Genomic DNA, 56703 nt, shown 5'->3' with positions numbered 1-56703 from the left:
CTCCTTGATCTCTTTGTAGCGGTTGGCAGACCGGCTACCATTTTATCATGAAGGTCAAGGGATTTTTACTCATAGCTATAAGCTTTCCTGAACCCCCAGTCGAACTGGGGGTTTTCTTGTACAATAAATCCGTCTGGCGTCCTTCCCTCTGGAATTGAACGCTTGCGAATTAATAATCATCACGTTAATGCCCGCATCGCTGGCAAATTTGTCGATGTGATGCAACTGTTTGGAGTTATATACGAAATAACGGGCTTTCGTGCCGTATTCGTTCATGAAGTGGTCTTCCGTCATCTGAAATGACTTCAACACCCCTTCGCGAATGGCAATGGAAGGAACAACGACAATAAACTTGCTCCAACCGTACTTTTGATATAGCTCGTACATGGTACGGATATACGTATACGTCTTGCCCGTCCCGGTCTCCATCTCTATCGTTAGGTTGTATTTTCCTTCAAGACGCTCGGACTGCTTCAAACCGTTACTTCTTTGAACCGCTTGAATGTTCGCCAAGATGTCTTGCTCGATCAATTGAATTTTATGATTACGAAACCCGACATCCAGCAATTCTTGTCCCGCTTCAAAATCGAGCTTTCCTTGTTCATATTTTTGCCTTTTCCCTTTATCCAGTGTAAATCGAGATTGCTCATTTGGCTGTCCTTTGAAACAATCCACGATGCTCTGTACAGCATGTTGTTGGAACGATTGATGTTTGAATTTAATCTTCAACTTGTCTCACCACCCTTACAACACTTGAATTTCTGTATTTGGAGACAGCATCTTGAATCGTTCCTCTACATTAATTCTTGCGGAATCATCGGCAAAAGAACGGTCTCGGAATACGACTCGCAAAGGTTCATCCTTAGCAATTTCCTCGATTAACGATTCTGGAATGTCATCGTCAAAGCATGCAACCAACGAATTCCCCGCTACATAATGAACCGATCGTCCGTCGATTTGTTTCGTTTCCATTGGGAGTGACAGTTCTAATCCGCATTCCAGCATGACTTGGGTTAGTAAATCTTCGCTTGTTCGGTCTTCTTTAATGTTGGAGGCCAGATCATCCAGTACAGCTTGTCCCAGTTTGTCCGGAGTATAGTAGACGTCTTTCATGTTGGAGGAATCTAAGCGGTACACGCGAAAACCATAGTCAATGTCTGCACCCGTCTCCTCTTTGATCTTCTTGGCTGCACGGCGAATGCGTTCTTTGCCGATTTCGCAGATATTTTTGTATCCCGCTTTGTAGGCTTCTGAATTTTCTTCCGTCTCCTCCGGAAGTTGAACCATGATGTATTTGCGGTTCCCGCCATCTTCGGCATTTAGTTGCATGACTGCGTGGGCGGTGGTAGCAGATCCTGAGAAGAAGTCCAGCACAACCATCTCGTTATTTTCGCATTGATTTAATAGACTTTTTACTAACGAAACCGGTTTTGGAAAATCAAAATATTTACCATCCAATAATCCACGCACTTCCCTGCTTCCATTTAGGGTAAATCCCACATCTTCTTCTAATAGAATAGAGGAAATACCGGTAAACTGACTACTTAATTCAGATATATATTTCTTCTCACGTGGCCTTCCATCTGCCTTATTTGGAAAAATAATTCTTCCCTCTAATATTTTCTCTCGCATTGTTTCTTTTGAGTATCTCCACCCACTATCTTCAGGGGGTGTATATTCCAATCCAGTTTTTGGATCAGTAATATTGTAGTGCAGATTAGGCCTTTGAGTTGAATTAGCTAGACCTAGTATACTATTACTCATCCAAGGACCTCTGGGATCATTATCAGGATTCGAATACTTAGTAGAATCTATGGATTTTCCTAACAGTCTAAAATTTTCTATGTTTTTGCAAAAAATAAGAACGTATTCATGATCAACTGATAGCCTAGACTTATTTCGACTATCAACGATCTGCCTGCTTTTCCAAATAAATATACCGAGAAAGTTCTCTTCTCCAAATACTTCACAACAGACTTTTTTTATATTATCTAACTCACCATCATCTATACTAATAAATATAACACCATCATCTTTTAATAAATTCCTTGTAATTTTCAATCTTGAGTACATCATTGTTAACCAATCACTATGGAATCTTCCATTCGACTCTGTATTTTGAAAAAGTCGAATTCCATCCGCATCTTTTTGTCCTGATTCTTCTAAATATTCATCGGTAGACTCCCGAAAATCATCCTTGTAAATAAAATCGTTTCCCGTATTATAAGGCGGGTCGATATAAATACACTTCACCTTATTCAAATACGATTCTTGTAGAAGTTTCAAGACGTCAAGGTTGTCGCCTTCTATGTAAAGATTCTGTGTATTCTCCCAATCAACGCTGTCTTCCTGCACAGGACGCAAGGTTTTATCGATGGGTGTATTGGCGTTAATAATGGCTTGTTTCTTGCCCGGCCATGTGAGTTGATAACGCTCCTTATCTCCTTCGACAAGGATGTCAGACAGCTCTTGTTTGAGCAGATCAAAGTCAACGGCCCGCTTCAACGTTCCGTCCTCGTCTCTTGCTTCTGTAATAACGTTTGGAAACAATTCAGCGATCTTTTCAATATTCTTTTCGGTCAAATCCATCGATTTCATAGTTAATTTATTCATGATTCGATGTCCCCTCCTTATTCTCTTCAAGCAATCGATCCAGTTCTTTTTGCTTCTTCTGAAGTTCGATGTTGAGTGCCACTTTTCTATCGAATTGTTTCTCCCGCAGCATGCTCTTCTTCAGTTTATCACACGCTTTGGATAATTGTTCGATCTGTTCCTGTCGTTCCAATGACACTTGAAGCTCATCGCTCGGTTTCGCTTCAATCGTCAATAATTGACGAATCATATTTTCATATACTGCTTTCAAATCCAGACCTTGTATAACTTGAAATTGTATGGATTGGGCGGGTTGCCATTCCGATTCATAATAAGACCGGACAACGTATTTGTGCTCATCTTGTTTATGCTTCTCTTTATAAGCTATGGCCAGTTTGACATCGTCTTCAATAAGCAGGATATGTAAAATCGGATACGGGATCGCTTGATCAATCCGTTTCAAAATGTCATGCACGTCCGATTTCTGCTTAAGCCGGATTTCAAATATTTGAATCTCGACGATGTCGTCTCTTGGCTCCAGGCGAATGGTCTCCTTGGACAATTTGTGTTTCCACGTGATCGATTCCACTTGATGAACAAATTTGTCCTTCAGCCGCTGATTGGCATGAAGCTTTTCATAAAACTTGTTCTTGGGAATTTTCCTGTTGAACAAGGTATTGGACGGTAACTGCATCATCACGAATTCACCTCTTTGATTACAACAAAAGAGATGAGTTCAAAATCTTCTAATCCTTTGATCGTATCCAACAATGAAGTTGTACCGCCTGGGGAAAAGAGACTGTCGATATCGCTCTCTTCCTTGACTTGGACGATCGAACGGATGGTGTCTTCCAGTAACAAAGAGTACTTCTCCATATCCCTTCCGTCATGTGTTTCTTCATTGAAGCTATTGCAAGCGTCGTAGATCGGCTCAGATTCCCCTCTGCATATCGCTCGCAAAATATCCATCGTCTTCTTAACGTCGAGATGATTCATCCGTACATCTCCTTGTTCTCCCATGTAGACGAGGTAGAATGGATGAAGGCGGTTTTGTTGGTCCTTGTTCAACTCTTCGTTTATGTTGCGTAACACGAAGATGACCCCGGGATGAACGTCTTTGCCTCGATCCGCTTTCACAACGGTATGCAGCCCGTTCGGAACGGTGTCGAGTTCTCCATTCTCCTTTACATAATTGACCAGATCCATCCGGAAATCATTTAGTCCTAAATCGGTGATAGATACGCCCGTATTCATATCGTCCAAATCGACAACTTCCTTTTGCAATCGTTGCAATTGTTGTTTGCGATATTTCAAGTCGCTAGATTCATTGGATAACACATTATCCTCACCTGTTGCGGTCATATCCATAATGATCATGCGACTTTCCACGCGTTCTTTCAGACGAATATATTCATCTAATGTCATATTCGGCCAGAAATTGACCATCTGAATCTCCTTATTCTGAGAACCGATCCGATCAATCCGTCCAAATCGTTGAATGACTCGAACAGGATTCCAATGAATATCGTAATTAATGAGATAGTCGCAATCTTGCAGATTCTGACCCTCAGAGATACAATCGGATGCAATTAACAGGTCAATCTCTCCTTTGATATGCGGCATCGTGACATGTTTCTCCTTGGATTGCGGTGAAAAACAGGTTAAGAGCGTGTGCATCTCATTGCGAAGTCCTGCTGTATTTTTATTGGCATCCCCGATGATCATCGCTGTCTTGATGTGATATTGTTCATCGACATACCCCGATAGATGTTGATAAATGTAAGACGCCGTATCCGTAAAGGCACTGAAAATAATGATCTTCCGATTGTCTGGATTGATCGGATTCCGTATCTTATGATCAATGAGACTTTTCAACGTATTGAGCTTTTGGTCATGTTCCGGCGTTACTTTATTCATCTCTAGTAACAAGCCATTTAAGGTATGAAAGTCTTCGGTCAAATCTTCCTTCCATCGGAGGATGTCCATGTCCGACAGGTTGATTTTAATCGCATCTCCAATACTGTATTCATCATCAAGCCAACTATCGTCATCCAGATTTGCTTGGTCGATATCGGTGTATCCCACCTCATCCGTTCCCTGATTTTGTTCGAACTGATCAATCATCTGAAGTGTTTGCTCGATTTTCGTCATGATCTTGGTAAGCGTAAGTCGAAAAGATTCAACAGAGCTTTCCAATCGCTTCAGCAAATTAATACGCATTAGCGTTTGCAAACTGCCTTCACGATCCATTTGTTTGAAACTCCCACTCTCAACGACGGTATCATATAAACCTTCGTAAAAAGACATTCGGCTTGATAGAATGTATTTGAACGGTGCATAGATACCGAGATTAATACGGGATAGTTCTCTAAACACTTCATTGTATCCGATGACGTCTTTCCGATCCGTTAGATCGCAAAACTTGGAGATCGGAGGAAGTCGGTTTGGAAATTCACCGATTTCGGCAGCATCATAATATTTCTGAATATGTTTGCGGGACCTGGCAATCGTCAAACTATCTAGTAGTTCAAAGAAATCGAAATCCAACATTTCCAGTAATGTTTCCGTTGTTCGTTCATCAACATTCCGGTTGGACCATTCATTGAATGCCGATTGAGCCCGCTTGAATATGTCGTTAATTCCGCGATCCAACCCCAACTTTTTATTGATTTCTGCTGGATTCCCTTCATAAGCAAAGGCCAACTGATTGCGGAGATCGGTGAATTTGTTGTTCACCGGCGTTGCCGAAAGCATAAGAACCTTGGTCTTCACACCGCTCTTCAATACTTTTCTCATCAGTTTCTGATAGCGATTTTCTTTATCTTTCTTCGGTTCATTATTGCGGAAGTTATGCGACTCATCAATTACCAGCAGGTCATAATTCCCCCAATTGAGTCGATCCAGCGGAATCCCGTTTGTACTTCCTCGCTCACGCGAAATATCTGTATGGTACAACACATCATAACGCAATCGATCTTTATAAAGAATGTTATTTTCCACGTTTTGTGTATAGGTCAGCCAATTGTCTGCTAATTTTTTCGGGCATAATACCAGAACAGACTTGTTTCGGAGTTCATAATACTTGATGATCCCCAAGGCGGTGAACGTTTTCCCCAAACCAACGCTATCCGCAAGGATGCAACCATTAAATTTCTCTAACTTGTTAATGCCCCCGAGTACCGCATCTTTCTGAAAATGGAAAAGTCGTTTCCAAATTTCCGTCTCCTTGAATCCTGTAGCTTCATTCGGCAAAATATCCTCGGTAATATCCGATAGGAATTCATTAAAGATGTTGTACAAGATAACGTAATAGATGAATTCCGGCGAATTTTCTCTATAGATGGTTGTGATGTGATCGATAACCTGATCCGTTACATCTTCAAGTTTGGTCTTGTCGTTCCATATTTGTTCAAACAAGTCGATATACATTTTCGTTGCTGATGCATCCGTTAATTTATGTGAAAGATTTGCAAATGCATTGCCTTTCTCGTATCCCAAATCAACCGTTGTAAAACCATCGATAGGTGTGTATGTAGTAGGTTCATGATCTTTAGTAATATTCATCATCCCAGGCATCGAACCACTCGTTTTGTTCGACCTGAAGGACACTTTCCGTCTGATCCAATCACTGCATTCCTTCGCTACTGCCTTTAGTGTCAACTCATTCTTCAGGCGTATTTCGAAGTCTGTTCCGGAAAGACTTCTCTCTCGTGACCGTTTAGGGATATAAAATTCCCGCTTTTCTTTATTAAATGAATCGGCAACAAATGTTGGAGATGAAAAGATAAAACGGATTTCATCCACTTTCTCCAATTCTGCTTTCAGAGCCTCATAGGCATAGATCGAAAAACATGATGCTGCAATAGAAAGTTTGGAATCTTCAACAATCTCTTGTTTCAGATCATCGCCGAGCAGTGAATCGATATTATTAATAATCTTCATAGTTCCACCTCATATGTAACATGCAGGTCTTATGATCTTACCCCTAATACACTGACAACACATTGTCACCGAACGCATGTTTATTCGACAAATTACTACTTAGGAACTAAACTTCTATATTTACCATTCAATTTCCTGCTCTAATGCTTATTGGGAGTGAAATAGCAATAATCATCACATTTTCGTTCAGTACCCTGTCCAACCGCAGAAACCCCCGGTTTTTATGCGGTTCTCAAATATCGGGGATCGACATTTATGAAAACAAAACGCAATCTGTTTTTGATATACCATGAAAATTGCAAAATTGTAACATAGTAAATGACTTTCACCTGAAGTGACGATGGAATTCATCGACCTTGGTGAGGCAACGAAATTAGTTAGTCGTTCTGTATTCAATTCGGAGGAATCACTTCAAGCAGTATGGGATATGGGCTTTCGCTTGAACGAGCATGTAGAAACACTTAGGAAAAATTAATGTTCGCATTATGAATACAAAGAGCACCCCAGACAGGTGCTCCTTTTGGATTAGTCATCCGTTCTAAACTGTTCCACCGTTTCCATCAGATCAAGCATAGATCGATTCAGTTCATCTGCCTTACTCGCTACACGCTGGATCATATCCAATTGGGATTCTACGCTTGCCAGTACTTCCTCTGCACCTGATGCGGTCTGTTGAGTGATTGCTGAAGTGGACTCCATGAACGCTACCAGATTATCTTTTCTACTCGCTAACCTAGTTGATATGGCTCTGACTTCCTCAACCAAATGGATCATACCTTCCAGAGATGTTTCAATCTCATGGAAGGATTTCGACGTATGCTCGACTTGTGTCATTTGTTCCTTCAAGGCTTGTTCGGACTCGTTTAACTCATTCGCCGTTTGGTTCATGGAGGTTGCAATCTTCTCCATGTTGGCTTTGATACTTTCTGATGCCCGATTGGACTGCTCTGCCAGTTTTCGTACTTCGGTCGCCACAACTGAGAATCCTTTTCCTTCTTCACCTGCCCGTGAAGCTTCAATTGCCGCATTCAAAGCCAACAGATTCGTTTGACTGGAGATTTCCTGGATCGTATTGACGAACGCATAAACCCCTGATAAATCCTCCATTAACTGCCGTAGGTTTATCGATACTTGATTAAACTGCTTTTGATATACCTGCATGTTTTCTTCCAGTGCTTGAACGACACTTGCTCCATTTACTTGCTTTTCTTTTATGGAGCGTTGTGTCGATTCCAGCTTCTCCGCTTGATCATAAGTATGCTGAATCTCTTCTGCCACTCCTTGTACGGCTTGTATCGATTTCTCTGCGTCAGCGGCTTGTCTGGAAGCACTATTCGCAATTTCTCTGACGGATGAAGTGATTTCGCCCGAAACGATTGCCGTTTGTTCAGACTGCATTAAAATTTGTTCTACATTTTGCGTGCTACTTTTAGAAACTTGTTTGGTCTGTTTCACAATCGCATGAATATGATCGACAAACTGATTGAATGCTCGACCCAGCGAACCCAGCTCATCCTTGGTCGTCACCTGAATATGTTGCGTGAGATCGCCGTCGCCTTTACTGATGTTAATCATTTCATCTTCCATCTGCTTAATGCGTCTGAATTGTCTTTGCACAATCCAATAGATCAATACAATAAGCAAACCCGCTCCGATCACCGTCACCCAAACCGTAATGGATAATATTTGGGTAAGCACGTTGCCTGATAACGCGACAACAAATGCCTGTCCATTGGACAATTTACCATAGTGCAGAGTAGCTCGTTCACCGTGAATCGTTGTCTCCATCGTCCGTTCATCTGTACCAGCGGCATTCGATAGAAAACTATTGAATGTTTCATGATTAGCATATTCTGCATCAGAAGAATAGGAGATTGATCCTGTGTCTGATAGTATGGCTGTAAACAATACATTGTCCGGAAGACTTTGTTGCAAGTCGGACACCATCGGAATAATGCCTACTTGATGTTCCAATTCCGTCAAAGCACTTCCTTCACGACCGACTTGAATAATTGCAGGATCATTCCAACCACCCACACCAACATACTTAAACACTTGTTGATCCAGCGTCCGCTCCTGAGCGGATTGCGTGACGGCAGTCGTAGCATCATTCTCCAGGAGAGACATGAATTCATAGGCTTGTGCCTCAGGATCTGCACCGAAATCAAAAGTAATATCTTGACCGGCATTGGTCAGCACGGTATGACCTGTCTGATCCGCTATCCAAATCTCATCAATGTTTGCGGATTCAGCTAGTTGTTAAATTAATGAAAAATCAGTATTTGGAAGACTGGCAATGTACGAGACCAAAACCGATTGACCGATCATTTCCCGTTCCATTACCTCTTCTGCTACTTCCCTTGACGTCAGGCTGTTTTCCATCGCAATTCGAGCCACCTCAATCGTGGAAAGCTCCTTGTGGTGCATCTCCTGTTTGACGAGCTGATAAAATAGAATGGATAGTGATGATAGCAGAAGTAAGACAACCAATAAAATGGGGATGATTAACTTAAAGCGTATAGACAACGAACTCACCTTCTTTTTGTGTTAGTAATAGTTTGATCATGCGTGAAGCGAAAATTATAAGTTTATCTTGTTCGACCACTCCTGAAAGGAATTCCCCCTTCCGTCCCCCGATGGGGGAGACGCAGGGAAAATATCCCCTGCACCCCGACGCTCGCCGCTTAGCAGGCCCAGCAAAAGATTGCTGGGCATTCAAATAGCGTGGGAGCATAGAACCACTCGTCAAGGCTGGATGAACGCTTTGCGGCCTTGACGAGTTCACTTGTGTGTCACTAAATCGACTTTCTACGTTCCAGTTCCAATTGTTGCAATACCTGAATCAATCGTTGTTGATCCTTCACATTTACTTCGATAAATCGGATGCCATAAGTAATTTCTTCTGAGTGTTCCTCTTTGCGTACCACCTTGCCTTTGAAAGTGAATTCTTCCTCATGGATCATAAATTGCAGAATGAGCGTAATGTCTTTTCTGACAGGCAAATCAAACGGACAAACCAGCTTCACTCCTGTGCGGCTGACATCCTTGACGATTCCTTCGCTTTTTCTGTGTAATAATTTTTCTAATGCTGGATCACCGAAGTTTACAAACTCAATCGTACATTTGTGTTCGAGCAGTTTGACCCGAAAAGCCTTTCTTCTTTCCTTGTCTTTCAATTTATCTTGCAGGTTTTTTATCGCTACCAGCAATTCATTGATCTCAGCATCTTTCTTCTTCATTCGCTTCGAATGATACAAGTACAACAGCCATAACACAACCAAACATGCGATTGCCGTTGCTACCCCTATCACGATGTCCATGTTCAATCTTGTCCTTTCTTTGAGTTTGTTCTTGCTTGACGATGATCAGCGTTTGTTCAGCACTCGATTCACCGCTTCTTGCACCCTGTCCTTCTGAAACGGTTTAACAACAAAATCGTCTGCCCCTGAAGACAAGGCATCCTGTATGAAAAATTGTTGTCCCATAGCGGATATCATGATAACTTTGACTGACTCATCGATCTGCTTGATTTCTTTCAGTGCAGACAACCCGCTTTTTTCCGGCATGGTGATATCCATCAAGATGAGATCGATTGGGTTGTTTGTGAACAGTTGTATTGCATGTTGTCCGTTCGTTGCTTCAGCAACCACTTCATGTCCGATTTCCGTCAATATGGAGGTTAGGATTCTTCGCATAAACATGGAATCATCCACAACCATGATTCGTGCCATACCATCACTTCTTTCTATGTTTGCAAACATTGATTTTCAATCATCTTTATCATGAGGTCTGTCACCTCAGGATCAAACTGCGTTCCTCGTTTATCATTGAATTCGTTGAGAACGTACGTTATATCGTTTTTGTCTTTGTATCTGCGTCTTGAAGTCATACTGTCAAACGCATCTGCAACTGAAATGATCCGAGTCAAAAACGGAATTTGGTTCTGTTTCAGTTTCATCGGATAACCACTGCCGTCAAAACGTTCATGATGTAACAGAACCATGTCGAGGATGTTTTCTTTCTGAAGTGGCTTGCTGTGCTTAAGTAACTCATATCCATAGTGAGGATGTTCTTTCATGATGGCATATTCTTCTTTGGTGAGTTTCGCAGGTTTTTGCAGGATATGATCCGGAATACCAAGTTTGCCGATATCGTGCAGTAATCCACCCAAATAAACAGAACGGCACTGCTTGCGGCCCAACTTCAATTGCTTGGCCATCTGCCGGGCATAATTTGCGACTTTATGTAGATGTTCGAATGTATAAGTGTCCTTCAGATACATAGTGTGTAATAGTGTCTCGATCTGCTCGATCATCTGATTTCGAGCAAGCAGGGATATATTGATTAGCAGTGCCACAACATACCCCGAAAAGAACAACAACGCCCAGCTTAATATGTGGGGAGTCAATGAAAATGAGTCGGAATTTATCATCTCTACATTCATTGTCGTTAGCAATAGACTGATGATTGCAAGTCCATACCATCTCCTGAATACGAATCCCAAAGCTAGCATCATCAACACTTCTTCAAGCAATATCATCCACGATGCTTTCGATAGAAACGTTAATGAAAAGAGGAGGGCCACTGCAATCCATAATGCAACTTTCATCGGATTTCTTTCGCACCATATCGTAAATATCAATTTATTGAACTGATTATCCATTCTAGGACACCTGCCATTGCTGTAAAAATAAAAAACACTCCCTTGCCGAAGCATGGGAGTGCATGATGATCCCTGTCTTTCGGTAACTGGCTAGCATAGTGAATGGACATTCACCTTAGCTCCTTTAGCTTTGCGTCACTAATTTTCATTAGCTTTGCCTTTGTCGTATCACAGAAAATTATGTCGAATTTTTATATTTTATTTTATCGATTGAAATGGATTCTGTCAAAACACAATTCACATTGGTGAAATACTCTATCATACCTTGGAGTTGCTAATCACGCAAACTCGTAATGACAAAATCGACATATCCGTGCTTTTGCTTTCACCGTCTCCGCACATTGCGGACATTCTTTTGTATCATCTACAATGTTTGCAGTGGCAGGATCGGCTTGTCGAATCGCAGATACTTCTTGTTCAAGGAGTTCTTGTTGGTTCAGCATATGTTGTTCATACCAGAGCTTTTGCTTCACCATTTCATCCTGATAGTACTGTTCCATGTTCTGCATTTCATCTCGCAATTGTTCCAGCTCGGTTTCCAATGAATGACTCAATTCCTGCACTTCTTGTTGTCTGCTCAACGCTGTATTGCGGATGGATGCTCCTTTGGCAATGAGGACAATACCAATGATCAAGATGACGACGGCAATGAAAAGGATCACCATCGCAACTGAGCCATCAGTCCTCACTAACGTAAATCCCATGAGGAAGACTAGCAAGCTGAAAATGACAACAGCCCATCCGATTACACGGAGGAATCCGCCGCCAAGCTGACCGCCGACACCTGTCATATTGTACTTACTGAGTTCGGATTCTTTTTGTGCAATCTCTTCCTTGATCGACTGCATTTTAATTTTGTATTCCCGCTCCAAATGATCGAGTTTCATCTTGAACGCGTCACTTGTATTGACGGTACGGACAAATTTTTGCAACGTTTCATCACCTGCTTTGTATTTGAGATAGTTAGTGATCGAAGACTTCGCTTCCAAATGCTTAACCTTGGAATCAATGTTGGCGTTCAAAGTAAGTAGATTGTCTCAGAAATGACATTGGAGGCTATTGATCATGCAACACATTTTGCACATACTCTTGCAATTGGGCTTCATCAACGGCGATTACATTTTTATCATCGATTACTACCTCACGAATGAGTTCGATTGGCGGCAACTGAATACTCTCAACGTCATCTATGTCCAGTTGGAATGCGACTTTACTAAGCTGTAACAGATCACCCATTGAAATATCCGTTATCACGTATGAACTCATCGAATGAATCAGATCAGACATGGTTGGCATGGAGGCATGATCCTTAAGCTTGTCCAGTATGGCAACCAAAATATTGCGTTGGCGTTCGGTTCTTGCATAATCGCCCATCGCATCCATTCGAAATCGAACGTATTGCAGCGTTTCATGTCCATCCAAATGCTGATAACCTTCATCCAATTGAATATGGTATTCCGGATCTTCTCCTTCAGGGGCATACTCCATTGGTTTTTCCACTTCGTAGTCAATGCCGCCCATCGCATCAATCAAGTTAATAAATCCCTCATAGTCTGCAAACACATAGTAATCGATAGATATACCTGTATAATCTTTAATTGTCTGCTTGACCAAGTCAATGCCACCCTTTGTTTTGAATTCGTTTATTCTGCCACCTTCATGACCAGGCATTGAAACATAGGTATCTCGAAGAATCGAAAACAGATATGCTTTCTTTCGATCCGTATCTAAGGAAGCTACAACGATACTGTCGGTATAGGCCAGAAGATCATCCCGATCACCACCGAGCAATAAAATATGTACCCATTGATCGCCGTCCCATTCAAGATCATCCATTGTCGCTTGATCATCGTTTGATGTTGTATCCAGTAGATGTTCACTCGTCTCCATGATGCGGTTCTGTTGCTGAAGGTATTCCGCCGCTTTTTGCATGTGTTGATACATAGTGACAAAATAGAATATACCGATCAACAAAACGACCATATACGGGATGGACACAACGATGATTGGCAGAGCCAGATTCGTCCCGCCTTTCCGCCTGATCTCTCGTTCCATCGATGCATCTTTCCACGGAATCTGCTTAATCTGTGAAATCTTTCTTCTTGCATGGTGCAAGTACAGCTTGTTGGCAACAGAACCAAGTGAAATTTTGACGAAGACATACATTAGCAAAACGAAAGTGTACCCGATAAATATGGATTCGCTCTTTTCCATGATGACGTATGTGAGTGGCATCATGACAGCAAACCAGACTGCCAGAAAAACCGTGCAGTACACATACATTTTTCGATACATCAACCAATAAGCATCGAAGAAAAAAGCCGCCCAGTTCCATGCACGGTTTTGTTTCCACATCTGAGCGTATTCTTCGGATCGTTTGCCTGTAAACCACGCTAATTCCTCATCAGAGACTGTAACGTTCACTCCCGGATTTACTTGTTGTTGAAAATGAAAAGGACTTCCACAGGAATCGCAGAAGTCATCGCCTTGCGTCATTTTGTTTCCGCATTTCATGCAATACATATTGCCGCCCCCTGTATGTTTCTATGGCAGTAACGAGAGTACATGTTGCATACTCGCATTGGCTTGAGCCAGCATCGCTTGTGAAGCTTGCGTCAATATTTGATTGCGGGTCAGATGCATGACTTCCTTCGCCATATCCGCATCCGCAATTCTCGATTCTGCCGCTGATAGATTCTCCTCATAGTTCGTAACGTTGTTATGAATGTGCTCCAATGCATTCTGATCCGCTCCGAATTTGGCACGGTCCGATGATACGGTATTGATCGCATTTTGGATGTTATCCAACGCCTCAAGAGCTTTTGATGGTGGATCAACCGCCACATCAGCTAATCCCAAAGCGGTTGTTCTCGCATCCGTCAATTCAACGGTAAATGTATCCCCGCTGTTCGGACCGACTTGCAGTATAACTTCATTTGAAGATGGATCGGGTACAGGGTAAGAATCTGGATCAATATTTGCTTCAAACTGCACGGTGATTTCTGTCCAAACGTCGCCGTAGTCCTCAAAGTTCGGCCAATCGGATAAGTCATCACCTAATATATTTTCGGGTGGATGATCATCCCAAGGCGTTCCCGAATAAGAAATGAGTTTTGTTGCATACACTTCCGTCTCTTCATAGCCTTGAAGTCCATTGACTCTGACCGCAGTAATGTTGTTGCCATATCCGCCAGTTTCAGCCCTTGTCGTAAACGTATTGTTTTCAAGATCAACAGAAAACTGATACGGTTCAGGGGAAACTGGAGGTGTCGCAGGCGTTGCCCAGTTTACTCCATCGACCAAATCAGCAATCGAAAAGGTTGCCTCGTAGGTATGACTGCCGGACTTTTCAAAAATGGTAATGCTCGCCGCATTCGCCAAATTGACAACCGAGTATCCAGTTGGCGGTGCATCTGAAACATTGAGTAAATGAATGCCGTTGAACGTCGTATTATTGGCAATCGAATCGATGCTTTGCTTGATCTGTTCGATTTCCTTTTGTATCTGCTGACGGTCGGACGACGTTAACGTGCCATTCGCCGCTTGCAACACCAGTTCATTCATTCGTTGGATATTTGATTGAATATCTCCAAGGCCGGATTCGGCTGTTTGAATCAACGAGATTCCATCCTGGATGTTTCGCTCGGCCAGTGCAAGCCCTCTGATCTGTGCCCGCATCTTCTGAGATATAGCGAGACCTGCCGCATCATCTGCCGCCCGATTGATTCGCAGACCGGATGAAAGCCTCTCCATCGTTTTGGATGAGGCTCTTGAATTGCGATTGAGTTGATTATAGGTATTGAGTGCTGGAATATTGTGTGCGATCCGCAACCGATATCCCTCCTAAAAAACATCTTCATTTAACTTTATCGGTAATTTATTTGTATATATTTATACTTTAATAGGATAATAATTTGTCATTCTTAACTCTAGCCTTATAGGTAGAGGTGATTGAATGTCTGATTTTAAGCGGCTCGTTGGTGAGCAGATACGACATATTCGCAAGCAAAAGGAAATGACGCAAGAGGCGTTAGCGAACGCATGCGGTCTCCAATACAGCTACATAAGTGATGTGGAGCGTGGGGAACGAAACATTTCGATTGAAACGCTTGAAAAAATCGTTGAAGCATTAGGCGTTGTACCGGCTGAAGTGTTCCGTTTTACGCATGCAACGATGGAGAATGACGTGCTGGAAAAACAAGTTCTCATTGAATCACTCCGGGCACTACTCAGCGAACGAGAACTTCAAGAAGTGAAATTTGTCCATCGTCTGGCGAGTGATTTCATCAACATTGTGGAAGCGAAAAAGAAAAACTAAAGATCGGCCATATAGGCAAAAAATGAGATACATTTTCTCGGGGTACCCCCATACTTCTTATTGATGGGGGGAGGTCGCCGTTTCATGCCCGACCCCTTTCTAAGGACTGCATTCTGCTGTTGATCAGCGGAATGCAGTCCTTTTTTGTTTTCTGCTTGTTGTGCTTGACAGGGAGGTCTTAGACAAGGTGAGATGCTTGTCCAAACCAGGGAAAGGAGTGATACAAATGCAATTCTATAGGCTGTGATTTCGCTGACGTTGTTGCTCATGTCTCAAAAACCAGGAAAGGATGATGATCAATATGCAAATCAACATTTATGTAGCGAATGTAGCGAAGTACAACGAAGGAGAACTTATCGGCGAATGGATTGAACTGCCGACGGATCATGACCATCTGGAGGAATGCATTCGAGATGTGCTGGGATGCGATGAGGAATATGCCATCCATGATTATGAAGCACCATTTGATGTGAGTGAATACGAGAATGTGTATGCATTGAATGCATTTGTTCAATCCCTCAGTGCGTACGATTCTTCCTTGGTAGAAGTACTGTGTGAGTGCCTTGGAAATCGCGAGGACATGTTTCGTGTCTTGTCTTCCGGTGATTACAGTGTTTACTACGATGTGGATGAACTGAGCGACGTAGCCATGCAGATGGTCGATGACGGAATGTATGGCACTGTACCCGCTTCACTGGCCACATACATTGATTACGACACAATAGCTCGTGATTTGGAAGCTGAAGGCTGGTACTTCAGTCGTCACCAGAAGATTGCTTTGTATATTCACAGCTAATCCAGATGCGACTGTAGACAACATTATATAGCACTGAAACTGCCTGCTTGCTTTATAGCGGGTTATTTGTGTTGTCTTTCATTCGGTTTTAACGGTCACATGAGTCCTTGAAAGGAGGTGATTAGGCATGGTTGTAAAACGTGGGTTGCCTGAAGAACTGACCACGCTGTTGAAACAGCTCGTGATGAATGGTCAGGTGCGGATGGCTGGACATGTGCTGTATTCGTATTGCCGCCGCTTCTACGGCGTTGATGACCAAACAGCCGCACGTTGGATTGTGATTTACTTTCGGCGGGAATTCCCCCAGCAGATCGAACGTCACCAGAAGCGTATCGCCAAGGCTAACTAAATTGATAAAAAGGAGGACGGTATCAATGAACTATGAAGCGTTTCGGAAGAACAATAGTAAAAAATTTCTTGGGTTTTGTGATGAACTGCAAAGCTTTATTTACTCGGTACAGGTGGATGAGAATGAGTATTCAGTCGTGGCACTAAGGAATGCAGAAGTTACAGTATTGATCACCTACAAAGTGCATCAGCCGCAAGCTTGTCAGTGATTCTCGTTGAGGATCGGGAAGTCAATTCCATGGAAGGAGGTGAAAACACCGATGAAGACAATTCTGGAGCTTAGACAGAAAAGAGATCGATTGAAGGCTGTATTGCAAACTTTGGACGAGAACGCATCGTTCGAAACTGAATGCGGCAGAACTTATGCACAATGGCTAGCTAAAGTCGTCATGGTTGAGTTGCAAATTGAAGAGAGTGAAAAGAAAAAGGCCGCTCAATAAAGAAGCGACCAAGAAAAATGATGTTGAAGTCAGTTTAACTGAATCATTGCAATTGCACAAGAGGGAGGCATGAATCGTGTCTCCCTCTTTCTATTTCAAACTACAATCAGGAGGTAATTACCCTTATGAATTCATATGATATGTCATCCTTTCGTGTATTGTTGGCTGATACACTGTGCGAAAAACCAAGCAGTTATGTAATTGAAGCCATCTTCAATCAGTTCAAGTCTATTGCAGAGTTGCTGGATGTTACCGAACAGGAACTGATGCAAATCAAAGGCATTGGGCCACGTCGTGCTAAACAGATCATCTCGGCGTTGAAGCTCGCCAATATGCTGAACGTGCCTTCTAGCGAAGGGCAGGTTATCCGAAGTCCTGAAGACGCCGCCAAATTGGTGATGCCGGAACTGCGATATCTGAAAAGAGAACACTTCATTTGCCTTTTCTTAGATACAAAGAATAAAGTCATCCGCAAGGAGACCATTTCAATCGGCAGTCTAAATGCGAGTATTGTGCATCCTAGGGAGCTATTCCGTCAAGCGATCAAATATGCTAGTGCAAGCGTTATCGCTGCACATAACCACCCATCAGGTGATCCAGGACCTTCACCGGAGGATGTACAGATAAGCAAACGGTTGATGGAGGCGGGAGAAATATTAGGAGTATCCTTTTTGGACCACATCATCATTGGCGGAAACAGTTATGTGTCCTTGAAGGAGCAAGGCTTGTTGTAAAAACTGAACTTCTTTATTCATAATCATTCAGCTTCAACAGCGGCTTACTGCAGTAGGTCGCTGTTTCTTTTTCAAATCATAAAAGAGAGGGATCATTACATGAAAAAGCAGTACATGGAGACGTATGAGCAGTTAGTGAATATCGCTGATCAAATGCATCACTACATCAGCGTATGCGAGAGGCTTATCGACCAGATGTTGCAAGATGTTTATCTTGACGGCGGAGAAGCAAACGCAGAGCTTCGTTTACTCATTCATGAAGCCGCCCAAATGCAGGCTTGCCTGTTAAAGAACTATCAGCATCTGCGGCTGATTAAAACTATACTTGCTCGTCATATAGACAATAACAAAATGGAGGTTTGATCAATATGAGTAGAGATAATCGCAGTGCAGGTTTTGTAAAGAAGGATTCGGAGACGCACTTGATCGTAAGGCCAGTTGAAGCAAACAGTGAGAATTGGGCCGGAGAATTCATTGAGGTTGAGTCTACTACAACAACAACACAGGAATGCTTTACGATTGTGCTTTTAGCAGATACAGTGGAGTACAAACAATCCCGCTTCCAACGGTTCTTTCGACACATGGAAAGGCTGCTGGGCTTTCGTATACAATTATTCCGATTCTCTGATTCCGTTGTCCGTCCATTCAAACTCCTGATCGACAAAGGACAACGGATTCTCTACATTCACTCCGACTTTTTGAAGACACCCTTCAAGAAATTTCAATGTCTTATGAAGGAATTACTTCTCAGTCTCTCACAAGCCGATAATCGCCTTCTGCTGGCTTTTAGTAGCTTCAGCCGTCCACTTAGTGTATTTGGACAAAAGAACGCTACTATGAAGCTTCTCGTCGGCAATACCGGATTGCATTTACCGTCTAACATAACATTCACAGCAAGAGATCAAATGGTACGAGTATCGATTTCCGACATCGAGATTAGTGTTCGGTTTGCTAATATGCGGTTGGAGTATCGATCTACCGAACCGTTGCCCTTCTTCTCCTATGTCGTTGATCTCTCTGTAGTTGACGGCGAATATGTCGTTGCAATACCGCCGCAAGTATTGCAAGCATTGTCTTCATCAGGGGCGACAGTACAGTTTCAAGTATACTACGATTGAATCAAAGCTGGATAACAGAAGCAATGTACAAATAACGAGAAGAATGATAGTGGCCCGCTCGCTTTCGCTCGCGGGCCAAGTCATTCTTCTCCATGTTGCTTAAAGAATACAATCACATCTAACAAATGATGTGCTTATATTTTCTAAACATAATTCTTGTCAACGAATCATTTTGCATTGTTCGAACTGTATCTGTCGATGAGAGTCTTAACTCACCGTCATTATGTATCATCAAATTCATATTGCTCGAATTTGATGCTGTAACGGGCAATAAAGCAATAAATTCACAAGCATTTATTCTACATTTATTTATCTCGGAGAATAGCAAGTCACTAACAGCCCTATCCTTCCTAATTAATGTTGGCTGTAATTGTGGTAGATCAGTTGTCGAATATGCAAATTGATTTAGACCAATAGCCCTTAACTTCTGCTTTAGTTTTACGAGTACAGAAGATGAATAATGTTCATTGACTTCGTCTAATCCATATGTGTTATAAATCTCTAACATGTGGATAGCCTTCTGTTTGTCTGACTTTGTAAGAACGCCGTCGTCCTGACGATGAATCTGATCAATAAGTTTTGTTTTTGAATAGACATTGAAGTTATCGAACAATCCAATACGATGTGCATCCCTTGAAATAAAATGATCAATCTTTGGGGAGGTTAGTATTTCAAACAGGTTTCGATTTGGATGAAGTTTATCTAAATCGTCAGAAGACAACGTTACTTCTAACTTTAGTATGTCCTTCATTAATCTAAACTCTTGTTCAGTAAAGAACATTTTACCTTTTGCCATCAGATACTTCATGTGAGCAATTTTGATGTATATTTTTATTTTCCTTGTTTGAGCAATCCAATACACTGCATTCCCGTCGTATTTCTCATCACAAGTGTATTGTGGGATTCGCTGTTTCTTAAAATAGTCAATATAGCACATTAGACTATCGGCGGCTCTGAAGTGTCTATAAACATCCAAGCGTTTCACCTTTCCTTGCCCAATGAGATCCAATCTCGATCTTTCAATCTTAAATGCATCTGAAAGGTAGTCGGTCAGCGAGGTAATAAACCATTTTGCATCGCTCGGTTGATAATCATAGATATTTGAACCGTATAGGAATGTCGGAATGGAGACCTCTACCGTTACCTCTTGGCGTTCAGGGTAATACCTTATTCGCGGTGCTGAATTGCCTTTATAGTATCCATACGAGATATATTTTGTGCCTTTTTCGAAGTACACCTTTGTCAAGTTATCGTTCCAATCAACTCTTCCAATTTCGGAATCTGTTAGTTGCAAACCGACACTGAATAGAATTGAATCATTCATGTCCTTTTCCTCCCAGATGTTCAAAAATGAATATGATTCTAGGGACTTTCATTAGAGAATTGCATACATCACTAACTTTCATCTTGATTAATGCTTTTTGGTTTATTTAGCAACAATGCGAGTTGTTCAACAAAATCATCACAAGCTATTTGTTTCTCTTGATACTGGTCAACAATGCTATAGTTGTCTATATGTTTCCATTCTACACCGGTTATTAGTTTTTTTAATTCCATAAAACGACCTCCATATATTATATTTGTTAGGACAATTTTGTTTGTTTTTAATGATAGCATGATTTATAATTAAAGTAAAACCACTATTCAATGAAAGGGCGAAGGATATGCATTCCAGAATTTTAACCGAATACGAATTCTACAACTTAAAAAAAAGTACCCTTGGGGAACGCCTTAGATTCTTCCGAGAAGAAGTCAGGAAACTCTCCCCTAATAAAGAATTCACCACCAAAGCGATGGGCGAACGATTAGGTATCACTCCGCAGACTATTACTGCTATTGAAAGGGGTAATTCTAAGAATCCATCATATTATGTCATTCATAAACTCACACATGATTTACAAATACCTTTTGATGCATTGACAGATGAGTTTTACCAAAGTAATTTTAAGTCTATTCCGATTGGTAATTCCGAAAAGAAAACGTTCGGTACTCATCCAAATGCTCAAAAATCAAAGGCGTCACGATTAGGAACGATGATTTATCAACTTTTTGATGATGGACAAATGCGTATACTACACGATATTCACACAGATCATGCATTAGAAAAAAATGAATTCACTTCTAGCCTCGGGAGGATCATTAGCGAAATAGACACATATAAAGATGAAATATCTCGTCTTTCACATCCGTTAGTTCGAGCTATAAGTCTATATCTTGCTCCTGAACAACATCCTGATCAATTCCCGCTCGTTTCTCGCACTTCATTTGTTAAAGAAATTAATGCCCTTTACGACAATCCACACTCTATGGAGGATGAACAATGATGACCAAACTTAAAGCTGTCATGTATGTCCGTGTAAGCACGGAGGAACAAGCCAAAGAAGGATACAGTGTTTCTGCCCAGATTGCGGAGATCAAAAGATATGCAGAATTAAATGGTTACGAAATCATCGATGAGTATATCGATGAAGGTGCAAGCGGTAAGAACATTTCAGGTCGCCCACAAATGAATCGTCTCTTGAAAGATTCGAATCAACAAAAATTTGGTGTAGTCATCATTTATAAAATCGACAGATTAGCCCGTAAATTGATGGACTCCCTGAAAATATATGAAACTCTTGAAAGAAATAAAGTTAGTCTCATTAGTCTAAATGAAAAATTCGATACAACCACAGCTTTTGGTAGGACTATATTCCAAATGTCCTGTTCTTTTGCGGAACTCGAACGTAATAGTATTGTTGAACGAGTGAAACTAGGCATGGATCAAAGAGCAACAGAAGGGAAGTTTAATGGAGGCAGGGTTCTGGGATATAACAATATTGAAAAAAAGCTCGTAATAAATGATAGCGAGGCGGTCATTGTCCGAAAAATCTTTGATTATGCAAATCAAGGACTCGGCTTCAAAGCAATAACTCGGCGTCTTAACGAGACAGGATATCGAACTAAGAATGATAAGGCTTTTAGTGTGTTCTCAATTAAAACAATACTGAATAATCCTATTTACATTGGAAAAATACGCTATAACCAGGTTAAAGACTGGGCTGAGAAAAGACGAAAAGGAAAAAATGAAGCTTTCATCCTAGTAGAAGGTGTTCATGAACCCATCATTTCAACTGAACTCTGGGAAAGCGTCCACAAGAAACTAAAACAACGGTCTTACAAACCTTCCCGTTCCCATCAACCTTATATCTTAAGCGGCTTAATCAAGTGCCCTCAATGTGGACATGGCATGGTTCCTGCACGTTCCAAAGGAGCAGGGGGCAAGTCTTACCGTTATTATGTATGTGGACAGTTCCATAACAAAGGTAAAGCTGTTTGTAGTTCCAATATGATTCGGGCGGACATAGCCGAAGAACAGGTGCTCCAAGAATTTCAGAAAGTATCTTCGCGACCGGATATCCTTCATAAACTGGTTGAGAAGATCAATTCTATACGGTCGAATGCGGATGTACCTCTGAAGGAAGAGAAACAGGCACTCATTAAAGAAATCAACAAAAACAATAAGCATCTGCAAAAAATCAAAGAGAATATCTTGAATGATCCTGAACTTACTGCCATATTCAAGGATGATCTCAAACAATCTCATGCGAGACAAGAGCAACTACGGAACCGCTTGGAAGAGTTGGATGCAGAAATTACTCAGACGAACAGTAAGACCGTCGATTATGATGCATTCCACAATCTGCTATCACAAATTCAGGGTGCAATATCTAGGCTGGACGCAGATGACCAAAAAGCTTTGTTACGATCAATGGTTCAAAGTATACACATCACCAAAGAGGCTCCAAGAGGAGTTGGGCGGCAAATTACCAAAATCAATCTTCTCTTCGATTTTACTATCGATGCATTGCAGAAAGATTCAGCCACCTTGCTTGCCCGCCTGTCGGCGACACAACAATTGGATTGCATCGCTCCTCTGGAGCCTTCCGTATTGGACAGCCTAAATGTAACACATACAGACAGCCTAAGGGACTTGATGAAGTCCCTTAATATTTTACCTTTAGCGATGATACGGTTCCCCGCGGTTGATCTTCACCGCGCGGTAGATTTGTTCGGCCAGGATGAGCCGCATCAGTTGATGCGGATAGGTCATGCGGCCGAACGACAGGCGCTGCTGCGCGCGGCGCAGCACGTCATCGGACAGTCCGTTGGACCCGCCGATGACGAAGACGACATGGCTCGTACCGTAGGTACCGAGCTTGTCCAATTGCGCGGCCAACTCCTCGCTCGACCAGAGTTGGCCGTCGATCGCGAGGGCGATGACATGCGCATCGCCCTTGATATGCGCGAGCAGCTTGGCGCCCTCGCGCTCCCGCACCTGAGCGAGCTCCGCATCGCTCAGGTTCTCCGGCGCCTTCTCATCAGGCACCTCGATGATTTGCAGCTTCAAATACGGGGCAAGCCTTTTCGCGTATTCCGCGATCCCCTGCACCAAATATTTTTCCTTCAATTTGCCTACGCCGATAATTTGTACCAACATTATTGTCTCTCCCTTCCACTCCGAATCTATTATCGGCCGGAAGGAAACGCAACCAAGCCCCATCCGGCAATTCTGTCCAATGCCATCCTATTCCAAAGCTTTTCCGGTACGGCCCTCATTCATAATAAGGACCAATAATTCCTTATTTACGCCCCATTTTAACTTATTTCCGGCCATTCGTCCCTCTAAACGCAAAAATTGGGAACCAATATACCCTAATATGGAATTTGCATTCGCTATTAGAGCACATTTGTTCCCAAGATCTGCATCATAAGCCGTTTTCACCGTAAATGAAGGACTTTCAAGGTTCAAATAAGGCCTTTTCGTTCCATCACCAAAGACTCGGCAGCTCCGGGTCCGCCGACCCGCATCGGGGCGGCAGTCGCAACCTACAAACTCCCCCGCCGACGAGTCCGTACCGCACGAATCTCCCCGCGCATGGCGCTACATGGCGAGGTCGATTCGACCCGCATGCCGCAAACAGAACACATCAACCCTCAGCCCCTACACCACCAAAAACTCCGCTTTCTCGCCGCATTCCACACAGGTGGCCGGAGGATCCCAGTCCGAAAATTCCGTTTCCTTCAAATCCACAATATCCGGCGCATCCTCGAACTCTTCGACAAAGCGGTCGATCGCCCGTTCCACATGATTTTTGCAAACTACGTACATCCAAGTCCCTCTTTCCCTGTCGTAAACATGTCTTATCCGCTGCTACTTTCACTATTAGAGGTTGTTCAAAAAGTCCCCTTTTGATCACGAAGATGAACTGGGAGCAGACTCGACATCGAATCTTGCGTTCACCCTTGAAGAGCATATGCTTACGAAGTATGTTTCCTCCGGAGACATTTGAGGTTCTCATGTAGGTTTTGCCTACACTCCGCTCCTCCTGAAAGTTTTGCGTAGCAAAACTCGCTTCGGAAGCATATGCTTCGGGTTCTCGCAACCTTCTCGGTGCTGAAAAGTCGACTTTTTGAACTCGCATTATTATATCTTAGCAATAGCACAATCATCTTTACTTCGGAGGCGAAACGGTCATCAGCCCGCCGCACGCCCCCCGCTCCGCTATTCCTCGGGCTTATCGCCAAGCGCGACCGTCACCGTATACATCTTCCCGGCGCGGTAATACGTCACCTCGATCGGCTCGCCTACCCGCTTGCTTCCGTACAAATATTTACGCAGCTCAAGCGTGCTCCCGATCTCCTTGTCGTCCAGCCGGACGATGACATCGTTCAGCTTGAGTCCCGCCTTCTTCGAAGGGCCGACCGCCTCCAGCACGATCACTCCGTCTTTGACGCCGGCAGGCAGCTTCAAGCTTTTGCGCATATCGTCCTCGATCGGAGCGTACGGATTGTTCAAATCGATCGTGTACACGCCGATATACGGGCGTATGACCCGCCCCTCGCGAATGAGCGAGTTGGCAATGTCCATCACCGAATTGATCGGCAAGGCGAATCCGATTCCTTCGACCCCGATATCCGCGATTTTCATCGCGTTAATGCCGATGACGCGTCCCTCCAGATCGATCAACGCCCCGCCGCTGTTGCCCTCATTGATGGCCGCGTCGATCTGGATCACCTCTTGCTCCCAATCGTACACGCCGTCTCCGTTCAACGAGATCGGAACAATCTGCAGCGTCTTGCTAATGATGCCGGACGACAACGACTCGCCCAGCCCCAGCGGGTTGCCGATCGCGATCACCGTTTCCCCCATGCGAAGCTTCGCCGAATCGCCGATTTCCGCCACCGTATCGATGCCTTGGTCGTCGATTTCCAGTACGGCGATATCGCTAATTCGATCCTTCCCGACCACTTTGGCCGGTTTGCGCGTGCCGTCAATCAAAGACACTTCCAATTCATCGGCCTCGTCAATCACATGATAGTTCGTCACGATCAACGCTTTGCCGCGGTCTTTCTGAATAATAATGCCCGATCCCAAGCCGGCGTCGGCCATCAGGCCGCTTCGCATTCCCTTTTGTTTATTCACGATGCTGACGACGGCGGGGCGCACCTTCTCCGACGCAAGCGGAATCCGGTCGTACGGATCGATGACAGGCTGATGTTGCGGCGGCGCCGTGATCATCGCCGCGGCGGGCACCGGCGCGGGCTCCGGACTGCGGACATCCGCGATCCAGCTGTACAACAGCACGGCCGCAATGGCGCTGCAAACCGAACTGAACACGGATATTTGCCATGTCGACCAGCGTCTGCGGCTCCGGCCGTGAAACATGCTCCGTTCCCGACGTGACCCTCGTTTGCGCCATCCGATCCGGCGCGGCAATTTCGGTGAATAAAAATCGTCGTCAAACAAGCTCACTCGGGTCATCTCCCCTCGATGCGCTGCGCATCACTGCTTCTCTTACATAAATCATATTCTTTTATCCCCAAAAAGGAAGAATGTTTTGTCCTGCAACTGCCTACAATAAATAATAATACGTGTTCAAAAAGTCGGCTTTTCAGCACCGAGAAGGTTGCGAGAACCCGAAGAAGGAGGAGCGCAGTGTAGGCAAAACCTACATGAGAACCTCAAATGTTTCCGGAGGAAACATACTTCGTAAGCATTTGCTCTTCGAGGGTGAACGCAAGATTCGAAGTCGAATCTGCCAACAGTCACGCTTCGTGATCAAAAGTTGACTTTTTGAACAACCTCTAATAGACAAACTTAGGTTCTTGCGATTAAGCTCTCATAAATCTTTAAGCAATCGCCGTTCGATTTATGCCATATCGCGAATCAAATTTATCCCGGCGCTTGTCCTCGCATTCTATTCATTCTCACCCTTTCATCATACCACAAAAATGAGAGCATAAAATTGTTAATATGTACATGCCGTACCGCGCACAAAATTCCAAGGAGGGGTTTAGGATGTCCCGTATGTTCTCGCCCATGGAGCAAGTTGACCTTGTTGCCAAGCTGGCCGATCTGAAAGAAGAGCATTACCGCAATACGCTCGCCTTAAGCACGCTCATCGAACTGCTTGTGGAGAAGCAAATATTGACCCGCAGCGAAATCGAAGAGAAAGCGGCGGAACTCGATCAATTTATTTCTCGCTCACCTTATCCCATGGCGTAGGCCGGTCATAATACGTATCTCTTAGCTGCAATTCGCTATCTTTGAAAAAGTATCCGTTGCTCTCCATGACATCGCGCACCGTCATCTTGGCTAAATCCATCATATTATGCTCCCGGCTTAAATGCGCGAGATAGACGCGGCGCGTGTTGCCTGTCGCCAATTCGCACAACGCTTCGCCCGCCGTTTCGTTGGACAAATGCCCCAAATCGCCTAAAATCCGCCGCTTAATATTCCAAGGATATTTGCCCATCCGCAGCATTTCGATGTCATGATTCGCTTCCAACACGAGTACGTCGGAATCTTCAATCGCCTGCTTCACTTTCTCGCTAACATAGCCGAGATCTGTCGCCAAGCTTAATTTCTCGTCCCCGTCGTAGAAACAATACCCGACAGGCTCGGCGGCATCATGCGAGATACCGTACGATTCCACGCGAAGCGTGCCGAAATCGAGCGCTTCGCCCGTATTCATGACGATGCGCTTCTCCTCGGCAATTTCTCCAATATGTTTGTTTAACGCTTCCCAAGTCGCTTCATTCGCATAGACCGGCAAATCGTACTTTCTCGCCAGAGCGCCCAATCCTTTAATATGGTCGGAATGTTCGTGAGTGACGAGAATGCCGTCGAGCTCTTCCCCGGACACGCCCCGCTCCTGCAACAATTCGTCCACGCGTTTTGCGCTTAAACCGGCGTCCACCAATAACCTTGCGTCTTCATTCTCAACGACCGTCGCGTTCCCCGTCGAACCGCTGGACAAAACCGTAAATCGTAAACCCATATGTCCATTTCCCCTTCTCTTGTATGCGAAAGCGCACCAACCACTGTAAGCATTTGCCAAATCCCGCTTAAGGATCGTTACGATTGCGGATGGTACACTTCCGCGCTAATCGCATTGACGAAATAAATGTCTCCGTTCTCCAGCATGACCCGCCAGGACGGCGCCGTCACCAGCGTCTCATTATACACTTGGCCGTGATAGCCGAGTTGAATATCTTTCACGATGGCGCCTTGCGGCAAATATTTTTCGATCAGGCGGCCGAGCGCCGTCGTAGCCGGCAGCACCTTTTGCTCCTTATCGTCTTCGGAAACGAGCATCTCCACATGACTTTCCCGGTACGCCACAATTTTCTGATTCGCATAGAACAGCTCCATCTGCACTTCGAACATCGGCCACTTGCGATCAAGCAGCAGATTCAGGACGAAAGCTTCGTCCGACGCAATCAGCGGATCGTACTTATAATTTTCAATGCCTGGAATTTGATCTTCAAGCGCCTTGCGCAGTTCCTTCTCGGTAAAGATCACTTTACTGTCAACAGGCTCTTCCAGCTTCACCGTCTTCCCGAACGGTTCGGGATCGACGAATCGCACCGTCACTTCGCGCATAACCGGCGTGTCGGACGGAATTTTGGCCGGCACCTGAATACGCTTCTGCTCCATGACGGCCTTCGTCTCTTCCGGCAACGAAGTCCAGTCCAGGTTGGAGTTCCACTGTTCCCGCACATCGAGCCAAAGCTGATACCCGAGCACCAGATTCAGAAGCAAGAAGGCAAATATCAACACACTCTTCGCGCGACTCCAATCCATGGGCAACCTCCTAACATACTACCTCAATATATCCGTCGTACCGTCCTTGAGCTTAACCGCCCATACCGGAATCAGGCTCATGCTCTCCTCGGCAAGCACAGGCCGATAAGCCGGAAATACGGCCTCGATGCCGTAAGACGAATTTTTCCGGTATTGTTCGATCATCGCCTCGAGCTCCGGACCTCCCGGCAATGTTCGGATCGACTTGCTCTCCGCTCTGTCTTCGACATGAATCAGCGAACGCTCATAACCGGAGACGACGCTCTGCTGCATCACGAGCCGGATATGCCCGAACCGGAAATCATCCGATGAGATAATCGGATAGGCTCCGTAATATTGTTGGAACATCACTTCGCTGCCTTCCGCCGGATGCTGCGGAATCGCCAGACGGTACGTCCCGTTCCAGCCGCCGTGCTGATTGACGAACTGGACCGCCGACAGCACGTTGTCGCTTAAATCGTTCTTATTGTCCGCCCGGGCGATCGGGTCGGAGAAGATCATCCATTTCTGATCCTGTTTCACCTGCAAACTCCGTTTGCCGTCCGTAAAGATTTCCGAACCGTCCTTTTCCTGAATCATGCGCGTCGTGCTCGGATCGAGAAACAGGTTGCGCTGCATTTGCTCCGACGTAAACGTTTGGTACGGCAGCGTCACCTGCACCATTTCGATCGGCTCGTCAGGCAAATAGATTTTGCCGTCGGCGGAGTGATACGGCATCCAGCCTTCGCCGAAGACGAGATGCTGCTTCACGTCCTGCACCGTCAAGTCGGCTCGCGTCGCTTCGTACACGATATCCCCTTTGGCGCTGAAGAACAAGGACCGCACATCCTCGTTATCGCCGGACGTATAGATCCAGATCCGGTCGACGACTTCCTCCGCAAACGTCGTATCCGCCTGAATTTGCATCACGCGCTGCAGCAGCGCGATCGGCACGCCTTGGGAGAATCGCAGTTCGATCCCTTGGTTCTCATTGCGCACCCGGTTCCAATCCATCATATTGTACGGATGGCGTTGAAACCCGTCGAATTTGCGCCCTTGCAGCCGTTTATAAATTTCTTTATAGAAGACCATATCCGGCGAGAATAACGTATGCTTCCCTTCTCCCAAATGCAGTATCATTTGATCCGGGAAAATCAAGTTCTCCACTTTCTCTTCCGGGCCCATCTCCTCCGTTTTGACATAATTGCTCTCCGTCTTCTGGATCGGTTCGAAGTACGGCATGCTATAGGAAAGGAAATAGCTCTGCACCAAGCTTAAGACGACCAATGCCGCCAGCAGAACGGATTTCATTTTCTCTATCAACTTGCCTCACTCCCTTCCGTCTCCGTCACGATCGTGAACGTGACCTTGGTGCCTGCGTTCAATTCCGATTCGAGGGTAATCGTGCCTCCATGCGCCTTCACAATTTCCCGGGCAATGGAAAGTCCGAGTCCGGTACCGCCCATACTGCGCGACCGCGCCTTGTCGACACGGTAGAAGCGGTCGAATATCCGGTCCAGATCTTTTTTCGGAATGCCGATGCCTGTATCCTTAACGGAAAAAGCGATTTTATCGCTGCCTGATTTGCGCGCTTCGATTTCGATCCTGCCGCCGTCCGGCGTATATTTCAACGCATTCGACACCAGATTGTCCAACACTTGATCGATTTGGTCTCGATCCAGCACGACCGTATCGATTCCTTTCTCGATCAGAATGGTCGGCCGAATCCGCTTCTGCTGCATTTGAAACGAGAAGCGGTCCGCCACCTCTTCCAGCATTTCCACGATGCGGGTCGGCTGTTTGCGCATAATGGCCTGCTTGGAGTCGAAACGCGACAGATGCAGCAAATCGGTCACAAGCCGGATCATCCGCTCCGATTCGCTCTGCACGACCCCGACGAAACGGTTCGCAAGCTGAGGCTCTTCCAACGCTCCGTCGCTTAACGCTTCGACATAACTTCGAATCGTCGTCAGCGGCGTCCGCAATTCATGCGACACATTCGCCACAAATTCCCGGCGCGATTCCTCCAGCTTCTCCTGCTCGGTTACGTCCTGCAGAACGGCGATCGTCCCCGTTATCCCTTGATCCCGCCGGTGAATCGGCGAGAACGTGACGCGCACGATGATCGGTTCCTCCGTACTGTCGAGCGCAATCGGCAGCAGCGTAGAGCGATGCGAATCCTTCATCAGCGAGTCGACCGTTTGCTTCGAAATGCCGAGCAGCGTCGAAATATCTTTGCCGTGCAGCGTAATATCGTCGGTGCGCAGCATTTCCTTCGCGCGCCGGTTCATGACGATAATATTGCCGAGCTCGTCGGTCGCCAGCACGCCGTCGCTCATATTGGTCAGAACCGATTCCAGCTTCTCCTTCTCTTCTTCGTTCTGCGACAAGGCGTCCCTGAGCCGCTGCGTCATATAGTTGAAGGCTTCGCTCAATTGGCCGATCTCGTCGTTGCCGAGCACGGGCACGCGCTGGTCGAACCTTCCTTCCGCCACGGCGGTGGCATGCTTCGTAATTTCCTTGATCGGACTGGTGATCGTATGGGCCAGGATAACGCCGAGCGACGCGGTCAATCCAAGCGCAATCAGGGTGCCGGATACGAATATATTGTTAATCCGGTCGATCGTATCGTACAGTTCCTTCATCGACGCGGCGATATAGACCGCCCCGATCACTTTGCTATTGCTTGGGTTGTTGCTGATGACCGGTTTGGCGATAATTTTCTTCCGAACCCGGTTCTCGTCGATCATTTCATCCTCGTTGTCCCGAATGCCTTGGAGAGCGCGGCTGACGACCGTTTGCGTATTTTTACGCCCAATATACGCATGATGCGACTGGAGCGACGTCGTAAGCACCTTTCCGCTCGCGTCCAAAATTTGAATTTCCCCGTCGTTGATCGAGAACAGGTCGCGTACGACCGTATTCAAATCGTCGATCGACAACGTTTGCTCGTTCGTTCCCTCTTCCGGCTTGACATTGATATAATTAACCGCAATGCCCGACAACATCTCCGCTTTTCCCTTTAAGTCCCTGGTGAAATTGCTCGTCAGCGAGGTTTTCATCACACTCACGAAATAAACCCCGATTAACTGCATCGCAATTAATATGAGCAGGACGTAAATGATGATGAGTTTCGCTTGAATCGTACGGAAAAAACGAAACAATTTCATGAATTATAATCCTCCCGTTTTCGGGTTGCGCATCATATATCCCAAACCGCGCCGGGTCATAATATATTCGGGTTTGCTCGGATCGTCTTCGATTTTCTCGCGCAGCCGGCGAATCGTCACATCCACGGTCCGTACGTCGCCGAAATATTCGAATCCCCATACCGCCTGCAGCAAATGCTCGCGCGTCATGACTTTACCGCCGTTTTTGACCATGTAAAAGACAAGCTCATACTCGCGATGCGTCAAGTCGAGCGGTTCGCCGTCTTTATACACGACATACATATCCGTATCGATGAACAAATTGAAATAGTGAATTCCCTGCTTGTCCTCTCCCGCGGTATCTTGTCCCGCCGGCGCCGGAGCGGCGTTCTTCGCCTGGCGGCGCAAATGCGCTTTCACGCGCGCGAGCAATTCGCGGGTGCTGAACGGCTTGGTCACATAATCGTCGGCGCCGAGCTCCAGCCCGAGCACCTTGTCCAGCTCCGTATCCTTCGCGGTCAGCATAATGATCGGCGTCTGCAATTGGGCGCGCACCTCGCGGCATACATCCATCCCGTCTTTTACCGGCAGCATCAGGTCGAGCAGGATCAAATCCGGCTTTTCCCGGAAGGCAAGCTCCACCGCCTCCGCGCCGTCAAAAGCGCAAATGACCTGGTAGCCCTCTTTTTCCAAGTTGAATTTTAAAATATCTGCAATCGGCTGCTCGTCGTCAACTACTAATATTTTTCCGTGCATCCTGTTCACCGCCTATAAACCATATACTTATCTTCCTCTATCTTACCACACCTGATCCTTCCCTTTAAAACAATAAATAACGGAAAAAAGCATCGCCGAACGGTAACTTCGACAATGCTTCTTTTCAAGGCTGCTGCGCCTTATTTCAAATATTTCATCGGGTTTTGAATCGACCCGTTTTTATGAACTTCAAAATGCAGATGAGTGCCGGTCGAGCGTCCGGTATTGCCCATAACGCCGATTTTCTCGCCTTTCTCGACTTTATCTCCCTTTTTCACGCTAATTTTGCTCAGATGACCGTATAATGTTTCATAACCGTTCTTATGATCGATAATGATGGCGTTGCCGAAGCCGCTCTTCTTTCCTGCGAACGAAACGACGCCGCTGTCCGAAGCCATAATCGTCTTGTTCGAGGAAACGAGATCCACTCCGTTATGCATGCGGCCCCACCGTTTTCCGTAACTGCTGGTTAAGCGGGCGCCGGATACGGGCCATCGGAAGGAACCCGAACCTTCGCCAACGACTTTCGTCCCTTTCATAATGATCTCCGCGACGGAAGGCGTAATCACCTGCTGACCCAACCATTCTTCCGAAACGAGCAACCCGTTCTTCTTCGTCAACCGGTACGACATTTGCTTTAAACCGCTTTTGCCGGGGCGAATCACTTTCTTCTCTCCGGCTTTCATGTTCGGATCGTTCTGAACGACCGTGTCCGGTTCAATGACGACATTCTCCGTCACCTTCTCCACCGTACTCACCGTCAGCGCAGGCTGTATCACCGTTAAATCCAGCTCCTGCCCGATTTGCAAATACAGCTCTTCGATGTCCGGATTGTTCTCGTAAATCACTTGTTTGGAAATGTCGAACTTATGCGCGATTCCCGAGACCGTATCTCCCGGCTCCACCTTATATTTGACAGGCTTCGCATCGCCGGTTGTCAGCAACCGAAGCGCTTCCTCAGCGTTAATGACCTTGTCGGGCGCTGTTTGCACGGCGTCGGTATGTACTTCCTCCTCAAAGGCGGCCTTTTCCACCCGGACCATCTCTTTCGTTTGCGAATGATTCGCCGCGCCGGATGAAAGCGTTCTCACCCTTCCGATTGGCTTCGCTTCTCCGCTAGTGTATTGCTTTTTCACTTCCGCCAATATTTGGTCGGCCGTTTCCTGATCCTTGACGATTCCGATCGTTTTCCCGTCCACCTTCAACTCCACTCCCGCCGCATAGACGGTGAACATCGAACCGAGCTGGGATAACGTTGTTTCATCGTCCGCTTCCCCTTGAAACTTCTTATACGCTTCATAGGTTAGCCCTTCGGTTTGCAATTGAACATTCGCTTCCGGGTACTTCTCTTGCATTTCTTTCGTTTTCAAGGCAATCAACGTATCGATCGCTTGCGGGTCGCTTACGCTCCCGATTTCCGTTCCGTTCATATAGACTTTATATAATTCTATTGTATTATTTTGTACGTAATTGATCCCTGTATATGCAGCGGCCCCGATGAGAAGAAATCCTCCGGCAACAAGAGCGATGCGCTGCTTCGACCCGGCTATCCATTGATGCGTCCGAGACTGAATATACCGATCTTTCGCATTCCTTGCCAGGTCTGTCCACCGAGCCGGCCGCATGACGATTCTCGCATTCTTCCATACGGTATCGGCCCAATGTGTAAGCTTGTTCCTTGCCATGACCGTCTCCTTTATTGTTCGTAAAATGACAGGGAAATGGTGTCAAAATTTTAACCATTTCACCTACAAATTACTTTAACACAGCCTTCCTTCCAAATTCAACCCCGAAATAGGAAAAAAGTAGGAAGAGAGATGCCGCTACAATATGTCTGACGGCGTAGGTCGAAAGATCGGAATGTTCGGCCCAACAAGGATTTCGGTTCGCAACGCCTTAATATTTTTTAAGAATATTCATCAGTTTGTCATATTCGTCATCGCTTACATGCATGGCTATCATTTGCTCGATTTCTTTCAATTCGCTCTCCGTCAATCCATCCTCGACGTAGAGAGAGATTTTCTGCAGGTCCTCTTGCGGTATTTTCGTAATGAGCAGGGAAAATAATTGTTCCTTATCCTGCGAGCTGAGCTGCCCTCTCGCATTGGCCAATTCTTCGCGCGATATCACAGTCTCGTTGCCGCTGCCTGCGCCCGCGCTTCCCGTCTGCCCCGCAGCCTCTTGGCCTCCGGCTTGTTCTTGTCCGGATATCGTCCCGTTCAAGCCGTTGCCTGCGCCTAATCCGCCGGTTGCCAGCCCGCTGCCCGCGCTCGTCCCGCCTGCGGATTGTCCGCTGCCGCCCTCTCCTGCGGCGCCGCTGCCGTTCGATCCGGTTTGATCGCCGGTCGCCGCAGTCTTGCCGCTGCCAATTGTCCCGGTCTCGTCCGCCGCTCCTCCGGACTTCGCCCCCTCGGTTCCCGCAGGCTGCCCGTTAACCGCCACGGCGTCCTCCTTCGCGGCCGGCGTCTTCGAGCCCCATAATCCGCCCAGCAGATTGGATAGAGCAAACGGCTGCGCCGCCGCCTGCAGGTTGAATTTTTGCAGCAAACTTTGAATATACGAATCTACAATATATCCGGCCGTCATGATGGAAATAGCGCTTGCCAATACAACGATGCCTATCAATTTCGTCAACTTTCCGAGTACTCTCATCAATTGCGTTCCTCCTACAATCTATGTACTCACCAGTATTAACGAAAAAGATAGGCTCCATTCCCATTCGCGCAAACTTGAACCGAAAATATCGTCCCGCCTGCGAATCTTTCCCTCGCTTCTCCCGCTTCTCACCTCTAGTTCCGCTCGCCATAGACGAGATGCATCAAATCGTTGACCCGATGCTGCACCGTGGCAAATCCGTACTCCCGCAGCCACCGGATCAGTTGGGAACGGTCGGCGTAATATTCGCTTTCGATCGAATCGACCGCTTCCCAATGGCCCGCCTCCCGTAAACGGTCCATATAGCCGGTCCGCGCCTGTTCGTTCTCGAACATTAAATCGGCAATGCATATTTTCCCTTTCGGCTTCAATACTCTGCTCATTTCTCCCAGCGCCAATCGTTTTTGCTCCGCGGTGAGATGATGCAGCGCATAGCTGCTCACGACAAAATCAAATTGCCCGTCGAAGAACGGAACCGCCAGCAAATTGCCAAGCTTCGTTTCCAAGTCCGGATATTTGCGCCGGCATTGCTTCAGCATCTCCCGGGATTGGTCAAGGCCCATCATCGTGATGTTTTTCCGCAAGAAGCGTCCCGCCAAGTTTCCCGTTCCGATTCCGAGATCCAGACCGGCGTCCCCGGGGGAAGGCGCCACCCATTCCACGACGAGATCCAGCACCTGGTCGTAATCTTCATGGGGGTTGAACCGCGTATGTTCGATCTGTTTCTCATTAAGAACAAGATCGTCATAGTCCGGCGCCATCTCGTCAAATCCCCATTGATCCTTCCAATTGCCGCGCGCTTCCTTCAAGCCGCGCAATCCTGCCGCCAGCTTATGGATTTCGTCGGGATGGAGCCGGTCCTGCCGCTTCAATCGCTCGATCATCGTATCGGCCGCGGCTATCAATTGCCTAAGCTCGATCCATTGCGAGAACATGGCGTTGCGCTGCGTTTCCAAATAATATTGCAGCTCCGTCTGGTTGCCTTGCTCCATCTGCAGCAATATGCTTTTGATCCCTTCCAGGCCGACCCCGATATCCCGCAAGGCGGCAATCGTGCGCAGCCGTTCGATATCTTGCTCCGTAAACTGCCGGTATTGATTGTCGGGATGCTTATGCGGCGATACAAGCCCTTTCTGCTCATAAAAGCGGATCGCGCGCGCCGTAATATTCAGTTGTTTGGCCGCTTCGTTAATATTCACAACCGTCACCTCTCTCTTATTGTAAACCTTCTCGCAACGTCAAGGTAAAGCCCTCTTCGCCCGTCCATTCGCGGCTTCACACAATTACGATCCATTCCTGGCTCACGATCCATTAGCGGTAAAACCAGGCGTTAATTCGCCCCTTCCTTTTCTTTTTACTCAATTACATGGAAAAACTACCGTTAATTCCCCCGGAATCGGCCCATTCAGGGGTACTATCGAAATTAGCGCCGGAAATTGCCGCTAATACGAATATCGTCGGCAATGCCGCCGAATTAGCTGTACTTTTTTCCGCTAAAGTACCCTGCGTGTTGCGAATGTGCTCACTGCAACCGAACGCGCTCTCTCCAGACCCGGCTTCTCCACCTTTTCCGCCTTCTGTCGAAATCCCGCTCGCTCAGAATAGAACGGGGCATGCAAAGTAAAACGGAGCAATCGGTGCCCCGGAAAAGAAATCGGCAGCTAGACTGACCGGCCAAGGACAAAAGGAAAAAGGGCAAGCAGCAAAGACTTTTAAGCTACCAATCAACGTACACTACTCACGGCTCGCGTACGTACCTCTGCATAACCGGCTCACTGAACGAAGGGGATATCGACAAAAGGAGGGGAAAAAGCAACCCACCCGTAGGAATAGAGAGAACTGACAAAAAAACAATCTTCCGTATGTATAGAGAGACGACAACAAAAAAACGGCCCCCTCGCCATCATAAGCGAAGAGAACCGTATTTGCTAACCATCCTATCCGTAAATCGGACGTACTTGATTCGTTTGCTCGCGGTTGCGGCCGACCGAGAAGATCGCGATCGGAATGCCGGTCAATTCGGACACGCGCTTGACGTAATTGCGGGTCGTTTCCGGCAGATCTTCCAGCGATTTCGCCCGAGTGATGTCTTCCGACCAACCCGGCATCTCCTCATAGATCGCTTCGCATTCGCCCAGCACTTTCAAGCTTGCGGGATAATGCTCGATGATTTGATCCTTGTATTTGTATCCGGTACAAATCTTCACCGTCTCGAGCCCGGTCAACACGTCGAGCGAATTAAGCGACAAGCCGGTAATGCCGCTCACGCGGCGGGCATGGCGCACCACCACACTGTCGAACCAGCCGACGCGGCGCGGACGCCCGGTGACCGTCCCGTACTCGAAGCCTTTCTCGCGAATGTAATCGCCGGTTTCGTCGTTCAGCTCGGTCGGGAACGGACCGTCGCCGACACGGGTCGTATAAGCCTTCGCAACCCCGATGACCTGGTTGATCTTCGAAGGGCCTACGCCCGATCCGATGCAGACGCCGCCCGCCGTCGGATTGGACGACGTCACGAACGGATACGTTCCTTGGTCAATATCGAGCATGACGCCTTGGGCGCCTTCGAACAGCACTTTGCGTCCCTCGTCGATCGCATCGTTCAGCACGACCGAAGTGTCCGTCACGTACGGGCGAAGAGTGTCCGCATAGCCTAAATACTCGGCCAGAATTTGATCCGCATCCAGCGGCTCCCCGCCGTATACTTGCTCAATCAAATGATTTTTCTCCGCAACGAGACGGCGGAGCCTCGTTTCGAATTCCTCCGCATCCAGCAAATCGGCGATGCGGATCCCGTTGCGCGCCGCTTTATCCATATAGCAAGGGCCGATCCCTTTGCGCGTCGTTCCGATTTTGTTGGCGCCTTTGCGGTCTTCCTCCAGACCGTCAAGCACTAGATGATATGGCATAATGACGTGCGCGCGGTCGCTTAAGCGCAAATTGTCGGTAGAAAATCCATTGTCACGAATATAGTTAATTTCCTCGATCAACACGGCAGGATTGATAACTGCACCGTTGCCGATGACACAAGTTTTGTCATGGTAGAAAATACCGGACGGGATCAAAGTCAGCTTATACTTTTTATCGTTGATTAGTATGGTATGACCGGCATTGTTGCCGCCCTGATAACGCGCCACGACATCGGCGCTTTCGGCGAGATAATCGGTAATTTTCCCTTTACCTTCATCTCCCCACTGCGTTCCGACAACGACAACTGTTGACATAAACCATTCCCCCGTTTCGGGTGCGTTCACACCTCATCTTCTGCTGCGTTAAAGCAGCAATATCAGTTTATCAATACCGAAAAGCAAAGTCAACAAAAACGAACAATCAACCCAGTAATTGGGCGATTGTTCGGAAATAGGACAAATATGAACGCAATTATGCACTTCCGGCGATAAGCTCTTGATGATTTCGTTCATAACTGACGAATTTATTATAATTTTTCAAGAAGACGAGCTCCACGGTTCCGACCGGGCCGTTCCGCTGTTTGGCGATAATGATCTCGATAATGTTTTTCTTCTCCGATTCCTTGTCGTAGTAATCGTCCCGATATAGGAACGCGACAATGTCGGCATCCTGCTCGATCGAGCCCGATTCCCTCAGGTCGGACATCATCGGACGCTTGTCCTGGCGCTGCTCCACGCCGCGGCTAAGCTGCGATAACGCGATGACGGGCACTTCCAGTTCGCGCGCGATTTGCTTCAATGTCCGGGATATTTCCGATACTTCCTGCTGGCGGTTCTCGCCCGGCTTCCCCCGGCCGTGAATCAGCTGCAAGTAGTCGATCAGAATCATGCCGAGCCCTTGCTCCTTCTTCAGGCGGCGGCATTTCGCGCGGATGTCCGCAACGGTAACGCCCGGGGTATCGTCGATATAGATTTTCGCTTCCGATAAGGCTCCGATCGCCATCGTAAGCTTCTCCCAGTCTTCGTTCTCCAACTGGCCCGTGCGCATGCGGCCCGCATCGACGTTCGATTCGGCGCATAGCATCCGCTGCACGAGCTGCGACGCCGACATCTCCAGACTGAAGATCGCGACCGTCTCCTTGGCGCGAACGCCGACATTTTGCGCGATGTTCAGGGCGAACGCCGTTTTCCCCACGGACGGCCGGGCCGCCACGATGATCAAATCGCTGCGCTGGAAGCCTGACGTCATTTTGTCCAGATCGGGAAATCCGGACGGGATGCCCGTCATGCCGCCTTTGTTCGCACTGAGAAACTCAACGCGCTCGAATACTTCCATCAGCACGTCGCGTATGGCGATAAATCCGCTCCCCGAACGGCGATTCGATATTTCCAGAATGCGGCGTTCCGCGTCGCTCAGCATCCCGCCGACATCTTCGCCCCCCGCATAGCCGTCGCTTACGATTTGCGTCGCCGTACGGATCAAGCGGCGGAGCATCGATTTCTCCTCGATAATCTGCGCGTAATAGTCTACGTTCGCCGCCGTCGGCACCGCGTTGGCCAGCTTGGTTAGATAGGTGACGTTCCCGACATCCTCCAACTGCTGCTTGTCCCGCAGCTTGGTCGTCAACGTCACCAGATCGATCGGTTGATTCTCCTCGCCGAGTTGGACCATCGCTTCGAAGATCAGTTGATGCTCGGTCAAATAGAAGTCTTCGGAGCGAACGCGTTCCATCGCGGTAATCAGCGCTTCGGATTGCAGCAGCACCGCGCCGAGCACCGCTTGCTCCGCCTCCAGGTTCTGCGGCGGAATGCGGTCGAAAAACTGGCCCTCGTTCATGTTATTCCTCCACGACTTGAACCTTTAATGTTGCCTTCACATCCGTATGCAGCTTCACCGGCACTTGCGTCACGCCAAGCGTGCGAATCGGTTCGCCGAGCTCGATTTTGCGTTTGTCCACTTTCATCTTTTGCCCTTCCAGCGCTTCGGCAATCTGCTTGCTCGTAATCGCCCCGAACAACCGGCCGCCTTCCCCGGCTTTGGCCTTAATGACAACCGTCAGCTCGTTCAATGTTTTCGCGAGCGCTTCGGCATCCGACTTTTCCTGCGCTTTTTTCTTCTGTTCGGATAGATTTTGCTGTTCCAGCGTCTTCATGTTCCCCTCGGACGCAATGCGCGCATACCCGCGCGGGATCAAGAAATTTTGAGCGTATCCTTCCGATACGTCCTTCACTTCGCCTTTCTTGCCTTGGCCTTTCAAATCTTTAATAAAGATGACTTTCATTCAGAAAACCCCTCTTCCGCATCAATTTCAGCCAAAATTTGCTTCAAGTTCGCTTCGGCCTCTTCCAACGTTCCTTCCAGTTGAGCCGCCGCGTTCGTCAAATGTCCGCCTCCGCCCATCCGCTCCATAATGACCTGCACATTGATCTGCCCCAGCGACCGCGCGCTAATGCCGATCAGCCCGTCCGGACGTTCCCCGATGACGAACGAGGCCGTCACATCGGTCATATTCAACAATGTATCAGCTACTTGAGCAATGAGCAACTGGGGGAATTTCCGCCCCGGTTCGGCGACGGCGAGCGCAATATGATTGTACAGCATTTTCGCATGCTTCATCACTTCCGCTTTCTGGATATACTCTTTCAAATCCTCTTTCAGCATTCGCTGAATGAGAATTGTGTCGGCACCGTTGCGCCGCAAGTATCCCGCCGCTTCAAACGTGCGCGAACCGGTTCGCAGGGAGAAATTTTTCGTGTCGACGGTAATGCCCGCGAGCAGCGCCGTCGCTTCCAGCATATGAAACTGGACCCGGTCGTGAACATACTGCAGCAGTTCCGTCACCAGCTCGCATGTCGACGACGCATAAGGCTCCATATAGATAAGCACTGCGTCGTTAATGAACTCTTCGCCTCGGCGGTGATGATCGATGACGACTTTGCGGTTGCCATGCTGCAGCAGCTTCGGTTCGGCCACCATCGACGCCTTATGCGTATCCACCACGACAACGAGCGTCTTCGGCGTCAACCGGTGCAGCGCCTGCTCCGGCGTAATAAACCGGTCCCATAGCGGCTTTACGCCCTGAATCTGCTCCATCATCCGGTCGATCGACGGATTAACGCCTTCGAATACGATCGAAGCGCCCACGCCGAACACTTCCGCCGCCTTCATGACGCCGATCGCCGCGCCGACGGAATCCGTATCGGGCATCCGGTGCCCCATCACCAGCACCTGGTCGCTTTCCCTTACCAAATCGCGCAAAGCGTGGGCAATGACGCGAACCCGGACGCGCGTCCGCTTCTCCACCGCATTCGACTTGCCTCCATAGAAGGACAGATGCTCGCCAACCTTGACCGCGACCTGATCGCCGCCCCGCCCGAGCGCGATATCCAGGCTCGTTTGCGCAAGCTGGCCGAGCTCGGCGAAATTGTCCTCCCCGCCGGCAATCCCGATGCTTAGCGTCATCGGCAGCTTATTGTCCATCGTCAGCTCGCGCACTTCATCCAGGATGACGAACCGCGATTGCTCCAGGCGGCGCAGCGTTTCTTGATCGAGAATGATCAGATACCGGTCCGACGCCAGCCGTCTCAGGAACAAATTATAATCCTGCGCCCACTCGGTAATATGCGTCGTCACCCGCGCCAGCAGCATCGCCCGCTGCTGGTCGTCCATTCCTTGCGTCAGTTCTTCCAGGTTATCCATCATGACGATGCCGATGACTAACTTTTCCGCCTCGTACCTTTCGCGGAGACGGCTTAATTCCGTGATGTCCCGGAAATAGATGAGCCTCTCTCCGGGATTCACCAGCGTATGGTAAATGCGGTCGCCGATTTCGACTTCCACATACGGATCCTTCTCTTTCTCCTTGTCCCTATCCTTTTCCTTCTCCTTGGACTGCAGCAAAGTCGGAAACCATTCCCCGAGCGGCGTGCCGACGAGCGACTCGCGCCCCAGCATTTTCGCCACATACGGATTATGCCATTCGATCGTTTTATCGTCGCTGTACAAAATAATACCGAACGGCAATTCGCCGATCACTTCGTTTCCCACCCGTCTGATCCGGTAGGATAGCGTCGTAATGTAGTTGTGCAAGTCTTTGCGAAACGCCTTCTCCGCGGCCAGTATAAAATAACCGACAACGGCGGCGAGAATCGCGCCCGCTACCGCCAAAGGCCATGCAAAGAAGGCCAAGGCGATAATGAGCAGCAGCATGACCGCAAACGTCCAGATCACATGCAGGCCGTGCCAACGTTGCAATAAAAATTTAGGCATGTTATCTCACCCTACATCTTTGGTTTGACGAAGCTTTGGCGAAGCGGAAATGCGATATCCAATATGCCGATAATTCGCAGCGGCGGGAAAATATAGACGAGCAAAATAAATAGATACGGTATTGCCCTCGCCCATTTGCGCTCGCTTGCCACATAGAAGATGAAGCAAACGGTTTGCACCGAGAAAGCCAGCTGCAATAACGGGATCAAATTCGCCAATATAATCGTAAAGTAAGAGCTCTCGCTGTTTATGAGAAACATGTTTATGATAACGGCGACAAAATAGTACCAAACGAACGATTTCGGCAGCATCCATTCTTTTAGCGGTTTAAAAGCGGGGATGTTCGGCTGCCCCATGGCGGTAAGAATACGCCGGCCAATCGCATGCGTAACGGAGGCGAAAAACAAGGAACTGACGGTAAGCGCAAAAGGAACCAGTTGGGTAACGGCCTGGATCGCTTCCGGCGAAGGCTCGAGCATTTGAATTCCCGACGCTTCCATAATTTGCAGACTGGCGCGTATGCTATCTGCAATAAACGTATTCAATTGAAAGTCCAAAAATGTCGATAGAATGAACAACAGCACCAAAGACTCCAGCAAAATCGTGCAAGTCCCCGCCGCAAGCACCGTCAAGGCTTGAGATTTTCTCTTATACAAATGTCCGATCACGATCGCAGGAATCATCAAATAACATAAAAACAGAATGGCGGCCGAACCGTATGCCCCCATAAGCAAAAAGGCGATCAAGGCGATAGCCGCGGCATGAATCGCAAAAGTCCTTACTTTCAATGTGGTATATAGAACGACCAGCGGCACGATAGCGAAACTAACGGTGATAAGCTGCAGCGGCGTAAACAAAGAAAGTATCATTAATAATGCGGCAACGCTCCATGCGACTGATGTCCAGCGCGTTCTCAATTATGCTCACCTCTTACGTAAATGTTCTTCCAACGCGGAAATATCCTGATACCAGTCTTCGAGCTGATGCCCTTCCTGCTTGTGCTTCCTTAATTTCGCCAGGACGCTTTCATCCAGTTCCCGATAAGATACCCCCAGACGCCTGCCCAATATGTAGCTGCTGACGACGAGACTCGCCAAGCTGTCGACGACCCGTGTCGTGCTGCCTTCCCACAAAGATTTGAATAAACGGGAAACATGATCGAGCACTTCGGTTTTCAACCATTCGATCACTTTGGCGCGTTTGGCCAAATCCATTTCTCTTTCCATCTTTGTCAAGCGGACCTCTCCCTACAAAAAACTTATTTTCCATTATAGCATAAGGAAATCCCTATGTCCCGAACGGGTTGGGGGCAAAGTCCGATTCTTTTCGCCGTAGCGGCATGCGGCGCCGCTTGGAACGAATCGGCGGATGATGCCGTTGTCGCTCCCACGACGGCGCCTTCTGCAATTACAGCATCTCCCGCAGTAACGTTACGGGAGCAAACGCTTCCTCGCCGATCGAGATCAGTTCGAACGACCGATCGCCAACCGACATCCGGTAACCGCGCTCCAATATCAACTCGCCTTCCGGCGCCGGTGGCGGAACGGCGGGCGTTTCTTCCGGTTCGCCTTTCGCAGCCGTATATTGCCGGCTCTGCTTATCCCAAGCGATCGTATAGCCTTTCTGTTCCAACCAGCGAATATCGAAATAGCTTTGCCCGCGGTATTCCAACGTCGGCACGCTAAGCCCGTACCAATCGACCGCTGCGCCGGCCTCCTCGACGCGCACAAATTCGCTTTTGATTCCTATGCCCGGGCGAACGTCTTTATGCAGACTGCTGGGATCTTTCACCACTTGTCCGCCCACCAATACGTATTCGATGCCTTCCGACGGCAAATCGGGCTGCTCGACCGTAGAGCGGTCGCGGATCGTTTCGAAGTTGAACAGTACGATATCCGCGTCCGATCCGGGGGATAATCGCCCTTTATATTTCATCGCGGGCGCTTGTTTCTCGAGCCGCTGCGCCGGAAGCAGCGTCTGCTTGGCGATGGCGTCCATAAGCGTCATTACTTGTTGCTCGCGCACATACAGGCCGATCGTTCGCGCGAATGTCCCCGACGCGCGCGGATGATTATTATGGCCCGGTTCCAGAATGGCGTCGCTGCCGATCATCACATGCGGCGATCCGAAGGAATCGATAATATCCTGCTCCGGAATCGCGTATGCAACCGCCAATTTGCCCTCTTTGCGGTATTTCGCAAACGACTCTTTCGTCAATCGTTCGCCCGTTCCGGCAATTTGCAAATCTTCGTAGGAGATGCGGAACCGTTCTTGCCAGCCTTCGTCAAACCGGGCCGAATTCAAATACGTTCCCCAATAATCGTACGGATACGTACAAGCCGTCATATCGAGCCCTTCGGCGATCGCCTTGTCCATCATCGCGAGCGATTGTTTCATGGAAAAAGTACCGCCCGTGCTGTTAATATGATCCACATGAACCGCCGCTCCCGTAGCGCGCGCATAACCGATCAGCTCGTTCATCGTGTCGATATTCGTGCCCGGCTCTTCCATATCCGAATACCTTCCGTGAAAATAAACGGGCACATTATATTGCTGCGCCACCTTCATTAGCGGAATGACTTCCTCGGCCGTAATGCCCGGCACGTATTCCAGACTGAACGAAATGCCGAGCACGCCGTTCTCCAGCGCCTTCACCGCCATCTCTTTCAGCTTCTCGATTTGCTCCGGCGTCGCGCGGCTGTACCTGCCGATCTTCAACGTATTGCGCGCTTCCGTATAGAAGAAGGAGGCGCCGAAGTTAACCGGCGGGCGTTCACCCTCGTAATGCCTGTACCACGCGACCGGCGTCGACGTGCCCCCGTGCATCGCAATATTCGTCGTGACGCCGTCGGCAATTTTATTCCATACCCCAAGCGGATTCGGATCGTAAGACAAATTGTCAATGAACCCGGGGGACACGATGAGTCCGCTCGCGTCAATCAACTTCCGGCCTTCGATCGGTTGGGACGTGACCGCCTCGATCTTCCCGCCGACGATTCCGACATTCAACCCTTCCCGGTCCGTTTGCGTTTCCGGATCGATGACTCGTCCGTTGCGAATGACGAGATCGTACGTTTGATTCACATCGCCGGTATCGGGCATGCCGGCCGGTTCATCCGCGACGGGCGAAGACGGCTCCACCTTCGTCCCCTCGCCTTCCGTGCTTAGCTTCGCCGTCGTCCGCGCCGCAACCCTGTCGCTCGTTTCGACATTCCCTTCTCCGTTCGTACGGGTATTATTGTGCGTGAATGCCCAATACGCTATACCGCCCAGTAGAAGCACGGAAACGATCGCCGCAAGCCATACGGCCGGCCTCCTGCTTTTTTTCCGTGTAAAACGACCTTGTCTTTGCATATAACCTCCCAATGGGTAAAGTAGCAACATTTTCCATATGGTATAGATTCATTATATCGCATAAACCGGGGACAAGGTCAAATATCCGGAGGTTGCAGAAAAAGAAAGAGAAAACCGCATCTGCATCGATGCGGCTTCCGCTGCCGGGCGGATATTCAGCCCGATTTTCTTGAGTTGGCAAATACGATTTGTTCGCAATACTCGATAATATGGCTGCGCCGTACGATGCCGATAAACCGGTTCATATCGTCGACGACCGGGACGAAATTTTGCACTTTGGCCAGCTTGATCAAGTCGTCCATATTGGCATCAATGCGCACAGGCTCGTTTCTCATATTTAACGGCACGTCTTGCAGTAAGAACTTGGAGGCATTTTCAAATGTAATCTTACCGTTCGAATTTTTCATATGCCACAGAAGATCGCCTTCCGTCACCGTCCCGACGTATTCGCCGGCATCGTTAATGATCGGCACAGCCGTAAACCTGTGATACTCCATACGTTCCAACGTCTGCCGCAACGTGCTGTCCAACGTTAGACATATGACCTCTTGTTTCGGAAGCAAGAAAAAAGCGATGTTCATCCGTTCATCCTCCCGCCATGACGCTTTTTCGTTACGCTTTCGGAAGCATCAGGTCTTGCGACGATACATTCGGATCCATCCAATTGGCGATCAGCTCCTGAATGTATTGCACATCGTCTTCATCCGGCATGTAATACCAGACGCCGCGAGTCATTCCGCCTTCCCCGCGAAGCGTGTAGTTATATACGTTGTAACCTGTATGCTTATAAAATTTCTTCGCGATCTCAATCATATCCTTCGGAGGAATGTCGGTTTTGAAATTATCCCCCATCGACTCGATCAATTCCGGAATTTTCGTCACTTGATCCAGTCCCGTCATTCGATCCATGACCGCTTTCAGAAAAATCATATTGCGGCTTGCGCGGTTGATATGATCGTCTTCGCGATAGCGGACGAAATAAAGAGCTTCCTGACCGGAATATAGCGGTTTGCCGGCTTTGACCGTAAATTTCTCGTGGCCGGCCCCTTTATTGACGATATCTTCCTCGATCGGCAGCTTAATGCCGCCAAGCGCGTCCACCAATTCCTTAAATCCTTCGAAATTGACCGTCGCATAATGGTCCACCGGATATCCGACCAGCTTCTCCACCGAGTTGATGCTCATTTGTGCGCCGCCGTAAGCGAAAGCGTGATTAATTTTGTCCATTTTGTCTTTGCCGACAATTTCGGCATACGTATCCCGCGGAATGGAGATCATAAGCACTTTCCCCGCTTCCGGACGAACGACCGTATAAATAATCGTGTCGGAGCGCCCTCGCTCGTTGCCGCGTGCGTCGGTTCCCAGCAACAGCGTGGAGAAAGGCCCGATCTTCGGTTCCTTCTTCTCATTTTCTTGTCCTTCGATCGGTTGGAAAGAATTTTCAAGTTTTTTCTCAACCTGATTGGATAAAAATATATCAAAAGCTAATACAGCCAGTTCTTTACGGAATAAATATCCCCCAGCTCCCAGCAAAACAACAACCAGAAGTATAATATATAATTTCTTGTTTTTCATGTTGGCCTTCCCTTTTTTCTTTTTATTGTACCATAGAATCGACGGCATTTATTTTAGTCGGTTGATGGGTACAATGCTAAATAAAGGTCGCAATCCACCTCCCTCTACATCTATATGCCGCAACGTTTGCCAGCATTTCATCGATTTCGTTTATTGCGACAATGATTCCTCTCATCTCTATTATATATGCAATCTCCCTTCCATTTCAAAATTGCTAGTCTTGTCCCTTACCCGGCCGCATGAAATTTCCAATAACGCAAATATCCCGCCGCGCCTTAACAGCGTGACGGGATGTAGCTTCATTGCCGTATTACCACGTTTGATATCCGGGCGACCCCGGTATGGAGCCGCCAAACATATCCAGCACCGGCACGGTATACGCGACCAGAATGAGCACGACGACGATGCCGACCCATAAGCTCCAGCGCTCCAGCACTTTCGGCGTTTCGGCCGCCGTATCCAGCGGTTCGCCGATCGGATATTCCGTTTCTCCCTTCGGCGATGTCATGAGCGCGACAATATTATAAACGAGGAGCAAAATACCGACGAACAAAATGACGCCGCCGATCGCCATCACCATTTGGTACGGATCCCAAGCGGAAGCCGCCGCGCTGTCATAGTACGCCGTTGTCGCGGTGCGGCGAGGCGAGCCCAGCAATCCGATCCAATGCATGGAGCCTGACATGAACAGCATGCCGAAGCACCAAATCACGGTCTGTACGATACCGAGACGATGCAGCTTCGGCGTCAGCGTTCTGCCGGTCACGACCGGGATGAGCCAGTAGATAATGCCGAAGAAGGTTAATGCGACCGACGTAGCGACCGTCAGATGGAAATGGCCTGTGACGAACATCGTATTGTGAACGACCGCGTTCATCTGATTGCTCGCATTAATGATGCCGCCCGCGCCGGCCGGAATAAACAGCAGCATCCCCATAAACGGCGCGAAGAATCGGACGTCTTTCCATGGCAGCATTTTGAACCAGCCGAACAGCCCCTTCGCTCCTTTCGACCGGCCGTAAATCTCGAACGTGGCGAACATCGAGAACGCCGTCATGAGCGACGGTACGATGACCATGAAAGTCAGAATGACTTGGAGATATTTCCAGAACGGAGAAATCCCCGGCTCCATCAATTGATGGTGGAACCCGACCGGAATCGAGAACAAAACGAACAGTACGAAAGACAATCGGGCTAACGCGTCGCTGTAGATTTTCGCCCCGATCACTTTCGGGATGACGACGTACCAGCAAATATAGGCCGGCATGAGCCAGAAATAAACGAGCGGATGGCCAAAATACCAGAACAGCGTCCGGCTCAGCAGCACGTTGACCGTTTCAACCCATCCGAACGACCATGGAATAAGCTGCACGACGACTTCAACGGCTACGCCGAGCGTCGCAATTTGCCACAGCAGCATCGTAGCGACCGTCATAAATGCGAATAGCGGTGAAATTTTCCCTTTGTTGCGTTTGCGCCAAAACCGGTAATTGACGAATATGCCGAAGCCCGACAGCCAGCTTCCGACGACGACCAAGGCGAGCGCGATATAGAAATAAGGCGACGCCTTCATCGGCGCGTAGAATGTATATAACACCGAGGCTTTATTCAGCAGAATGCAAATCACGCCTACGACGGTTCCAAGGGACATCAGTACGAACCCGCTCCAGCCGAGCCTGCGGGCCAGCGGAACGAGCGACCCGCCCAGCGTGGCCGATATTCCGGAATAGAGAAATCCGATAATAAAAAATGTTGTAAAGACGAGCGCCATCAATACGCCGTGCGCCGTAAGCAACTGGTAATACCCGATTCCGGCCGGCAGCGTCAAGCCCGCTCCGCGCACCAGACCTTGCAGCATGCCGGCGATGCCTCCCGCCAGCAGCGCCCCGAAAGCGAATAGGATATGCGCCAGCACCAAGCTCCCGTCTCTCGGATCGAATCGCTTCTCTTTCATCGAAAACCCTCCCACATTGTTCATCCTTTCGTTACGGTTAAGATACGACGATCTTCGCCTTCATCATTTCATGGGCGATGCCGCAATACTCGTTGCAGAGAATCAAGTATTCGCCCGGCTTGTCGAACGTATAGGACAAGTGGTTCACTTCCCCCGGTACGGCCATCATATTGACGTTCGTCCCGACGATCTGATAACCGTGCACGACGTCTTTGCTCGTGATGATAAAGTGAACCGTCGATCCTGCGGGAATTTCCATTTCGTTCGGATCGAATCCGAATGCGAAAGAAGTAATGACGGCTTCGTATTCCTTGTCTCCGACTTGCCGAATCCCCGGTTTGTCAAACGGCGGCGTAACGTCCACCTGCTGCGGATCGATCGTATGGGCGTGGCCCGAAGGCGGATTCATGCCCATGGCAAAGCCGGATATGCCGATCACTACCAGAAACACGGCAAGCATCGCAACACCGAAGCCAAGCCAAATTTTCTCCAGTCGATGAATATGCATCGCTTTCCCCTCTTTTCCCAAAATCGTTGGTTAATCGATTGTTCCCCTTTGCGCGGTTAATTGCGGGCCATAAACAGAACGAATACAAGCACCCATGCGACGATGATGAATGCGCCCAAGATCATGACGGACGCAAACGTTCCTTTCAACGAATGTTCGGTCTCCGTCCCCGTTTGCTTCGTCTCGGGTTTGCCCGTTTTCTCGTCGGTAACGATCGGATTTGCCATCTTCGTCCCTCCTTAACGTTTTGTGAGGTTTGCTCTTGACATAACTATAAAGTTTGCTTTTTGACGAAAATGTGATTTTTATCACAACGCTCAGACGATTTGTTTCTAATTTGTTACAAATTCCCTTTTACCGCGTGATAAATACACTTGACCGGCGGTGCAAGGAAAACGCCTGACGGCGCGGCGTCCATGGCGGTTCACTCGATGTCATATGTTCGCCCCTCCGGACCCGGGCGAAGCCTTCTCCGTCGGAAATGAGCCATCCGCGGCGCATCAATTAAATGCACCATCCGCATCGATGCACCCCCACATCGTGTCCAGTAAATGCATCACCCTCGTCGCGTCCAAGCCGATTGGGAACAAAAGAACCTTAGCAAGACATCAAACGGTCCTATTTATGCCAGATTTCGCGTCAAAAAAGAAAATAAGGAACGCATATACCTTATGAACAAATGTACATTCGCTAATAAAGCAATTTCGTTCCCTATCTGCGTAAAAAGAGCGGTTTCCTTCCATCATTTGCGAATTTCCGAGTACTAATAAGGTACATTTGTTCGCTATTAATCATGTACGAGCGCTCTCCGAACCCGGACATTAAAAAAGACCGGTGCCGGATGATATTCCGGCCTGGTCTTTGTTGAGTGCTGTTGAAACTGCTCTCAGTAACAGCGTATTCATCGCGAGCAACTGCAAATATACAGTTATAACCGCTTAACTGGCCCCATTTTACCGTTGCAACTGCGAAAATCAGGCTGTTGAAAAAGTGCTTTTGGACAAAAACTATGAATGGGAAATCGCGTCATTGCTGGGTTTTTGCGCCTCCCTCTTTGCGGAAAACGGGGTTTATCGACAGCCTGGAAAATCCAGTTACTCCGTGCATAAACCGCCCTTTCTATAGAATATCAGGCTTTTTAACTGGATATTTGCAGTTATTCGATCAAAATATTGTCATTTCGCCGCCATTAACTGGATTTTTGCAGTTACTGCAAACGCGAAACGAAGATTCCCGCAGCCGCTATTCTCTTGCCCGGATTCACCATGCGGGAGCCGATCGGCAGTTTATGCCACTTTTCCCTACGTTGTCGATCGGCTATCTATGCCACCGCTCCCTACCCTGCCGGTCGGCAATCTACGCTACCATTCCACACGCTGCCAATCGGCCATCTATGCTACGTTCCCTACGCTGTCGATCGGCTATCTATGCCACCGTTCCTCGCGCTGCCGGTCGGCATTTATGCTACCGTTCCCCGCCCTGCCGGTCGGCAATCGCCGCAATCGAAGCGGTCCGCATCCGATCCAACACCCGCGCCGACGCATCGGCATCCGCAACGCTATGCATCTCCAAGATCCATGCGCCGGCATAACCGTACTCCACCGCCATCTCCGTCAACGGCCCGATCGGAACGGATCCTAGGCCAATCGCATAATGGTCGTCGTATTCCCCGCGATTATCGCTCAAATGCAAAGCGACGGCATGCGGCAATACCCGTGGCAGCGCATCCAAGCAGTATCCCTCGCCGACGAGATGCGCATGTCCGGCGTCGAATACGATGCCTGCACGAGGCGAATTGACCCGTTCCAGTACGCGGAGCAGAAACTCGACGTCCGCGCCCAGCGACCTCGGGTAAGGAGGAATGTTCTCCAGCGCAATCTTCACCTTCGAGCCGGCGGTCTCTTCCAGCGCCCTGCGCACGAAGGCAGCTACCCGCTCCACCGCAGCAAGCTCGTCTTCCCCGCCGATCGTCCCCGCGGGTTGCGCCGCATCCTCTCCAAGATCGTCCAGCCTGCCGGCATGGAGAACGACGAAATCGCAGCCCAGCAAATCGGCGATCCGCAGCGTCCGCAGCATGATATTCATGCTGGCAGCCGCCTCTTCAAGCGTAACCGCCGCCGGATTGCAGGCCGTAATCGGCGTATGGATCGTCCAGGAAATGCCGTTTGCCTTCCCGATCTCTTGCAGTGAGCGGAGGCGTTCCTGCGGCCATTCCAGCAGCTCGTCATGCCGGCCTTCCCCCATAATTTCGATCGCCTTCCACCCCTCGTTGACAAGACAATGGACGGCATCCTCAAGCGGTTCTTCGATCATTGCATAGGTTGAAACGGAATAACGATTATGATATGTCATACATGACCTCCTGATTTCGTCGTTGTTCACTCCCGTTTGCTGTATCTTAAGAACATTCTACATCGATTCGCCTACTCCTTCGTCCCGTGGACAAATTATTTAATGCCGGAATGTATAAAACTGTTCATAAATTGCCGTTGAAACAGGATAAATGCGAGCAGAAGCGGAGCGATGACCATAAGCGTCGCCGCGCTGACCTCCGTCCATTGCGCTCCCGTCTCGAACGATTGCGCGAAAATCGCCAGTCCTACCGTTAACGGCCGGTTGTTCACGGAGTTGGTGACAATAAGCGGCCATAAGAAGTTATTCCATTGATAACTGACCGAGACGAGGCCGAACGCGATATAAGTGGATCGGGCGAGCGGAAAATAAATGCGCCACATAATTCTCCACTTGGAAGCGCCCTCCATGACGGCGGCTTCTTCCAGCTCGGGCGGGATCGTCTTAAACATCTGCCTCAGCAAAAAGATGCCGAAAGAAGAAGCGAGATACGGAAGCATAATGCCAAGCTTCGTGTCGAGCAGCGATAGTTGCTTCAACACATTATAGTTCGGGAAAATGAGCACATCCGCCGGTATCATAATTTGCACCAGGAACAGCAGGAACACGGCGCCCTTGCCCCAGAAATTCACTTTCGCGAATGCGAAGGCCGCCATCGTGGCCGTAAACATCTGCACTGCCAATACGCAGACGACAATGATGAGCGTATTCCAGAAATATTGGGGAAACGGCGCCGCCGCCCATACCTTCGTAAAATTGTCCAGCGTAAACTCCGGCGAGAAGACGGCCGACAATGCCGATTCCTTCGGCCGGAATGCGGTCGCTACGACCCATACGAGCGGAATGAGCCAAATCGCCGCAATCAAATACATGAAGACATAGCTCATTTTCATCAAGATTCGGGATAACATTTCGCTTTTCTCCTCCCGTGCGAAGGAAGGCGTTGGACGCCGTCGCAACCGCGCGTTAATGGTAATGGATTTTCTTATCAAGTCCGAAAAACTGCAGAGCGGCCAGGAGCAGCAGCACGGCGATCATAACGACCGTCAGCGCGGAAGCCATCCCTTGATCCCAGAAGCTGAACGCGGCTTCGTAAATGTAGTACAGCAGCAAGCTGCTCGCATTGTTCGGGCCGCCTTTGGTCATGATCCACAGATGATCGACCAATTTGAACGAATTCGTCAGCGCCACGATCGCGACGAACAGCGTCGTCGGCATCAAAAGCGGAAACGTAATTTTGCGGAACGTCGTCCAGGCTCCGACCCCATCGGTTTGCGCCGCTTCATACAGGTCCTGCGGAATATTTTGCAATCCGGCCAAATAAAAAATCATAAAATATCCCGCTTCCTTCCATACGATCATAATCACCATCGCCCACATGACCAGCTCCGGCGTCCCGAGCCAGTTCGCATCGCTTTGTCCGATCCACTTGACCGCGCGGCTCAGCAGCCCGTACTCCGGCGTATAAATAAACAGCCATATATTGGCGATGGCGATCATAGGCACGACCGTCGGGTAGAAAAACGCCGTACGCAGCGCGCCTTGGCCCCGCAACGCCTTGTTGCAGTAAACGGCCATGAGAAGCGCGAGCGCGATCGAGGTCGGCGCCGTTCCAAGCGCAAACCATAAGTTGTTGCTCATGACTTGCCAGAACACTTGATCCTTCCACATATTCCCGTAATTCTCCAATCCGACGAAGAAGGGCAGCGGAGTGGCCAAGTCCGCTTGAAACAGGCTAAGCCGAATCGTGCGGGCAATGGGATAGAACGTAAACAGAAATAAAAAGAACAGCGACGGAAGCAGCAGCAGCCAGGCAAAAGCGTTCGTTTGCAGGCGAATGCGAAATTTCCTCCCCATGATGATAACCTCCCTACCGAATCCGGTGTAATGTTCAGACAAGGAAAGGGAACCTTATGCCGGGCGCACTAGCGCCTCGGCAACGGTATCCCTCTCTGCTGCTGCCGCCTACTTGTTGAAAGGCTGCAATGCCTTGTCCGCTTCTTCCTGCGCTTTCTTCAACGCGTCGGCAGGCGAGACGCTGCCGGTCAAGACCGCTTGCAATTGGTCGCTGAGCGCTTTGGTCACTTTGCCGTTATTGTGCGTCGACAATTCGGCGGCGGCATATTCCAACTGGTCGCGGGCAACGACCGCAGCCGGGAAGTCTGCCGTATATTTTTTCATCCGTTCCGTTTCATACGCCGATTTCTTCACGGCTACATATCCCGTGTCGATGCTCCACTCAGCGGCGCGCTCGGTTTCCGTCATGAACTTGACGAACTTCCATGCCGCTTCTTGCTTTTTCCGGTCGATCCCTTTGAAGATATAGAAATTCCCTCCGCCCGTCGGGCTTCCGTAATTTTTCTTCTGCGGCAGGAAGGACACGCCGAAGTCAAATTTCGCATTGTTCTTCACATTCGTCAGGTTGCCGGTCGTATGGTACATCATCGCCGTCTTGCCCTCCAGGAAGTCGGACGGCACCGTGCCCCATTCGATCACGCCTTCCGGCATGACTTTATCTTTTTTCGCCAGATCGACCCAATATTGCAGCCCTTCCACATTTTCCGGCGTATCGAAGAACGCCTGCTTGCCGTCTTCCGACATCAAGTTTTTGCCGTTTTGCAAAGCGAATGTTTGCATCATCCAATACGCAAATCCGGAAACCGGGATTTCCAGGCCCCACTGCCCTTCTTTCGTCAGCTTTTTCGCATACTCGGCCATTTCCTCCCAGGTTTGCGGCGGCTTGTTCGGATCGAGGCCGGCCGCTCGGAACGCTTCTTTATTGTAATAAAGCACGATCGTGCTCCGTTGGAACGGAATGCTGTACGTCTTGCCTTCCGTCTGCGAATTGGCCATAAAGGCCGGATAGAAATCGGATAAATAGGCGTCCCCGCCTTCTTGCGCGATAAACTCGTCGAGCGGAATGATCGCATCCATATCGAGCATGCTGTACAATTCGGTGGATAACAATACCGCGACATCCGGCGGATTGCCGCCTTGTACGCCGGCCTGCGTCTTCACGGTCGTGTCGGCGTAACTGCCCGTATAGACGGGTTTCACGACGATGTTCGGATTCTGCTCCATAAACTCCTTGGCCATGCCTTCGATCGTGGCGGTAAGCGGTCCTCCGACGGCAATCGGATAATAGAAGGTAAGCTCCACTTGTTCCTCCTTCGCGCCTTGCTGCTCCTCTTGGCCGGCATTGCCGCTCGTACCGTTTGACGGCTCCGCGGTCGGCGCCGATTTGGCGCAACCGGCGATCAATGTAAGACATAAACATAACAACAACATCGTTTTCGTAAACGAACGCATTCTTTCATCTCTCCTTTTTCGTTTCCTGTCATTTTGCAATCAACCGTTATAACGCCGCGGTTGCAAGGCGAGCAGTTCGTCCAGCGAACCGATCGCGTAATCCGGCTCGTCCGGGTAACGCTCCAGATCGCTCGCGGACGTTACGCCCGTCAGGACCAATGCGGTCGGGATGCCGTTCTCGATGCCGAGCAGCATGTCGGTTTCATAGCGGTCGCCCACCATCAGGCAGTGCCCGCGCCGCCAATTCCCCCATTGCAGCACTTTGTTCGCATAATAAGCAGACGGTTTGCCTATGACCGTTTGCACTGTTCCCTCGCTGGCGGCTTCGATCGCTTTGACCATCGACCATGTGTCGGGAACGGCGTCGCCGTCGAGCGGGCAGTACGGGTCCGGATTGGCGGCGATCAAGAGCGCCCCGTTGCGCACCGCCGTCATCGCCAGATGGATTTTGCCGTAGTCGAACCGGCGGTCCATGCCGACCAGCACATGGGTCGCTTCCGCAGGATCCGTCGTGCGCCGCACATGCCGTTCGTCCAGTTCGGCGCACAAAGCGTGCTCGCCGATCGCAAGCACGTTCGCCGCGGGCGACCGTTCGCTTAAATAAACGGCTGCCATGTAAGCTGCCGTCACGACTTCATCCAAGGACGCCTCCAGCCCAAGGCCGCGCAATTTGTCCAAACATTCCGTTCTTGTCCTCGTCGTCGTATTGCTGAGAAACATCATCTCTTTTCCTTGCTCTCTCAACCGAGCGAGCGTCTCCCGCACGCCGGGCAACAACCTGTCCCCCAAAAAAATCGTCCCGTCCAAATCAAAAAAGTAAGCTTGAAAGCCAGCTGCTTCCGGCAATTTCCGATCAACTCCTTCGGCATGAAACAAACACAAAAAACCCTATCCCACAACAAACCGAAGTTCCCGCCAGCCGAGCGCGCGGTTCAGTTCCATGGCAACCTAGGGTTTTCTCCTATTCTCATACCCTGCTATTCAATTTCCAACTCCATAACCAATTTAACAGAAGAAGATCAACGGAATATTAACTCCGCGTTAACGCCGTGTTAATTTTGCGGGCCTGCTGCCGGACGATGCCGCTCTCCCATAACGATTTATTGCCCATCGATACGGCGCTGGCCCCCGCCTCCAAGGCGGCCCGAATTTCTTCCTCTTCTTTGATCAGCCCGCCGGCGATAATGGGGATCGGCAAATGCTCGCTCAACTCCCGAATGACCCGGGGGATCAAGCCCGGCATAATTTCGACGGCGTCGGGCTCGCTTTGCAGCACGTTCGTTATTCCTTGGTGCAAAGCCGACGTATCGATCAGAAATAAGCGCTGAATCGCGGCAAGGCCGCATTTTTTCGCTTGCTTAACAAAATGCTGCTTGGTCGAAATAATTCCGGCGGGCCGCACGCGCTCCGCAATATATTTCATCACGATCGTGTCGTTGCCTAGCCCGCCGATGAAATCGACATGCAGAAATACTTTTTTGCCGGCGGCAATCGCCTGGTTTGTATAGTCCCCCACCGTAAACAGATCGCCCGTCAGCAGGAACACCACCGGCCGGTCGCTCGCGCACGCCGCCTGCAAATCTTCCGGTTTCCGCACCGCGGGAATAATCGGGCTGGAACCGATATGCTTCAACAAGGTTGAGCTCATTGACTTTTTCCCCTCCTCTTTGCGCTTTCGCAACCAGCATACCAAACAATTGTTATCGGAATATCAACATGGAACGGTAAGAAAAACGCCTGACGGCGTCCTTTAAGTTCGTGCATCTCCGTTCATACGTACCAAAGTAAGCTGGGGTATGGGGATCTTCTTCCCCTGTCCCCAGTCTACTTTTTCACATCATTTATCCTGTAT

53 protein-coding genes, 2 pseudogenes and 1 riboswitch are annotated in these 56703 nt (G+C 48.4%); of the genes and pseudogenes, 12 read left to right on the top strand and 43 right to left on the bottom strand.

The features are described from left to right. Positions 1-75: 75 nt before the first annotated feature. Genes LQ229_RS19300 through LQ229_RS19285 form a run of 4 tightly spaced genes read right to left on the bottom strand, consistent with a single transcriptional unit; the run spans position 76 to position 6534 of the window. Positions 76-729 carry a DEAD/DEAH box helicase family protein gene (locus LQ229_RS19300; RefSeq protein ID WP_230192614.1) on the bottom strand — a complete coding sequence of 218 codons (654 nt, stop codon included), beginning with the start codon at positions 727-729 and terminating at the stop codon, positions 76-78. A 15-nt stretch (positions 730-744) separates the two neighbouring features. Next, positions 745-2613 (bottom strand): site-specific DNA-methyltransferase, encoded by a 1869-nt coding sequence (locus tag LQ229_RS19295; protein WP_230192613.1) that lies wholly within the window; start codon positions 2611-2613, stop codon positions 745-747. Further along, complete coding sequence (locus LQ229_RS19290) at positions 2606-3289, bottom strand: DUF4391 domain-containing protein (RefSeq protein ID WP_230192615.1); 684 nt, start codon at positions 3287-3289, stop codon at positions 2606-2608. Before LQ229_RS19290 ends, LQ229_RS19295 begins: the two co-directional genes overlap by 8 nt. After that, entirely contained in the window at positions 3289-6534 is a 3246-nt protein-coding gene (locus tag LQ229_RS19285; protein WP_230192612.1) for a helicase-related protein, read from the bottom strand. Before LQ229_RS19285 ends, LQ229_RS19290 begins: the two co-directional genes overlap by 1 nt. A gap of 325 nt (positions 6535-6859) precedes the next feature. Here LQ229_RS19285 and LQ229_RS19280 point away from each other — a divergent pair. Next, positions 6860-7009: pseudogene (locus LQ229_RS19280) on the top strand (SRPBCC domain-containing protein); the annotation flags it as partial. Positions 7010-7059: 50 nt separating this feature from the next. Here LQ229_RS19280 and LQ229_RS19275 read toward each other — a convergent pair. The 8 genes from LQ229_RS19275 to LQ229_RS19240 form a co-directional block, all read right to left on the bottom strand. Next, positions 7060-8733, bottom strand: coding sequence for a methyl-accepting chemotaxis protein (locus LQ229_RS19275; protein ID WP_230192611.1), 1674 nt, complete (start codon positions 8731-8733; stop codon positions 7060-7062). 60 nt (positions 8734-8793) lie between these two features. Then, positions 8794-9060, bottom strand: coding sequence for a hypothetical protein (locus LQ229_RS19270; RefSeq protein ID WP_230192610.1), 267 nt, complete (start codon positions 9058-9060; stop codon positions 8794-8796). 269 nt (positions 9061-9329) lie between these two features. Next, positions 9330-9854, bottom strand: a complete 525-nt coding sequence (locus LQ229_RS19265; protein ID WP_230192609.1) for a PilZ domain-containing protein — start codon at positions 9852-9854, stop codon at positions 9330-9332. A gap of 45 nt (positions 9855-9899) precedes the next feature. Beyond that, positions 9900-10265 (bottom strand): response regulator, encoded by a 366-nt coding sequence (locus tag LQ229_RS19260; protein WP_230192608.1) that lies wholly within the window; start codon positions 10263-10265, stop codon positions 9900-9902. Between the two features lie 14 nt (positions 10266-10279). Continuing rightward, a complete protein-coding gene (locus tag LQ229_RS19255) occupies positions 10280-11143 on the bottom strand; it encodes an HD-GYP domain-containing protein (RefSeq protein WP_230192607.1) in 864 nt (287 codons plus the stop codon). Between the two features lie 132 nt (positions 11144-11275). After that, a riboswitch (cyclic di-GMP riboswitch) is annotated at positions 11276-11366 on the bottom strand. A 109-nt stretch (positions 11367-11475) separates the two neighbouring features. Then, positions 11476-12219, bottom strand: a complete 744-nt coding sequence (locus tag LQ229_RS19250; RefSeq protein WP_230192606.1) for a zinc ribbon domain-containing protein — start codon at positions 12217-12219, stop codon at positions 11476-11478. Between the two features lie 34 nt (positions 12220-12253). Beyond that, positions 12254-13720 carry an LCP family protein gene (locus LQ229_RS19245; protein WP_230192605.1) on the bottom strand — a complete coding sequence of 489 codons (1467 nt, stop codon included), beginning with the start codon at positions 13718-13720 and terminating at the stop codon, positions 12254-12256. A 21-nt stretch (positions 13721-13741) separates the two neighbouring features. Next, the gene (locus LQ229_RS19240; RefSeq protein WP_230192604.1) at positions 13742-15028 is read right to left on the bottom strand and encodes a flagellin; all 1287 of its coding nucleotides are present in this window, start codon (positions 15026-15028) and stop codon (positions 13742-13744) included. Positions 15029-15152: 124 nt separating this feature from the next. Here LQ229_RS19240 and LQ229_RS19235 point away from each other — a divergent pair, with 124 nt between their 5' ends. From LQ229_RS19235 to LQ229_RS19200, 8 genes are all read left to right on the top strand, one after another. Continuing rightward, positions 15153-15515 (top strand): helix-turn-helix transcriptional regulator, encoded by a 363-nt coding sequence (locus LQ229_RS19235; protein WP_230192603.1) that lies wholly within the window; start codon positions 15153-15155, stop codon positions 15513-15515. A gap of 301 nt (positions 15516-15816) precedes the next feature. Further along, the gene (locus LQ229_RS19230; RefSeq protein WP_230192602.1) at positions 15817-16311 is read left to right on the top strand and encodes an antirestriction protein ArdA; all 495 of its coding nucleotides are present in this window, start codon (positions 15817-15819) and stop codon (positions 16309-16311) included. Between the two features lie 127 nt (positions 16312-16438). Continuing rightward, complete coding sequence (locus tag LQ229_RS19225) at positions 16439-16660, top strand: hypothetical protein (RefSeq protein WP_010279934.1); 222 nt, start codon at positions 16439-16441, stop codon at positions 16658-16660. Positions 16661-16685: 25 nt separating this feature from the next. Next, positions 16686-16868, top strand: a complete 183-nt coding sequence (locus LQ229_RS19220) for a hypothetical protein (RefSeq protein WP_230192601.1) — start codon at positions 16686-16688, stop codon at positions 16866-16868. A 51-nt stretch (positions 16869-16919) separates the two neighbouring features. Then, entirely contained in the window at positions 16920-17099 is a 180-nt protein-coding gene (locus tag LQ229_RS19215; RefSeq protein WP_230192600.1) for a hypothetical protein, read from the top strand. A 125-nt stretch (positions 17100-17224) separates the two neighbouring features. After that, the gene (gene radC / locus LQ229_RS19210; RefSeq protein ID WP_230192599.1) at positions 17225-17833 is read left to right on the top strand and encodes a DNA repair protein RadC; all 609 of its coding nucleotides are present in this window, start codon (positions 17225-17227) and stop codon (positions 17831-17833) included. A gap of 99 nt (positions 17834-17932) precedes the next feature. Continuing rightward, entirely contained in the window at positions 17933-18196 is a 264-nt protein-coding gene (locus LQ229_RS19205) for a hypothetical protein (protein WP_230192598.1), read from the top strand. 5 nt (positions 18197-18201) lie between these two features. Beyond that, a complete protein-coding gene (locus LQ229_RS19200) occupies positions 18202-18951 on the top strand; it encodes a hypothetical protein (protein WP_230192597.1) in 750 nt (249 codons plus the stop codon). A 118-nt stretch (positions 18952-19069) separates the two neighbouring features. Here the strand turns inward: LQ229_RS19200 and LQ229_RS19195 are convergent, their stop codons facing one another. Together LQ229_RS19195 and LQ229_RS19190 are read right to left on the bottom strand one after the other, a co-directional pair. Next, on the bottom strand, positions 19070-20275 hold the full coding sequence (locus tag LQ229_RS19195; RefSeq protein ID WP_230192596.1) for a hypothetical protein: 1206 nt from the start codon (positions 20273-20275) through the stop codon (positions 19070-19072). Between the two features lie 71 nt (positions 20276-20346). Then, on the bottom strand, positions 20347-20508 hold the full coding sequence (locus tag LQ229_RS19190; protein ID WP_230192595.1) for a hypothetical protein: 162 nt from the start codon (positions 20506-20508) through the stop codon (positions 20347-20349). 107 nt (positions 20509-20615) lie between these two features. Here LQ229_RS19190 and LQ229_RS19185 point away from each other — a divergent pair, with 107 nt between their 5' ends. Together LQ229_RS19185 and LQ229_RS19180 are read left to right on the top strand one after the other, a co-directional pair. Beyond that, positions 20616-21275 carry a helix-turn-helix domain-containing protein gene (locus LQ229_RS19185; protein ID WP_230192594.1) on the top strand — a complete coding sequence of 220 codons (660 nt, stop codon included), beginning with the start codon at positions 20616-20618 and terminating at the stop codon, positions 21273-21275. Beyond that, positions 21272-22312 (top strand): annotated as a pseudogene (locus tag LQ229_RS19180) (recombinase family protein); the annotation flags it as partial. The gene LQ229_RS19185 and the pseudogene LQ229_RS19180, both read left to right, overlap by 4 nt. A 639-nt stretch (positions 22313-22951) precedes the next feature. Here LQ229_RS19180 and rlmH read toward each other — a convergent pair. The 3 genes from rlmH to LQ229_RS19165 all read right to left on the bottom strand — a co-directional run bounded on the left by rlmH (position 22952) and on the right by LQ229_RS19165 (position 25747). After that, positions 22952-23431 carry a 23S rRNA (pseudouridine(1915)-N(3))-methyltransferase RlmH gene (rlmH, locus tag LQ229_RS19175; protein WP_216537642.1) on the bottom strand — a complete coding sequence of 160 codons (480 nt, stop codon included), beginning with the start codon at positions 23429-23431 and terminating at the stop codon, positions 22952-22954. 504 nt (positions 23432-23935) lie between these two features. Next, a complete protein-coding gene (locus LQ229_RS19170) occupies positions 23936-24103 on the bottom strand; it encodes a CxxH/CxxC protein (RefSeq protein WP_216537643.1) in 168 nt (55 codons plus the stop codon). Between the two features lie 393 nt (positions 24104-24496). Beyond that, on the bottom strand, positions 24497-25747 hold the full coding sequence (locus tag LQ229_RS19165; RefSeq protein WP_230192593.1) for a trypsin-like peptidase domain-containing protein: 1251 nt from the start codon (positions 25745-25747) through the stop codon (positions 24497-24499). A 546-nt stretch (positions 25748-26293) separates the two neighbouring features. Here LQ229_RS19165 and LQ229_RS19160 point away from each other — a divergent pair. Beyond that, positions 26294-26500 (top strand): hypothetical protein, encoded by a 207-nt coding sequence (locus LQ229_RS19160; RefSeq protein WP_216537644.1) that lies wholly within the window; start codon positions 26294-26296, stop codon positions 26498-26500. On the opposite strand, the gene LQ229_RS19155 is transcribed toward LQ229_RS19160, so the two are convergent. The 26 genes from LQ229_RS19155 to LQ229_RS19030 form a co-directional block, all read right to left on the bottom strand. Beyond that, positions 26469-27275, bottom strand: a complete 807-nt coding sequence (locus LQ229_RS19155; protein WP_216537645.1) for an MBL fold metallo-hydrolase — start codon at positions 27273-27275, stop codon at positions 26469-26471. The two genes, LQ229_RS19160 and LQ229_RS19155, sit on opposite strands and share 32 nt — an antisense overlap. Before the next feature lie 77 nt (positions 27276-27352). Continuing rightward, positions 27353-28081: a two-component system regulatory protein YycI gene (gene yycI / locus LQ229_RS19150; RefSeq protein WP_216537646.1), complete on the bottom strand. Its 729-nt coding sequence runs from the start codon at positions 28079-28081 to the stop codon at positions 27353-27355. Positions 28082-28099: 18 nt separating this feature from the next. Further along, entirely contained in the window at positions 28100-29383 is a 1284-nt protein-coding gene (yycH, locus tag LQ229_RS19145) for a two-component system activity regulator YycH (RefSeq protein ID WP_230192592.1), read from the bottom strand. Then, complete coding sequence (gene walK, locus LQ229_RS19140) at positions 29380-31230, bottom strand: cell wall metabolism sensor histidine kinase WalK (RefSeq protein ID WP_216537648.1); 1851 nt, start codon at positions 31228-31230, stop codon at positions 29380-29382. Before walK ends, yycH begins: the two co-directional genes overlap by 4 nt. A 3-nt stretch (positions 31231-31233) precedes the next feature. Continuing rightward, positions 31234-31965, bottom strand: coding sequence for a response regulator YycF (yycF, locus tag LQ229_RS19135; protein WP_216537649.1), 732 nt, complete (start codon positions 31963-31965; stop codon positions 31234-31236). 140 nt (positions 31966-32105) lie between these two features. Continuing rightward, positions 32106-33650, bottom strand: a complete 1545-nt coding sequence (locus tag LQ229_RS19130) for a peptidoglycan DD-metalloendopeptidase family protein (protein ID WP_230192591.1) — start codon at positions 33648-33650, stop codon at positions 32106-32108. Between the two features lie 211 nt (positions 33651-33861). Beyond that, complete coding sequence (locus LQ229_RS19125) at positions 33862-34617, bottom strand: hypothetical protein (RefSeq protein WP_230192590.1); 756 nt, start codon at positions 34615-34617, stop codon at positions 33862-33864. 137 nt (positions 34618-34754) lie between these two features. After that, a complete protein-coding gene (locus LQ229_RS19120) occupies positions 34755-35819 on the bottom strand; it encodes a MerR family transcriptional regulator (RefSeq protein WP_230192589.1) in 1065 nt (354 codons plus the stop codon). A 738-nt stretch (positions 35820-36557) separates the two neighbouring features. Then, positions 36558-37844, bottom strand: coding sequence for an adenylosuccinate synthase (locus tag LQ229_RS19115; protein WP_230192588.1), 1287 nt, complete (start codon positions 37842-37844; stop codon positions 36558-36560). 157 nt (positions 37845-38001) lie between these two features. Continuing rightward, the gene (gene dnaB / locus LQ229_RS19110) at positions 38002-39366 is read right to left on the bottom strand and encodes a replicative DNA helicase (protein WP_230192587.1); all 1365 of its coding nucleotides are present in this window, start codon (positions 39364-39366) and stop codon (positions 38002-38004) included. A gap of 1 nt (position 39367) precedes the next feature. Beyond that, complete coding sequence (rplI, locus tag LQ229_RS19105; RefSeq protein WP_216537654.1) at positions 39368-39811, bottom strand: 50S ribosomal protein L9; 444 nt, start codon at positions 39809-39811, stop codon at positions 39368-39370. Then, positions 39808-41799 (bottom strand): DHH family phosphoesterase, encoded by a 1992-nt coding sequence (locus tag LQ229_RS19100; RefSeq protein ID WP_216537655.1) that lies wholly within the window; start codon positions 41797-41799, stop codon positions 39808-39810. The genes rplI and LQ229_RS19100 overlap by 4 nt, the downstream gene beginning before the upstream one ends. Positions 41800-41810: 11 nt before the next feature. Beyond that, on the bottom strand, positions 41811-42716 hold the full coding sequence (locus LQ229_RS19095; protein ID WP_216537656.1) for a DUF2232 domain-containing protein: 906 nt from the start codon (positions 42714-42716) through the stop codon (positions 41811-41813). Between the two features lie 6 nt (positions 42717-42722). After that, on the bottom strand, positions 42723-43025 hold the full coding sequence (locus LQ229_RS19090) for a MazG-like family protein (RefSeq protein WP_216537713.1): 303 nt from the start codon (positions 43023-43025) through the stop codon (positions 42723-42725). A gap of 181 nt (positions 43026-43206) precedes the next feature. Continuing rightward, complete coding sequence (locus tag LQ229_RS19085) at positions 43207-45153, bottom strand: amidohydrolase family protein (protein WP_216537657.1); 1947 nt, start codon at positions 45151-45153, stop codon at positions 43207-43209. Between the two features lie 155 nt (positions 45154-45308). After that, positions 45309-45734 carry a CBS domain-containing protein gene (locus LQ229_RS19080; RefSeq protein WP_216537658.1) on the bottom strand — a complete coding sequence of 142 codons (426 nt, stop codon included), beginning with the start codon at positions 45732-45734 and terminating at the stop codon, positions 45309-45311. Between the two features lie 31 nt (positions 45735-45765). Next, entirely contained in the window at positions 45766-46728 is a 963-nt protein-coding gene (locus tag LQ229_RS19075) for an LCP family protein (protein WP_216537659.1), read from the bottom strand. Between the two features lie 310 nt (positions 46729-47038). Then, positions 47039-48706, bottom strand: a complete 1668-nt coding sequence (locus LQ229_RS19070) for a b(o/a)3-type cytochrome-c oxidase subunit 1 (RefSeq protein WP_230192586.1) — start codon at positions 48704-48706, stop codon at positions 47039-47041. A 13-nt stretch (positions 48707-48719) separates the two neighbouring features. Next, complete coding sequence (locus tag LQ229_RS19065) at positions 48720-49190, bottom strand: cytochrome c oxidase subunit II (protein ID WP_216537661.1); 471 nt, start codon at positions 49188-49190, stop codon at positions 48720-48722. A 56-nt stretch (positions 49191-49246) separates the two neighbouring features. Further along, on the bottom strand, positions 49247-49417 hold the full coding sequence (locus LQ229_RS19060; protein WP_216537662.1) for a cytochrome c oxidase subunit 2A: 171 nt from the start codon (positions 49415-49417) through the stop codon (positions 49247-49249). Positions 49418-50654: 1237 nt separating this feature from the next. Further along, positions 50655-51542: a sugar phosphate isomerase/epimerase family protein gene (locus tag LQ229_RS19055; protein ID WP_230192585.1), complete on the bottom strand. Its 888-nt coding sequence runs from the start codon at positions 51540-51542 to the stop codon at positions 50655-50657. Positions 51543-51637: 95 nt separating this feature from the next. Next, on the bottom strand, positions 51638-52441 hold the full coding sequence (locus LQ229_RS19050; RefSeq protein ID WP_216537714.1) for a carbohydrate ABC transporter permease: 804 nt from the start codon (positions 52439-52441) through the stop codon (positions 51638-51640). 67 nt (positions 52442-52508) lie between these two features. Beyond that, a complete protein-coding gene (locus tag LQ229_RS19045; RefSeq protein WP_230192584.1) occupies positions 52509-53399 on the bottom strand; it encodes a sugar ABC transporter permease in 891 nt (296 codons plus the stop codon). Positions 53400-53507: 108 nt separating this feature from the next. Continuing rightward, positions 53508-54851 carry an ABC transporter substrate-binding protein gene (locus LQ229_RS19040; RefSeq protein ID WP_230192583.1) on the bottom strand — a complete coding sequence of 448 codons (1344 nt, stop codon included), beginning with the start codon at positions 54849-54851 and terminating at the stop codon, positions 53508-53510. A 39-nt stretch (positions 54852-54890) separates the two neighbouring features. Continuing rightward, positions 54891-55697 carry an HAD-IIA family hydrolase gene (locus LQ229_RS19035; protein WP_230192582.1) on the bottom strand — a complete coding sequence of 269 codons (807 nt, stop codon included), beginning with the start codon at positions 55695-55697 and terminating at the stop codon, positions 54891-54893. A 184-nt stretch (positions 55698-55881) separates the two neighbouring features. Beyond that, positions 55882-56499 (bottom strand): glycerol-3-phosphate responsive antiterminator, encoded by a 618-nt coding sequence (locus tag LQ229_RS19030; protein ID WP_230192581.1) that lies wholly within the window; start codon positions 56497-56499, stop codon positions 55882-55884. Positions 56500-56703: the final 204 nt, after the last annotated feature.

Source organism: Paenibacillus sp. CECT 9249 (assembly GCF_918697855.1).
Taxonomy (GTDB): domain Bacteria; phylum Bacillota; class Bacilli; order Paenibacillales; family Paenibacillaceae; genus MSJ-34.
Note: the sequence above shows the minus strand (reverse complement) of the source record. Positions and strands in the feature narration are given on the sequence as shown.

Excerpts from the sequence above, each read along its gene's own strand:
- LQ229_RS19080 (WP_216537658.1), bottom strand. The coding sequence starts at position 45,734 with ATGAACATCGCTTTTTTCTTGCTTCCGAAACAAGAGGTCATATGTCTA.
- LQ229_RS19285 (WP_230192612.1), bottom strand. The coding sequence starts at position 6,534 with ATGAAGATTATTAATAATATCGATTCACTGCTCGGCGATGATCTGAAA.
- LQ229_RS19195 (WP_230192596.1), bottom strand. The coding sequence starts at position 20,275 with ATGAATGATTCAATTCTATTCAGTGTCGGTTTGCAACTAACAGATTCC.
- LQ229_RS19100 (WP_216537655.1), bottom strand. The coding sequence starts at position 41,799 with ATGCCTAAATTTTTATTGCAACGTTGGCACGGCCTGCATGTGATCTGG.
- LQ229_RS19160 (WP_216537644.1), top strand. The coding sequence starts at position 26,294 with ATGTCCCGTATGTTCTCGCCCATGGAGCAAGTTGACCTTGTTGCCAAG.
- yycF (WP_216537649.1), bottom strand. The coding sequence starts at position 31,965 with ATGCACGGAAAAATATTAGTAGTTGACGACGAGCAGCCGATTGCAGAT.
- LQ229_RS19075 (WP_216537659.1), bottom strand. The coding sequence starts at position 46,728 with ATGAAAAACAAGAAATTATATATTATACTTCTGGTTGTTGTTTTGCTG.
- LQ229_RS19255 (WP_230192607.1), bottom strand. The coding sequence starts at position 11,143 with ATGAAAGTTGCATTATGGATTGCAGTGGCCCTCCTCTTTTCATTAACG.
- LQ229_RS19295 (WP_230192613.1), bottom strand. The coding sequence starts at position 2,613 with ATGAATAAATTAACTATGAAATCGATGGATTTGACCGAAAAGAATATT.
- LQ229_RS19245 (WP_230192605.1), bottom strand. The coding sequence starts at position 13,720 with ATGTATTGCATGAAATGCGGAAACAAAATGACGCAAGGCGATGACTTC.
- LQ229_RS19200 (WP_230192597.1), top strand. The coding sequence starts at position 18,202 with ATGAGTAGAGATAATCGCAGTGCAGGTTTTGTAAAGAAGGATTCGGAG.
- yycI (WP_216537646.1), bottom strand. The coding sequence starts at position 28,081 with ATGGATTGGAGTCGCGCGAAGAGTGTGTTGATATTTGCCTTCTTGCTT.
- rplI (WP_216537654.1), bottom strand. The coding sequence starts at position 39,811 with ATGAAAGTCATCTTTATTAAAGATTTGAAAGGCCAAGGCAAGAAAGGC.
- walK (WP_216537648.1), bottom strand. The coding sequence starts at position 31,230 with ATGAAATTGTTTCGTTTTTTCCGTACGATTCAAGCGAAACTCATCATC.
- LQ229_RS19155 (WP_216537645.1), bottom strand. The coding sequence starts at position 27,275 with ATGGGTTTACGATTTACGGTTTTGTCCAGCGGTTCGACGGGGAACGCG.
- LQ229_RS19125 (WP_230192590.1), bottom strand. The coding sequence starts at position 34,617 with ATGAGAGTACTCGGAAAGTTGACGAAATTGATAGGCATCGTTGTATTG.
- LQ229_RS19055 (WP_230192585.1), bottom strand. The coding sequence starts at position 51,542 with ATGACATATCATAATCGTTATTCCGTTTCAACCTATGCAATGATCGAA.
- LQ229_RS19230 (WP_230192602.1), top strand. The coding sequence starts at position 15,817 with ATGCAAATCAACATTTATGTAGCGAATGTAGCGAAGTACAACGAAGGA.
- dnaB (WP_230192587.1), bottom strand. The coding sequence starts at position 39,366 with ATGAACGAGGGCCAGTTTTTCGACCGCATTCCGCCGCAGAACCTGGAG.
- LQ229_RS19220 (WP_230192601.1), top strand. The coding sequence starts at position 16,686 with ATGAACTATGAAGCGTTTCGGAAGAACAATAGTAAAAAATTTCTTGGG.
- LQ229_RS19290 (WP_230192615.1), bottom strand. The coding sequence starts at position 3,289 with ATGATGCAGTTACCGTCCAATACCTTGTTCAACAGGAAAATTCCCAAG.
- LQ229_RS19040 (WP_230192583.1), bottom strand. The coding sequence starts at position 54,851 with ATGCGTTCGTTTACGAAAACGATGTTGTTGTTATGTTTATGTCTTACA.
- LQ229_RS19115 (WP_230192588.1), bottom strand. The coding sequence starts at position 37,844 with ATGTCAACAGTTGTCGTTGTCGGAACGCAGTGGGGAGATGAAGGTAAA.
- LQ229_RS19070 (WP_230192586.1), bottom strand. The coding sequence starts at position 48,706 with ATGAACAATGTGGGAGGGTTTTCGATGAAAGAGAAGCGATTCGATCCG.
- LQ229_RS19065 (WP_216537661.1), bottom strand. The coding sequence starts at position 49,190 with ATGCATATTCATCGACTGGAGAAAATTTGGCTTGGCTTCGGTGTTGCG.
- rlmH (WP_216537642.1), bottom strand. The coding sequence starts at position 23,431 with ATGTTGGTACAAATTATCGGCGTAGGCAAATTGAAGGAAAAATATTTG.
- LQ229_RS19265 (WP_230192609.1), bottom strand. The coding sequence starts at position 9,854 with ATGGACATCGTGATAGGGGTAGCAACGGCAATCGCATGTTTGGTTGTG.
- LQ229_RS19060 (WP_216537662.1), bottom strand. The coding sequence starts at position 49,417 with ATGGCAAATCCGATCGTTACCGACGAGAAAACGGGCAAACCCGAGACG.
- LQ229_RS19090 (WP_216537713.1), bottom strand. The coding sequence starts at position 43,025 with ATGGAAAGAGAAATGGATTTGGCCAAACGCGCCAAAGTGATCGAATGG.
- LQ229_RS19130 (WP_230192591.1), bottom strand. The coding sequence starts at position 33,650 with ATGGCAAGGAACAAGCTTACACATTGGGCCGATACCGTATGGAAGAAT.
- LQ229_RS19085 (WP_216537657.1), bottom strand. The coding sequence starts at position 45,153 with ATGCAAAGACAAGGTCGTTTTACACGGAAAAAAAGCAGGAGGCCGGCC.
- LQ229_RS19030 (WP_230192581.1), bottom strand. The coding sequence starts at position 56,499 with ATGAGCTCAACCTTGTTGAAGCATATCGGTTCCAGCCCGATTATTCCC.
- LQ229_RS19215 (WP_230192600.1), top strand. The coding sequence starts at position 16,920 with ATGAAGACAATTCTGGAGCTTAGACAGAAAAGAGATCGATTGAAGGCT.
- LQ229_RS19205 (WP_230192598.1), top strand. The coding sequence starts at position 17,933 with ATGAAAAAGCAGTACATGGAGACGTATGAGCAGTTAGTGAATATCGCT.
- LQ229_RS19225 (WP_010279934.1), top strand. The coding sequence starts at position 16,439 with ATGGTTGTAAAACGTGGGTTGCCTGAAGAACTGACCACGCTGTTGAAA.
- LQ229_RS19185 (WP_230192594.1), top strand. The coding sequence starts at position 20,616 with ATGCATTCCAGAATTTTAACCGAATACGAATTCTACAACTTAAAAAAA.
- LQ229_RS19235 (WP_230192603.1), top strand. The coding sequence starts at position 15,153 with ATGTCTGATTTTAAGCGGCTCGTTGGTGAGCAGATACGACATATTCGC.
- LQ229_RS19260 (WP_230192608.1), bottom strand. The coding sequence starts at position 10,265 with ATGGCACGAATCATGGTTGTGGATGATTCCATGTTTATGCGAAGAATC.
- LQ229_RS19170 (WP_216537643.1), bottom strand. The coding sequence starts at position 24,103 with ATGTACGTAGTTTGCAAAAATCATGTGGAACGGGCGATCGACCGCTTT.
- LQ229_RS19190 (WP_230192595.1), bottom strand. The coding sequence starts at position 20,508 with ATGGAATTAAAAAAACTAATAACCGGTGTAGAATGGAAACATATAGAC.
- LQ229_RS19045 (WP_230192584.1), bottom strand. The coding sequence starts at position 53,399 with ATGGGGAGGAAATTTCGCATTCGCCTGCAAACGAACGCTTTTGCCTGG.
- radC (WP_230192599.1), top strand. The coding sequence starts at position 17,225 with ATGAATTCATATGATATGTCATCCTTTCGTGTATTGTTGGCTGATACA.